The 45,154-nt window shown below is 46.2% G+C and carries 40 protein-coding genes and 2 pseudogenes; 20 read left to right on the plus strand and 22 right to left on the minus strand.

The window, feature by feature from the left end:
* Positions 1 to 155 precede the first annotated feature (155 nt).
* Complete coding sequence (locus R7Z77_RS01100; protein ID WP_005373824.1) at positions 156 to 935, minus strand: hypothetical protein; 780 nt, start codon at positions 933 to 935, stop codon at positions 156 to 158.
* Between the two features lie 170 nt (positions 936 to 1,105).
* A complete protein-coding gene (gene ppsA, locus R7Z77_RS01105; RefSeq protein WP_005373822.1) occupies positions 1,106 to 3,478 on the minus strand; it encodes a phosphoenolpyruvate synthase in 2,373 nt (790 codons plus the stop codon).
* A 254-nt stretch (positions 3,479 to 3,732) separates the two neighbouring features.
* Between ppsA and R7Z77_RS01110 the strand changes: the two genes are divergently transcribed.
* The gene (locus R7Z77_RS01110; RefSeq protein WP_005373820.1) at positions 3,733 to 4,569 is read left to right on the plus strand and encodes a pyruvate, water dikinase regulatory protein; all 837 of its coding nucleotides are present in this window, start codon (positions 3,733 to 3,735) and stop codon (positions 4,567 to 4,569) included.
* Between the two features lie 76 nt (positions 4,570 to 4,645).
* On the opposite strand, the gene ansB is transcribed toward R7Z77_RS01110, so the two are convergent.
* Together ansB and R7Z77_RS01120 are read right to left on the minus strand one after the other, a co-directional pair.
* Positions 4,646 to 5,710: an L-asparaginase 2 gene (gene ansB / locus R7Z77_RS01115; protein WP_115386508.1), complete on the minus strand. Its 1,065-nt coding sequence runs from the start codon at positions 5,708 to 5,710 to the stop codon at positions 4,646 to 4,648.
* Positions 5,711 to 6,080: 370 nt separating this feature from the next.
* Positions 6,081 to 7,337, minus strand: a complete 1,257-nt coding sequence (locus tag R7Z77_RS01120) for an adenylosuccinate synthase (protein WP_005373814.1) — start codon at positions 7,335 to 7,337, stop codon at positions 6,081 to 6,083.
* A gap of 105 nt (positions 7,338 to 7,442) precedes the next feature.
* On the opposite strand from R7Z77_RS01120, the gene R7Z77_RS01125 reads away from it, so the two are divergent.
* From R7Z77_RS01125 to R7Z77_RS01135, 3 genes are all read left to right on the plus strand, one after another.
* On the plus strand, positions 7,443 to 8,312 hold the full coding sequence (locus R7Z77_RS01125) for a LysR family transcriptional regulator (protein WP_005373812.1): 870 nt from the start codon (positions 7,443 to 7,445) through the stop codon (positions 8,310 to 8,312).
* Between the two features lie 19 nt (positions 8,313 to 8,331).
* Positions 8,332 to 8,724, plus strand: coding sequence for a ribosome recycling factor family protein (locus R7Z77_RS01130; RefSeq protein WP_017633574.1), 393 nt, complete (start codon positions 8,332 to 8,334; stop codon positions 8,722 to 8,724).
* Positions 8,725 to 8,801: 77 nt separating this feature from the next.
* The gene (locus R7Z77_RS01135; protein ID WP_213967449.1) at positions 8,802 to 9,416 is read left to right on the plus strand and encodes a LysE family translocator; all 615 of its coding nucleotides are present in this window, start codon (positions 8,802 to 8,804) and stop codon (positions 9,414 to 9,416) included.
* A gap of 92 nt (positions 9,417 to 9,508) precedes the next feature.
* On the opposite strand, the gene R7Z77_RS01140 is transcribed toward R7Z77_RS01135, so the two are convergent.
* The 6 genes from R7Z77_RS01140 to doeA form a co-directional block, all read right to left on the minus strand.
* Positions 9,509 to 10,030 carry a DUF2058 domain-containing protein gene (locus tag R7Z77_RS01140; protein WP_033906326.1) on the minus strand — a complete coding sequence of 174 codons (522 nt, stop codon included), beginning with the start codon at positions 10,028 to 10,030 and terminating at the stop codon, positions 9,509 to 9,511.
* A 171-nt stretch (positions 10,031 to 10,201) separates the two neighbouring features.
* Entirely contained in the window at positions 10,202 to 11,605 is a 1,404-nt protein-coding gene (locus tag R7Z77_RS01145; protein ID WP_213891505.1) for an aspartate aminotransferase family protein, read from the minus strand.
* Between the two features lie 41 nt (positions 11,606 to 11,646).
* Complete coding sequence (locus tag R7Z77_RS01150; protein ID WP_213967448.1) at positions 11,647 to 13,167, minus strand: NAD-dependent succinate-semialdehyde dehydrogenase; 1,521 nt, start codon at positions 13,165 to 13,167, stop codon at positions 11,647 to 11,649.
* A 155-nt stretch (positions 13,168 to 13,322) separates the two neighbouring features.
* The gene (locus R7Z77_RS01155; RefSeq protein WP_053349313.1) at positions 13,323 to 13,802 is read right to left on the minus strand and encodes an Lrp/AsnC family transcriptional regulator; all 480 of its coding nucleotides are present in this window, start codon (positions 13,800 to 13,802) and stop codon (positions 13,323 to 13,325) included.
* Between the two features lie 124 nt (positions 13,803 to 13,926).
* Entirely contained in the window at positions 13,927 to 14,934 is a 1,008-nt protein-coding gene (doeB, locus tag R7Z77_RS01160) for a N(2)-acetyl-L-2,4-diaminobutanoate deacetylase DoeB (RefSeq protein ID WP_213967447.1), read from the minus strand.
* 54 nt (positions 14,935 to 14,988) lie between these two features.
* The gene (gene doeA, locus R7Z77_RS01165; protein WP_213967446.1) at positions 14,989 to 16,176 is read right to left on the minus strand and encodes an ectoine hydrolase DoeA; all 1,188 of its coding nucleotides are present in this window, start codon (positions 16,174 to 16,176) and stop codon (positions 14,989 to 14,991) included.
* Between the two features lie 271 nt (positions 16,177 to 16,447).
* Between doeA and R7Z77_RS01170 the strand changes: the two genes are divergently transcribed.
* Positions 16,448 to 17,881: a PLP-dependent aminotransferase family protein gene (locus tag R7Z77_RS01170; RefSeq protein ID WP_080996739.1), complete on the plus strand. Its 1,434-nt coding sequence runs from the start codon at positions 16,448 to 16,450 to the stop codon at positions 17,879 to 17,881.
* Positions 17,882 to 17,901: 20 nt separating this feature from the next.
* On the opposite strand, the gene R7Z77_RS01175 is transcribed toward R7Z77_RS01170, so the two are convergent.
* A complete protein-coding gene (locus tag R7Z77_RS01175; RefSeq protein ID WP_054574553.1) occupies positions 17,902 to 18,924 on the minus strand; it encodes a helix-turn-helix transcriptional regulator in 1,023 nt (340 codons plus the stop codon).
* A 131-nt stretch (positions 18,925 to 19,055) separates the two neighbouring features.
* Here R7Z77_RS01175 and R7Z77_RS01180 point away from each other — a divergent pair, with 131 nt between their 5' ends.
* From R7Z77_RS01180 to R7Z77_RS01190, 3 genes are read left to right on the plus strand one after another with little or no spacing between them, the layout of a single operon-like run.
* The gene (locus R7Z77_RS01180; RefSeq protein WP_054574554.1) at positions 19,056 to 19,817 is read left to right on the plus strand and encodes an SDR family NAD(P)-dependent oxidoreductase; all 762 of its coding nucleotides are present in this window, start codon (positions 19,056 to 19,058) and stop codon (positions 19,815 to 19,817) included.
* Between the two features lie 40 nt (positions 19,818 to 19,857).
* Positions 19,858 to 20,370 carry a 2,4'-dihydroxyacetophenone dioxygenase family protein gene (locus R7Z77_RS01185; protein ID WP_054574555.1) on the plus strand — a complete coding sequence of 171 codons (513 nt, stop codon included), beginning with the start codon at positions 19,858 to 19,860 and terminating at the stop codon, positions 20,368 to 20,370.
* Between the two features lie 4 nt (positions 20,371 to 20,374).
* Entirely contained in the window at positions 20,375 to 21,433 is a 1,059-nt protein-coding gene (locus R7Z77_RS01190; RefSeq protein WP_054574556.1) for a zinc-binding dehydrogenase, read from the plus strand.
* A gap of 84 nt (positions 21,434 to 21,517) precedes the next feature.
* Here the strand turns inward: R7Z77_RS01190 and R7Z77_RS01195 are convergent, their stop codons facing one another.
* Both R7Z77_RS01195 and grxB read right to left on the minus strand, forming a co-directional pair.
* Complete coding sequence (locus tag R7Z77_RS01195) at positions 21,518 to 22,642, minus strand: alkene reductase (RefSeq protein WP_213967445.1); 1,125 nt, start codon at positions 22,640 to 22,642, stop codon at positions 21,518 to 21,520.
* A 10-nt stretch (positions 22,643 to 22,652) separates the two neighbouring features.
* Positions 22,653 to 23,282 carry a glutaredoxin 2 gene (grxB, locus tag R7Z77_RS01200; protein ID WP_053349306.1) on the minus strand — a complete coding sequence of 210 codons (630 nt, stop codon included), beginning with the start codon at positions 23,280 to 23,282 and terminating at the stop codon, positions 22,653 to 22,655.
* Positions 23,283 to 23,481: 199 nt separating this feature from the next.
* Between grxB and R7Z77_RS01205 the strand changes: the two genes are divergently transcribed.
* Positions 23,482 to 24,417, plus strand: coding sequence for a LysR family transcriptional regulator (locus R7Z77_RS01205; protein WP_054574558.1), 936 nt, complete (start codon positions 23,482 to 23,484; stop codon positions 24,415 to 24,417).
* Here the strand turns inward: R7Z77_RS01205 and R7Z77_RS01210 are convergent.
* Positions 24,370 to 25,281: a LysR family transcriptional regulator gene (locus tag R7Z77_RS01210; RefSeq protein WP_005479866.1), complete on the minus strand. Its 912-nt coding sequence runs from the start codon at positions 25,279 to 25,281 to the stop codon at positions 24,370 to 24,372. The two genes, R7Z77_RS01205 and R7Z77_RS01210, sit on opposite strands and share 48 nt — an antisense overlap.
* A 220-nt stretch (positions 25,282 to 25,501) precedes the next feature.
* Here R7Z77_RS01210 and R7Z77_RS01215 point away from each other — a divergent pair, with 220 nt between their 5' ends.
* Positions 25,502 to 28,381, plus strand: a complete 2,880-nt coding sequence (locus R7Z77_RS01215) for an MGH1-like glycoside hydrolase domain-containing protein (RefSeq protein WP_054574559.1) — start codon at positions 25,502 to 25,504, stop codon at positions 28,379 to 28,381.
* 105 nt (positions 28,382 to 28,486) lie between these two features.
* On the opposite strand, the gene R7Z77_RS01220 is transcribed toward R7Z77_RS01215, so the two are convergent.
* Positions 28,487 to 30,055, minus strand: coding sequence for a DEAD/DEAH box helicase (locus tag R7Z77_RS01220; RefSeq protein ID WP_213967444.1), 1,569 nt, complete (start codon positions 30,053 to 30,055; stop codon positions 28,487 to 28,489).
* 148 nt (positions 30,056 to 30,203) lie between these two features.
* On the opposite strand from R7Z77_RS01220, the pseudogene R7Z77_RS28860 reads away from it, so the two are divergent.
* Positions 30,204 to 30,281 (plus strand): annotated as a pseudogene (locus R7Z77_RS28860) (VOC family protein); the annotation flags it as partial.
* 59 nt (positions 30,282 to 30,340) lie between these two features.
* Here the strand turns inward: R7Z77_RS28860 and R7Z77_RS01225 are convergent.
* Both R7Z77_RS01225 and R7Z77_RS01230 read right to left on the minus strand, forming a co-directional pair.
* Positions 30,341 to 31,051 (minus strand): biotin/lipoate A/B protein ligase family protein, encoded by a 711-nt coding sequence (locus R7Z77_RS01225; RefSeq protein WP_054576141.1) that lies wholly within the window; start codon positions 31,049 to 31,051, stop codon positions 30,341 to 30,343.
* A 27-nt stretch (positions 31,052 to 31,078) separates the two neighbouring features.
* A complete protein-coding gene (locus R7Z77_RS01230; RefSeq protein WP_196358484.1) occupies positions 31,079 to 31,234 on the minus strand; it encodes a hypothetical protein in 156 nt (51 codons plus the stop codon).
* 42 nt (positions 31,235 to 31,276) lie between these two features.
* Between R7Z77_RS01230 and R7Z77_RS01235 the strand changes: the two genes are divergently transcribed.
* Positions 31,277 to 31,603, plus strand: a complete 327-nt coding sequence (locus R7Z77_RS01235) for a DUF4156 domain-containing protein (protein WP_025767966.1) — start codon at positions 31,277 to 31,279, stop codon at positions 31,601 to 31,603.
* Between the two features lie 79 nt (positions 31,604 to 31,682).
* Here the strand turns inward: R7Z77_RS01235 and R7Z77_RS01240 are convergent, their stop codons facing one another.
* Both R7Z77_RS01240 and R7Z77_RS01245 read right to left on the minus strand, forming a co-directional pair.
* Positions 31,683 to 32,711 (minus strand): hypothetical protein, encoded by a 1,029-nt coding sequence (locus tag R7Z77_RS01240; RefSeq protein ID WP_085569170.1) that lies wholly within the window; start codon positions 32,709 to 32,711, stop codon positions 31,683 to 31,685.
* Between the two features lie 411 nt (positions 32,712 to 33,122).
* Entirely contained in the window at positions 33,123 to 34,271 is a 1,149-nt protein-coding gene (locus R7Z77_RS01245) for a PLP-dependent aminotransferase family protein (RefSeq protein WP_054574563.1), read from the minus strand.
* Positions 34,272 to 34,396: 125 nt separating this feature from the next.
* Here R7Z77_RS01245 and R7Z77_RS01250 point away from each other — a divergent pair, with 125 nt between their 5' ends.
* The gene (locus R7Z77_RS01250) at positions 34,397 to 35,266 is read left to right on the plus strand and encodes a GyrI-like domain-containing protein (protein WP_005387011.1); all 870 of its coding nucleotides are present in this window, start codon (positions 34,397 to 34,399) and stop codon (positions 35,264 to 35,266) included.
* 80 nt (positions 35,267 to 35,346) lie between these two features.
* A complete protein-coding gene (locus tag R7Z77_RS01255) occupies positions 35,347 to 36,249 on the plus strand; it encodes a LysR family transcriptional regulator (RefSeq protein WP_213967443.1) in 903 nt (300 codons plus the stop codon).
* Between the two features lie 77 nt (positions 36,250 to 36,326).
* Here the strand turns inward: R7Z77_RS01255 and R7Z77_RS01260 are convergent, their stop codons facing one another.
* A complete protein-coding gene (locus R7Z77_RS01260; protein WP_213967442.1) occupies positions 36,327 to 37,130 on the minus strand; it encodes an SDR family NAD(P)-dependent oxidoreductase in 804 nt (267 codons plus the stop codon).
* 228 nt (positions 37,131 to 37,358) lie between these two features.
* Here R7Z77_RS01260 and R7Z77_RS01265 point away from each other — a divergent pair, with 228 nt between their 5' ends.
* On the plus strand, positions 37,359 to 37,598 hold the full coding sequence (locus R7Z77_RS01265) for a YdcH family protein (protein ID WP_053304577.1): 240 nt from the start codon (positions 37,359 to 37,361) through the stop codon (positions 37,596 to 37,598).
* Positions 37,599 to 37,671: 73 nt separating this feature from the next.
* Here the strand turns inward: R7Z77_RS01265 and R7Z77_RS01270 are convergent, their stop codons facing one another.
* A complete protein-coding gene (locus R7Z77_RS01270; RefSeq protein WP_054574565.1) occupies positions 37,672 to 38,343 on the minus strand; it encodes a cupin domain-containing protein in 672 nt (223 codons plus the stop codon).
* 208 nt (positions 38,344 to 38,551) lie between these two features.
* On the opposite strand from R7Z77_RS01270, the gene R7Z77_RS01275 reads away from it, so the two are divergent.
* The 4 genes from R7Z77_RS01275 to fabG all read left to right on the plus strand — a co-directional run bounded on the left by R7Z77_RS01275 (position 38,552) and on the right by fabG (position 42,426).
* Positions 38,552 to 39,694 carry a hypothetical protein gene (locus R7Z77_RS01275; RefSeq protein WP_213967441.1) on the plus strand — a complete coding sequence of 381 codons (1,143 nt, stop codon included), beginning with the start codon at positions 38,552 to 38,554 and terminating at the stop codon, positions 39,692 to 39,694.
* Positions 39,684 to 40,610: a metal ABC transporter solute-binding protein, Zn/Mn family gene (locus R7Z77_RS01280; protein ID WP_025767961.1), complete on the plus strand. Its 927-nt coding sequence runs from the start codon at positions 39,684 to 39,686 to the stop codon at positions 40,608 to 40,610. The genes R7Z77_RS01275 and R7Z77_RS01280 overlap by 11 nt, the downstream gene beginning before the upstream one ends.
* Positions 40,611 to 40,612: 2 nt before the next feature.
* Positions 40,613 to 41,407 (plus strand): metal ABC transporter permease, encoded by a 795-nt coding sequence (locus tag R7Z77_RS01285; protein WP_005373725.1) that lies wholly within the window; start codon positions 40,613 to 40,615, stop codon positions 41,405 to 41,407.
* Positions 41,408 to 41,706: 299 nt separating this feature from the next.
* Entirely contained in the window at positions 41,707 to 42,426 is a 720-nt protein-coding gene (gene fabG / locus R7Z77_RS01290; RefSeq protein ID WP_017633598.1) for a 3-oxoacyl-ACP reductase FabG, read from the plus strand.
* Between the two features lie 261 nt (positions 42,427 to 42,687).
* Here the strand turns inward: fabG and R7Z77_RS01295 are convergent, their stop codons facing one another.
* A complete protein-coding gene (locus R7Z77_RS01295) occupies positions 42,688 to 44,292 on the minus strand; it encodes a S8 family peptidase (protein ID WP_213967440.1) in 1,605 nt (534 codons plus the stop codon).
* 394 nt (positions 44,293 to 44,686) lie between these two features.
* Here R7Z77_RS01295 and R7Z77_RS01300 point away from each other — a divergent pair.
* Positions 44,687 to 45,010, plus strand: a pseudogene (locus R7Z77_RS01300) (IS1-like element transposase); the annotation flags it as partial.
* Positions 45,011 to 45,154 lie beyond the last annotated feature (144 nt).

Below are 45,154 nucleotides of genomic sequence, written 5' to 3' on the forward strand. Positions count from 1 at the left end.
CAAAAGCAATCCAACGAGAAAGGGAAGTCGCCATCTTCTGATGACTTCCATAGAGAAAGTTGCGTAAGTGCTCAGTTTTGAGGAATCATATCCCCGTTAACTTATTGATAAGGGTGCATAACAACGGTTTTATTTAAGCGATTAGTTGCTATGCATTACTGCGAGTTAGTGAGCTCTTCGTTAACCCAATATTTAGAACCAGACACGTTAGCATCGATGAGCAAACCTTTAGCGTTCAACTGATAGACGGCGACGCCGCTGTTAAATTGTTTTGAAAGTTGCTCTGAATCTTCGCCCGCAACAGCAGAGGCTTCACTTGTGGCCTCCCATCCTTCGTTGACGAACGTATCAAAGTCTTCTTTGCTCTCAAACAGAACCACTTGTTGGTAAAATTTGCCGCCAGCCCCAAGTGCAACGCCCAAACCAAACATATTCATATAAGTGCGTTCTTCTGTTTCCTTATTCACTGCGACTCCTGACCCTGAGTTGGTGTGAAACAGCAAAGATAATTTACGAGAATCAAAGACCGCGTAGCCGTACGCGTTGTCGTAAATAGCTTTTGCCTCCGGCTTTTCATTAAATAACTTGAGCAAAGCGCTATCTGCCATTAAGTCCACGGCTTGGCGAGCTTCTTCTGGCGTATCGCCTTCCATCAGCTCATCAATTTTTTTGTCGGCAGCATCTATCCATTCTTTGCTTTTCTCGATGCTGGCTTCTGTCCATTCGCCTGCGGTATTGATCGCTTCCTCGGACCAATTCGTGAAATCTTGCCACGCTTGTTTTGAAAACGCTTTGGTGTCGTCCCAAGCATCTTGGGCAGTATCAGAAACTGCGTCGCCAAGCTCAGACATTTTATTGGAAATTTCATCCCAATCGGCATAAGCAGGGGATGCCAGGAGCATCAATGTAGTAAGGAGTGCGATAGGCTTTTTCATCAAATTCTCTCTGGAGTTATCGATATACCATTCATTTTAGGTCATCAGACTTTGATAATGAAATTGACTAAATGACGAACTTGAGAGAGGAATCACGAACTGATTGTGAAATGACGTGTGAATAACAAAGCCCTCACAAGGGGAGTGTGAGGGCTAGAGTTTATCGTGTGTTACTTGCTGCTAACTTTACCTAGTTTTAACCAAGTATCGATAACCGTATCTGGGTTTAGTGATACAGAGCTAATACCTTGATCCATTAGCCATTCCGCTAGGTCGTCGTGGTCTGATGGGCCTTGACCACAAATACCAACGTATTTGCCTGCTTTTGTTGCTGCATCAATCGCCATCTGAAGCATCACCTTAACCGCTGGGTTACGCTCATCAAATAGATGTGCAACATCGCCAGAGTCACGATCAAGTCCAAGCGTTAGCTGAGTCATGTCGTTTGAGCCAATCGAGAAGCCATCAAAGTACTTTAAGAACTCATCGGCAAGGACCGCGTTGGATGGCAGTTCGCACATCATGATGACTTTAAGACCCTGATCGCCACGGCGCAGATCAAACTTCGCTAGCAAATCAATCACTGATGCTGCTTCGCTTGGTGTACGAACAAATGGGATCATGATTTCAACGTTTTTCAGACCCATTTCGTTACGAACGCGTTTGATTGCTTGAGTTTCTAGCTCGAAGCAGTCTTCAAACACTGGAGAAATGTAACGAGACGCGCCACGGAAGCCAAGCATTGGGTTTTCTTCATGCGGTTCGTATGCTTTACCGCCAACCAAGTTGCTGTATTCGTTAGACTTAAAGTCAGACATACGAACAATAACGCGTTTCGGCCAAAATGCCGCAGCAATGGTTGCGATACCTTCTGTCAGCTTGCTTACGTAGAAATCGATAGGATCTTTGTAACCACGAATACGCTGAGTGATTTCTGCTTTTAGCTCATCGCTTTGTGCATCAAAGTTAAGTAATGCTTTCGGGTGGATACCAATCATCTTATTGATGATGAATTCAAGACGAGCAAGACCAACACCTTCATTTGGAATTTGTGCGAAGTCAAACGCGCGATCAGGGTTACCCACGTTCATCATCACTTTTGTTGGTAGCAGTGGCAGTTCATCAACAGAAGAGCGTTTTACGTCAAACTCAAGTTCACCTTGGTAAACGTAGCCCGTTTCACCTTCTGAACAAGATACGGTCACGGTTGCGCCATCGGTTAACTTGCTTGTCGCATCGCCACAGCCAACGATTGCAGGAATACCAAGCTCACGAGCGATGATGGCAGCGTGGCAAGTACGGCCACCACGGTTGGTTACGATTGCAGATGCTTTTTTCATCACTGGTTCCCAATCTGGGTCAGTCATGTCTGTAACTAGCACGTCACCTTCTTGGACTAATGACATTTGGTCCAGAGAGTCAACCAAGCGAACCACGCCTTTACCGATGCGCTGACCGATTGCACGACCTTCAACCAAAACATCCGCTTTGTTTTGTAGCTCGTAGCGCTCAATCACGTTTTGTTCCGTTTGTGAACATACGGTTTCAGGACGCGCTTGAACAATGTACAGCTTGCCATCAATGCCATCTTTTGCCCATTCAATGTCCATTGGACGCTGATAGTGCTTTTCGATGATCATTGCTTGTTTTGCGAGCTCTTTGATCTCGTCGTCGTTCAATGAGAACGTGTTGCGCTCTTCATCAGAAGTATCAACGATATCAACTTGTTTGCCGATTTCTTGGTTATCTGAGTAGATCATTTTGATCAACTTAGAACCAAATGTTTTCTTAACGATTGGGTGTTCGCCTGCTTCAAGCATTGGCTTGTGAACGTAGAACTCGTCAGGGTTTACTGCACCTTGAACGACCATCTCGCCTAGACCCCATGAAGAGGTGATGAAGACAACTTGGTCGAAACCCGATTCAGTGTCTAGTGTAAACATAACACCCGACGAGGCTTTATCTGAACGCACCATACGTTGGATACCCGCAGATAGCGAGATGCCACGGTGGTCGAACCCTTGGTGAACGCGGTAAGAAATCGCACGGTCGTTAAATAGAGAAGCGTATACGTGCTTAGTTGCTTCTAGTACTGCGTCGATGCCTTTCACGTTCAAAAACGTTTCTTGCTGACCAGCAAAAGAAGCATCAGGTAGGTCTTCTGCCGTAGCAGATGAACGAACTGCGACTGAAAGCTCAGGATTGCCTTCGATCAGTTCTTGGTAGTTTTCACGAATTTCTTGTTCAAGGTCCGCAGGGAAAGGGGCCTCTAATACCCATTGACGAATGTTTGCACCTGTCTTACGCAGAGCTTCTACATCTTCAACGTCTAGTTCATCGAGTAATTGGTGAATACGCTCATCCAAACCTTCGTGGTCAAGGAATTGGTTAAACGCGTATGAGGTTGTCGCAAAACCATTTGGTACAGAAACGCCTGCGTTTGCTAGGTTAGAAACCATTTCGCCAAGTGAAGCATTCTTACCGCCGACTTTGTCGACATCATCCATGGATAGGCCATTGAACCAGAGGGTGTTCTTTTGCATGTCTTTCTCCAGAAACATTGCAGCTTAGTAGGGGGACTTAAATCGATCTAAACAATCGCATCATGTTGGCTGTTATTACACGTTGACCATACATTGCTTCATTTAGATTGATATCAAAGGCAAACGATTACGTTCTGGCTGAAAAAAATTCAAAAGAATTTTTAAAGCTGTGGTGAACCTAACTGAAAGCCAAACTGATTTATTAATATTATGTGTACCATCCTACTCAAAAGATTTTGAAAAATTAAACAGAAATGCAAATAAATAACCAAAGTCGTGATGTATTCTATGTTTCTGACGGTACGGCGATAACATGTGAGACATTAGGGCATGTTGTTCTCGGTCAATTTCCGTTCATTCCTAACGAAAAAACCTTTCCGTTTGTAGAAAGTCAGGACAAAGCTACTGACGTAGTCAAAGAAATTGAAACTTCCTACCAGCGCAATGGCGTCAAACCTCTGGTCTTTTTCTCAATTGTCGTTCCAGAAGTACGTGAAATGCTGCTTGAAGCGCCGGCATACAGTTACGATGTGTTGGAGAGTATTGTGCAGAAAGTGCAAGACGACATTCAGATGGCACCAAAGCCTAAGTTGCAGCGTTCTCGCAGCGTGGGGAAAGATTCCGACACCTATTTTGACCGTATTGCGGCTATTGAATACACATTGGCGCATGATGATGGCATCACGCTAAAAGGGTTGGAACAAGCCGATATTATCCTGCTGGGAGTATCGCGCAGCGGAAAAACGCCGACTAGCTTGTACATGGCGATGCAATTTGGTTTACGTGTTGTGAACTATCCGTTCATTGCGGAAGATGTGAAGATGATGCGTTTGTTGCCTGAGTTTGAGATCCATCGTCATAAGTTGTTTGGGCTGACTATCGATCCCGAGCGCTTGACTGAAATCCGTGAAAATCGTTTGTCTGGAAGTGATTACGCTAGCACAGAGCAGTGTAAGCTGGAGCTAGACACTGTTGAGGCGTTGTTTAGAAGAGAGGCGATCCCATATATCAATACGTCCTCTCTGTCTGTTGAGGAAATTACTACGCGTATTCTGGAAAAAGCAGGAATGAAGCGTCGCTTGTTTGGCTAACAAGAGACGCTCATGTCGCTATGTGCAAGAGGAGGTAAGATGTATACCTCCTCTATCGAATGAACCTTAGACAGAATTAATAGTATTGGAACATCTTTTGGATGTCTTGATAGTTTTTGGTCTGAGTTAGTGACAGCATCAGTAAGATACGTGCTTTTTGTGGGTTCAATGTACCAGCGGCAACAAAGCCGTATTTTTCGTCATCAATTTCAGCATCCAAAGTGGTTGAGCCGCTAGGCGTTCGGGAGCTTCTTACAACAACAACGCCATCTTTACTCGCTTTCTCTAGCTCATCAAACACAGTGTGGTACAAGTTACCATTACCGACACCAGCACTTACGATGCCGTCAAACTTCGCATCCACAAAGGCTTTCACTGGCAAATTGGAGGCATTTGCATAGTTATAAACAATACCGACCTTAGGCAACTTAGTAAGCTTTGATACATCGAATGGGGTTTCTGTCGTATGTTTACGCTCTGGGCTTCGTTGATATTTGGCATCGCTATTATGAATGTAGCCGATAGCACCAAAGTTGGGTGACTGGAAAGTGCTGACGGAGGTTGTATTGGTTTTTGTCACATCTCGCGCATCGAAAATCGTGTCATTCATTGCGACTAGCACGCCACGTCCTTCTGAATCTTCATCGGTGGCTGTTACGACTGCATTGTATAAGTTGACTGGTCCATCAGCACTCATTGCGGTGGAAGGACGCATTGCACCGACGATCACGACAGGCTTTTTGCTCTTGACGGTCAGATCAAGGAAGTAAGCGGTTTCCTCTAACGTATCCGTACCATGAGTAATGACGATGCCGTCAACATCATCTTGAGCGAGTAGCTCATTAACTCTTTTCGATAATTTTAGCCACACTTCATCATTCATATCTTGTGAACCGATACTGACCACTTGCTCTCCAGAAATATCGGCAATCTTGGTCATACTCGGCACCGCAGAAATCAATGATTCAACGCCGACTTTACCTGCTGTGTAGTTTGACTCTGTTGCAGATTGACCTGCGCCTGCTATGGTGCCGCCAGTGGCAAGAATTTTAATGTTCGGAAGATCGGATTGCGCGAAAGACAAAGAACTAAGGCACAAACCAAGGGTTATCGTACTGAGGCGGAAAAGATTTTTCGTCATGGGAATCACCTGCTGTTAGGTTGGATGTTGGGGAACTCATCTATCCTAAAAACAGCGGGTTAGATTTTTTGAGTACTAGTTCAACAAATTGCAGATGAAGATCGTGATCAACTAATCACTTAAAGAATATCAAATCAACCAGTTAACCTAATTGACGTGCTTCTTTAACAAGTGAGATGTGCTAGTAACGTGCACAACGTGTTAAGCCCTATAATTTATTGATTTATAAATAAAGGAGGTAGGAGTCTCGTGATGAGGTTACTAAACATGAATTTAGCCGTGCAATTTTTCAAAGTTTACAGTGTAAAAAAAAGCGGCTTTACCCCGGAACAGATAAAAGCCGCTTGCCAATGATGTGTTAACTCACATCTTATCGCATAATCATTTGTTCACGACCAGGACCCACAGACACCATTTTTACTGGTACGCCCATGAGTTCCTCAATGCGTAGAACGTATTTCTGTGCTGCTACTGGAAGCTCTTCAAACTTACGACAACCTGTGATGTCCTCGCTCCAGCTTTCCATCTTCTCGTAGATTGGCGCAAGAGAGGCAGTTTGAGGCCAGATTGGGTTTTCGCTGTGGTCGCCTTCGTAGCCAACACAGATTTTCAGATCGTTAAGGCCAGTCAAACAGTCTACTTTCGTTAGTGCAATTTCAGTTGCGGCTTGCAGTTCAACGCCATTTTTCGTAGCGACTGCGTCGAAGTAGCCCATGTCGCGTGGACGACCCGTAGTTGCACCGAACTCGCCAGCAAGTTCGCGGAAAGCGTCTTGCTCTTCCATTGCAGTGATCAACGTACCAGTACCCACTGATGAGCTGAAGGCTTTTGCAACCGCAATAACGCGTTCAGGACGAAGTGCCGGAAGGCCACTACCGATACCCGCGTACATTGATACAACGTTAGAAGATGTTGTCCAAGGGTACTCACCGTAAACAAGGTCACGACCTGCGCCAAGCTGTGCTTCGAACAATAGTGTTTTGTCTTTCGCTTGTAGTTCTTTTAGAGGAAGCGTTACGTTGCAAATTGAATCGCGCCAAGGTGCAGAGACTTCTAGCAGCCAGTTCGCCAGTTCTTCAGCGGTTTGTTCAAACTCGAACGTCGGGTAAAGTGCACGCAGTTGCGGCAGTTTCCAATCCATCATGAATTGAAGGCGTTCAACCAATACTTCTGGTTGCTTCAACCAACCAACTAGGATGCCTTTCTTCATTACGCGGTCACCGTAAGCAGGTGCAATACCTTGACGAGTTGAACCGTATGCTTTGTCGCCTAAACGTTGTTCTTCTAGCGTATCTTCTAGTGCGTGTAGAGGTAGACACAGTGTTGCGCGATCTGAGATGCACATATTCACTTTTACGCCTGCTTCTTCAACTTCCGCAATCTCCTGAGACAGCAACGCAGGGCTGATAACCATACCCGGACCTAACACTGCCAAACAGTCTGGGTTGAATACGCCACTTGGTAGCTGGTGCAGCTTAAACGTACCTAGATCGTTAACCACGGTGTGACCCGCGTTGTTACCACCTTGGAAACGAATGCTCGCAGAAGCTTGCTCTGCCAAAAAGTCAACGATGCGGCCTTTGCCTTCATCACCCCAGTTTGCACCCACAACAACGATAGACGACATAATTTAATCTCCAAAAACAGATGCAAAAATCTTAAGGTGTTCGCCATAATAAGAGAAATTAATTATACTCATTAACTTGATAAGAATCTCATATCGGAATTGGCAATGTTAGATTTGAACTGGCTGCGAACCTTCGTAACTCTTGCAGAGGTAAAACACTTTGGTAAAACAGCGACGGAACTCCACATGACACAGCCGAACGTAAGTTTGCATATCAAGCAGTTGGAGCAAGCCACGCGCACGAAATTGATTGAGCGAAATCCTGTGCAGTTGACGCAAGCGGGGAAGCGTTTGTTAGCTACGGCGCAGCGGATGCTCAATGAGCTGCAAATTTGTCAGTCGGATCTCAATGCCATCAACGATCTTACGCAGGGGACGCTTTCTATTGCGGCGAGCGATATTGTTTCACGTTTACTGCTTATCAAACCATTTCAGCAATTCAAAAGTGAATATCCGGGGATCGACTTGGCATTGTTCAATACCACATCTTCTCAAGCGGTGGATTTGGTGAAAAGTGCGCGTGCCGATATCGGCTTTGTTATCGCACAAAAAGAGAGTCAACCGCTGCATTTTACGCCTCTCACGCAGATTCACTGGTGTGCGTTTGGCGATAACATTTTTGAGTGGCAAGACAATCGAAAAGAGAGCCAGACGCTGATCCTGCTAGGGCACGATACTCGAACCCGAGAGCTGATTGATGCGTCTTTACCTGAACTAAATCTGCCTAAGCATCGCGTGATGGAAGTGGGCAGTGTGGAAGCACAAATCGACTGGGCGGAAGCGGGGTTTGGGACTGCTATTGTGCCGGATTTCTCGCTCGATCCGAGATTAAAGCTTTCTCGTGAAGTTACGCCTTTGCCAAGTTTTCCAAACACTGATTTCGGCTACATCGTGCGTCAAAATCAGGTGTTATCCAAAGCGGCAAAACAGTTGCTGGCATGGGTTGGCGAGAATGTGTCGGTGGTTGAGGGCTAAGACGATGAAAGAAAAGGCCATGAAAGAGACGAAGATTACGATTTCGCTCCCATCCTTGATTCACCGTATTGGGGGCGACCATGCCAAGCGAGCGAAAACACTCGCAGCAGAAAAACAGTGCGATCTTAAGCGAATTAGACGATCTCGTCACTGGCAAATCTCGGGCGAGGCTTTGGATGTAAAAGCGTTTTTAGAGCATCTCAAAAACGAAGAAGCAGAGACGATGCGATTTGCGATCAACAAGATCGAACAAGCTCTACTTGCTCACCAAGACAAATTGGAACCTTTGGACGTGAAGTTGATACGTTTGGTGAGACAAAACCCAAACATCACCCTAGCGGAGCTGATGGCTGAAACGAACTGCACGTTAGTTCAAGCTCGCACGGTACGATTTGGTGCTGAGTTGCTTTAAGATCGGTTTGTGGTTTACTCACTTTATTAACAGATGTTAGGGTACCGATCAAAATCACTCACTAAGACCATTTTATTATGGATATTTGGCAGCTTCTCCTTTTTATTCCTGCTTGCTTCGCTCTAAATATGGCTCCAGGCCCAAACAATTTATTGGCAATGAATAATGCGCGTTGTTACGGCTTTAGGGCCGCGTTTACGGCCAGTTTAGGCAGAGTTGCTGCTTTTTCAGCGATGATTGCGTTGTCTGCATCAGGTCTGGCTGTGATTTTGTATACGTCAGAAATGCTATTTTTGGCAATAAAGCTGGTAGGGGCGCTGTATCTACTGTGGATTGCGTTCAACCTTTGGCGTTCAGAGTCCAGCCCGATCTCTGACTTGGACAATTCGCGCAATTACGCAGGACTTGCGAAGCAAGAATTTACGCTTGCTGCTGGCAACCCGAAAGCGATTCTTATTTTTACTGCATTCTTGCCGCAATTTGTTGATGCCAATGCCAACGTCCAAGAGCAGTTTTTTGCCCTTGGCTCCACGTTTTTGATATTAGAAATGGTCGCCATTTCAATCTATGCCATCTTTGGTTTGTACTTGAGACACTGGTTTTCAAATCCCAAAATGGCGAAACGTTTCAATCGCGGATGTTCGTTGTTTTTAGCTGCATCAGGGGCGAATTTGCTACTAAGTAAGCAATAACAAAACATCATCTCTGTAGATTATTTTTCTATAAAAAAGCCGCTGATGTTACATTAGCGGCTCTTTTCGTTGATGCATCGATTAATTTATTGTTACCACATCAAATCGTCAGGCACGACGAAATCTGCGTATGGATCGTCTTCTGCTGGAATGTCCGATTCAGGTTCTTTTTGTTCGATGATGACGGACTCATCACGTTGAGCAATTTTATTCGCTACTCCACGTGGAATGACAACATAGCTTTCACCAAAAATTGCGATTGCCAAAATACCTTTGATCAACTGCTCGCGGATAAGTGAATCTACATAAAGTGATTTCACTAGCGTACCGTGAGTGAAGTTGTATTTGATGTCGCCATCTTTTAAGTCGATCTTGTTCATCTCAATCAATTGATTGATCTGCGCTTTGATCTCTTTATTTAATCGCTCAGCATTTTGCTGCTCGCTCAATTGTTTATCACGCTCTAACTGTTGGCGTTTATTCTCTTCAACCGCCGCTTTTACTTCGCGTGCTTGAACGCGTGATTTTTTAGAGCCTTTCTTCGCTTTCTTTAGTTTCTTTTCATTAACTAAGCCAGCTTTCAGCATTTGTTCTTGAAGGGTAAGTTTTGCCATGTTTTATCCAGTTAGTGCGCAATTTGGGGCATTTTACCCACTATTGCCACTTGTAGTAAATAATAGTGCTTCCTATGGGTCTAAAATGTTTGGTTGGCCTGTTATCTCTTTAAGGAAAGTGCAAAGCGGGCCTTCTCCAAAGCCCGCGAGCATTACTGAAATCTAGGTGGGTTATGGCTGCCACTGTTTAGATGTGACGAGGTTATCCATCACTTTGTTTACCGCTTGATGCGCTTTGTCGACAATGGTGTCTATATCGTTACGATTCGCGATAAGCGGTGGAGCAAAACCGAGGATGTCACCATGTGGCATGGCGCGAGCGATTAAGCCTTGCTCTAAACAGGCCGCCGCGATTTGCGGACCTACTTTCAAGTTTGGATCAAAGTGTGCTCGGCGTAGTTTGTCTGAAGAAAACTCCAACGCATGCAACAAGCCAACGCCACGAGTATCACCGACCAATGGATGATCGTTAAACGTCTCCGCCATACGTTGCTGCAAGTAAGCGCCGACTTCGGCTGCGTTTTGCACCAGGCCTTCACGTTCAATGATATCGAGGTTGCAGTTCGCGGCTGCCGCTCCCATTGGGTGACCAGAGTAGGTATAACCGTGTCCGATAGCGCCCCATTGGTCGGTGCCGTTTTCTAGCACACTCCAAACTCGTTCACCGACGATCACGCCAGACAGCGGTTGATACGCTGAGGTTAACCCTTTCGCTACTGTGATGAGATCTGGTTTCATGTCGTAGTGGAGTGAGCCAAAATCGGAGCCGAGGCGACCAAAGCCACACACCACTTCATCCGCAATCAAGAGTACATCGTATTTGTCGAGCACTTTGCGAATCGCCTGCCAGTACCCTGCTGGTGGTGGCACAATACCGCCAGTACCGAGCACTGGTTCTGCAATCATTGCTGCTACCGTTTCTGGGCCTTCTTCCAAGATCATCGCTTCGAGTTGATCTGCGCAATATTGAGAGAATTCGAGCTCAGACATACTCTCGTCTTCACGGCGATAATAATATGGCGCGATGGTGTGTTTGATACGCTCAAGTGGTAAATCAAAATGGGCGTGGAACAGCGGCAAACCTGTCATTGAACCGGACGCGATACTTGAACCATGGTAGCCGCGGTCACGCGAAATGATTTTTTTCTTCTCTGGTAGACCACGAGCATTGTTGTAATACCATACCAACTTAAGTTGAGTTTCGTTCGCGTCGCTGCCTGACATGCCGTAGTAAACTTTGCTCATGCCTTCAGGCGCCATTTTGATGATGCGATCTGACAGTGTCACGAGCGCTTCGTTCGTATGGCCGACGTAAGTGTGGTAGTACGCCAGTTCTTTGGCTTGTTCATAAATCGCATCGGCCATTTCAGTCCTGCCATAGCCAATGTTCACACAATACAACCCGGCAAAGCCGTCTATCAGCTCGATGCCTTCTGAATCGGTGATGCGTATTCCGCTTCCGCTCGAGATAATTCTTCCCGAAAGCTCCCCGGCCGCATACTGCTTCAGGTGGGTTGAGGCATGAAATACTCTCTGACGATCGATCTCTATAAGTTGTTGGGTTTTGTTACTCATGATCCTTCTCCTCGAATAATTGGATATCCATATTTCGTGCCTCAACTGCCACTGACGGTTGGTAAAGCGCCTAAGCAGCAGTATTTGATTTCGCTGTATTCTTCAAATCCGTGACGGCTTCCTTCTCGTCCAAGACCAGACTGTTTCACGCCGCCGAATGGGATAGGGTGCCCTGTCATTTTGACGGAGTTCACGCTCACCATGCCAAACTCCAAACCGCGCATGCAGTGCCAAATTTGGTGAATATCGTGACCATAAACATAGGCAGCTAAGCCGTACTCAGTGTCGTTGCTCATTTCAATCACGGTATCTAAGTCTTGGTAAGGCAATACGCCTGCCACAGGACAAAAATTCTCTTCGCGATACACCGCCATTTCAGGGGTTACATCGGCTAGCAATGTCGGCGCGAAGAAGTTTTCGCCTGGTACGGGCTGGTGGTAGCCCGCTACCAATCGCGCGCCTTTGTCGAGCGCGTCACGCACCAAATCATGCGCTTTATCCACCGCAGTGCGATTAATAAGCGGTCCCATGGTGGTTTTTTCGTCTAAGCCATTGCCCAAAACGATGTGGCTCATTTTTTTGGCAAATGCTTCCAAAAATGCTTCGTACTTATCGTCAGGGACGAAAATACGGTTTGCGGCCAAGCAGTCTTGTCCTGCGGTTTGAAACTTCGCATCCACGGCGGCTTTGGCTGCTTGCTCGACATCCATATCTGGCAGCACGATGAAAGGGGCGTTACCACCGAGTTCCATACTGCACTTCTTCACGGTTTGTGCCGCGTCGCGTAGCAATAGTTTGCCTACTCGAGTTGAGCCTGTGAACGAGAGCGCTTTGACTTTATCGGAGTGACACAAGGTTTGTGACACCATCACCGCATCGCCAGTGATCACGTTAAACACACCAGGTGGAAAGCCAGCTCGATCTGCTAACTCTGCCAACGCTAACGCAGAAAAAGGCGTTTCACTGGCTGGCTTAATGAGCACCGGACAGCCTATTGCTAGTGCGGCTGCGGCTTTGCGTGTGATCATGGCATTAGGAAAGTTCCATGGCGTAATCAGTGCTGCGACACCAATTGGCTCGCGCACCGTTGATAGCTGCGCATTCGGAATATGACTTGGGATGGTTTCGCCATAACAGCGGCGTGCTTCTTCGGCAAACCAACGAACAAAGGATGCGCCGTAGTCAATCTCACCTACAGCATCACCTAGTGTTTTTCCTTGCTCCATCACCATCAAATGAGCAAGGTCTTGCTTTGATTCTAGAATCAGGTCGTGCCAACGCATGAGAATTTCAGCGCGCTCTTCTGCTTGCATTTTTCGCCATTGACGAAAGGCTTGGTCGGCTTCATCAATCGCTTGATAGAGTTGTTGCTGAGATAGCTTAGTGATGTAACCGATGACCGTGCCATCTGCTGGATTATCCACCGGATGAAATTGATCACCACTTACCCATTTGCCATTCACGTACGCTAAACCTCTCACCAAACGTACGTCTTTCATTATCGCCATCATGTCGTGCGAGGCTTTTAATTCTTCAGCGTGTAAGCTGTGCAGTGCTGCCATGAGTCCTTCTCCCAGCATCGTTGTCCATAATGAAACTGTAATGGAGAAGTGACCGAAATAATTTCTGATACCGAGGTTTAAAACGTCAGAACTTTCTTTTTAGTGCCGTTAAATATGGTGTTTTTTCTGTTCACGCCTGATACGCATTTTCCCTTTTATAACAAAGCGTTTTGGTTTACTTCGAATGTGCCCGCATCACGTTTGATTGTTTTTGTCACAATGTAAGTAAAGTAGCGCTCAATGCCCACATCTGAGTCTAACCAGTTGTCGATAAGCCGCTGATATTGGTCGATATCTTCTGACTGAATTTTAAGGATGTAATCGACACCACCGCCCGTGGCATAGCAATCAGTGACTTCTTGTGAATGTTGAACCAGTTGCTCGAAGCGTTTGAACGCTTGGGCGTTGTGTTCTTTGAGCGTAACTTCAACCATAACTGACGTTCGTTTGAACAAAATATCGGTATTTACTTTTGCTCCGTAACCTTCAATGATGCCTGCTTCTTCCAGTTTTTTGACACGCTCCCAGCAAGGGCTCACGGATAGGTTGATGGCCTCGGCAAGGTGAGATTTGGTGATACGACCATTATCATGAAGTATTTGTAGAATTTTTACGTCGTAGCGATCGAGGCGCATTATGAGTCTCCCTGTTGAATACTAATCATTTCATGAAAGGCTGATGACTGGTCGCTGTTATAAGGTGCTTTCCAGTTTGCTTCTGGTATGCCATTTGTTTTGATTTCTTTAGTTGGCTTTTCAATCAGCCTATCTCGCCGCAGTCTTCGGCTATAACTGCGATAGTGTCACCGATATTCACCATAGCAGGAAAACGACGTGCCGCGAAAATACCATTGCGCTGTGACTTGTACTCAACGGGGGCGGTACCTGTGCGCTCGGTCGAGAAGATTCTCACTAATACATCGCCCTTTTTGACGGTATCGCCAAGATCAAATAAGTATTCTGTGATGCCGTGGTGTTGGCTTTGCACATAACAACTTGCATCAGGCATATCTAATAATTTAGTTGGTTGGGTTGGTTGTTCGTAGTCACCGGGCAAGTTGCCTGAGAAGCGCAAGAAGTTGCGAATGCCACGGTCGGAATAAGCGATGGTTTCTGGAGTGCTGGTTCCGCCTCCTCTTAGTTCGGTGGTAACAAAGATTTTTCCCTGAGACTCCACGGCAGTGTCATACAGGCTGGTGGCGTCCATTTCGAGCAAGATCATGGTGTAAGGTGCGCCAAACAGTTTTGCACCTAATATGCAGGCTTCTTCTTGATCGAGATTGTCGAGACGATGGGCAGCGGCGAACGGCACGATATCTAACGTTTTACCACCTGAGTGAATGTCTAACGCAAAATCGCACTTAGGAACTAGGTAACGAGTAAAATAATCCGCAATTTTCTCGGTCACTGTGCCTATGGGGTTGCCGGGAAAGCTGCGATTTAAATTCCCTTTATCGATAAACGACGTACGTGAGGCATTTTGTACCGCAGGTAAGTTCATCATGGGTACAATAATGACACGACCTTGGATTTGATCTGCCTGAAGCGAGTTCGCCAATTTTAGCAGGCTGGTGATGCCTTCGTATTCGTCTCCGTGATTACCGCCAGTAAGCAGTGCGGTTGGTCCGTGACCATTTTTGATCACGGTGATAGGTATCATAATACTGCCCCAGGCGGAGTCGTCATGTGAATAGGGCAGCGTTAAAAAGCCGTGCTGTACACCTTCTCGGTCAAAGTCTATGGTGGCTGTGATCGAGCTTTTTTGCATATCAAGTCCTTTTAGTTCTCAGACCTAGCTCAACAGAGCCTGAGGTTTGAAAAATTAGTGTTTAACAAATAAGTGGCGTGGAAAGTCACACAGCGTTTTTGCTCCATTATGGGTAATGACGATACTTTCCGTTGTTTCTAACCCCCAATCTTTGAACCACAGCCCCGGCATAAAATGGAATGTCATGCCTTCTCTCAAGATGGTTTTATCGGTGTCTCGCAAACTCATGGTTCGTTCCCCCCAATCTGGTGGGTAGCTCAAACCTATTGGGTAGCCACAACGGGCACCTTCGCGTGAGAATCCCGCTTTATCGAGAACCTGGTTTAGTGCATTGGCGATGTCGGCGCAGGTATTTCCGGGCTTTGCCACTTTCAAGCCCGCTTCAAGTCCTAGAGTCAGGGCTTCGTCGGCTCGTTTGAACTTGTCGTCAGGCTCGCCAAGAAAAATAGTGCGTGAGAGTGGGCAGTGGTAACGGCGGTGCGCCCCAGCGATTTCAAAAAACGTCCCTTCGCCTTTCTTGAAGGGTCTGTCATCCCAAGTCAGGTGAGGTGCGGAAGCATCAGAACCTGATGGCAAAAGCGGCACAATCGCGGTGTAATCGCCAAAGTGGTCTTCATGCCCGAGCACGGCTTGGCGGTTAATCTCGGCAACAAGGTGGTGTTTCGGTAATCCTGGTTCAATCATGTCGAACGCGACGCGGTGCATATTTTCAACAATGCGAGCGGCACGGTACATGTATGCCAGTTCTTGATCGGATTTAACGGCGCGGCACCAGTTGACTAGTCCAGTTGCATCGAGAAGTTGAGCATTCGGTAGGTGCGTAGTGAGTGATTCGTAAGCGGTGGCGCTAAAGTAATAGTTATCTTTTTCTACGCCGATGCGACCACGATCCCAAAGGCGCGGAGCCAGTACGGCTTCGACCAGGAAATCCATCGGGTGTAACGGCGGGTTCATTACATAATGGTCTGGATAGTAGGTAATGTTTTCTGCCGACATATACGCAGTCCTGTATGCTCCGTTGGCATCTTGGCAGCGTCCAAACCAAACAGGTTCATCAGATGGACCAACAACGACACATTGTGGCACGTAAAAAGACCACCCATCATAGCCTGTCAGCCACGCCATGTTAGAAGGGTCATGAATGATAAGGACATCCAATTCTCTTTCTTCCATCGATTGCCGAACTTTCGTTAACCGATCCTGGAACTCATCCAGTGTAAAATGCAAAGCAACGCCTCTCATATTTTCTCCTTGTTAGAAATCCGACGCCTTATGGGCCTTCGGAGACGCTGAGGTATTTCTACCTTCTACCAGCTAGCCAGATCTGCGTTAAAAATGATTGCAATTTACCTCTGGGGTTGTATTTGGATTAAACGATGCTGTTTAACATGTTTGTTTAACCCATACATTTCATGTCAATCATTACAATTGTGGTTTACTTTTGTGCATTTCACCTCGTTTTGTGAGTTAAAGTTCGCCATTTGTTAAATGGAAGTTACAATGAGCGTTAAAAATGAATCAATTAAAATATTGTGTCATGACAATTTCTTTGAACCCGATCATTCGGCCAGGCACCGCTAAATACATCTCCATTGGTAACTATCTTGTCGAATGTGTCCGCAGTGGTTATCTAAAACCGGGGACTCGATTACCCACACATCGTGAGTTTGCAGAGCAAATTGGCGTCAGCGTACAAACGGTGAGCCATGCATATGGTTATGCAGAGAAAAAAGGGGCGATCGAGTCTTGGGTTGGGAATGGTACTTTTGTCAAATCAGGTTTTGTGGATGAAAGTACGGACACGGAGTTTATGCTGACACAAGAGATGAAAGAAACGCCGGATGAAATTGATATGTCGATTGCACATCCAGTGGTGACCGATCGCCACATTACGCTTTTTAATCAGGCGTTAATGGAGATTGCTGGGCAAACAAACAATCGTGGTTTGATCAGTAAAGCAAAGCCGGTAACAGGTCAGCCTCATCATATTGAGTCAGGAGCACGATTTCTAAGTAGCCAAGGGTTGGATGTGGGTGCCGATCAAATATTACTCACAAATGGAGCATGCCATGGTTTAACGTTGGCTTTAAGCACAGTTGTTGAACACGGTGATTTAGTTGCTTGTGGTCACTTGGTTGATCATGGCTTGATCTCTCGCTCGAGAATGCTTGGATTTAAGTTGCAACCACTTGAAATGGATGAGTTTGGTATAACGCCGGATGCATTTGAATGGGCATGTAAACACAAACCAATCAAGGTATTGTGTTGCACACCGAGCATGGCTAACCCGACTAGTGCGCATATGGATGTTGAACGCCGAGAGGCGATAGCGAATATTGCGCAGCAATACGACATCTATGTCATTGAAGATGACGTGTATGGAGCACTAGAGCCTAACCGTGTCCCACCCCTTGCCACATTGTTACCCGAACAGGCTTTCTATGTCACCAGTTTAACCAAAGTTGTAGCGCCAGGCATGCGCACTGGCTATCTGACGGTCCCACGTCATTTTTTGCAGCACGCGATTGGTCGTTTAGCGGCAACGAGTTGGTCTGCGACTCCATTACCATTTGAAGTCGCTCATTTGTGGATCGAAAACGGTACGTTAAATCGACTTATTCGCTTTCAAGTCAATGAGTTTGCTAAGCGACAGCGAATAGCAAAAGCCGCTTTAGAAGGGCATGTTTATAGCTCGCACCCGAATGGACAGCACATTTGGTTGAGACTACCCGAGCAGTGGAATAGCGATGACCTGGTTGCTTCGGCTAAGCGTTCAGGGGTGCAGATCACTGGATATAAACCGTTTGTTCTCGATACTAATCAGCCAATGCCTTACGTGCGAATCAGTTTGGGAGCAGAAACAAACCGAGGCTACATCAAACACGGGTTATCTGTGATTGCTGAAATTCTCGATACCAACCCTCCCACCTCACACTTTTTGGTTTGAGCGATAGGTTATTTATGCTTTTATCTGATGGGCTTAAACGTTTGTAACAGAGTTTTTTCTTGTCGCCATTGTCTTGGCGATTTCCCCGTCCAACGGCGAAAGTGGCGGCTGAAGACCGCAGTTTCGGCATAACCCAATTGCAACGCGATATCGGTAATGCTCTGAATATTCTCACTTAAACGCTGTTCTGCAAAATCCTGACGCACTTGCTGCAATAGCTGCCGATAATTTGTGCCCTGTTGTTTCAGCTTGTTTTGCAGCATTCTCGGATGCAGGTCCAATGCTCTTGCAACGCGCTCAACGCTGCATTCTCCGGTTGAGAGCAGACGGCCAATCATGTTTGCTGCTTGGTCACTGAGATTGTTGGGATAACGGGTTTGCAGCTCTTTGAGGTGCTGTTGAAAATGGCGCTCTAGTGCGTCTTCATCTTGGTGGTTCTTAGCGTTAAGCAGAGTCGCTTTAAGTAGGATGCCGTCAAACTTATCACCGAAACGCAGTTTGTTCTGCTGGGCAAACTTGCTTTTTTCTACTTCCAATGTTGCGTGTTGAGTCAAATGTAGCGCGAAGTGACTTGCTTCAATATCAAGCAGACTGGCAATAAACATCGCCAGATGCGACACACTGAGCTGCATCAACTGCGCGATACCTCGTTCGCTGTGCACATCAATATTGAGCGACAACCGTACCCAATCATCTTGTGGCGTCATGTTGAGAGTGACCCCTGACGAATGCAGATAGAGAAAATCATTCACCCGCGCCAAGGCTTCACCGACCGTTTGCGCCCGGGAAACTAGCATTGGTAAGTCTCCCAAGCTCTGTAGGTTTTGACGCTCGGCGAGCAACACGCCAAACAGCGGTTGCTGACAACGAGCAGCCGCTTCCTCCAGCAATTCAGCTAGCCTAGGGTAGGCGAGATACGTATCGGGATTGCGAAACTGCGCCGCAGACAGCCCGACGGCAGCCATAATCTCAACCGGATTCTGCCCCAGTTCGGAAACCAAGCTATCAAATTTATCGGCAGCGCCACTTCGTACGATATACATGTCTCGATTTTTAAATGTTAACAGGTTGTAAATCGCAATGTATCAAATTTACTTCGCAAAAGGTCAAGTGAGTGTCAGTGAGTTGATCTAGGTTACATTTTGATAACAACAACGCATGGATGAGAAGCAGTATGGAACTTATCAATAAAACGGCCATTGTGACTGGGGCGGCTGGTGGAATTGGCCAAGCCATCATTGCAAAGCTGAGAGAGCAAGGAGCCAAAGTGCTTGCTGTCGATATTTCAGAACAATCACTGCAAATGTACACAAGTTTTGACTCAAAGCAGTTGGGAACCTTTGTCGCGGACGTCACCGATTACCAACAAGTTGAAGCTATGGTGAAGTGCGCGGTCGAACAGTTTGGCTCGCTTGACATCATGGTCAACAACGCGGGCATCGGTGCACCGAAACCTCTGCTTGACCACGACCCAATTGCCGATTTTGAGCCGATCTCTAAGGTCAACCAAAATGGCGTTTACTACGGCATTCTTGCCTCTGGAAGACAATTCCAAGCGCAAGGCACGCCGGGCGTGATCCTCAATACTTCTTCTGTTTACGCACGAATGGCGTCTGAGATGACCTTTACCTACAACGTCAGTAAAGCCGCAGTCGATATGATGACCAAATGCGCCGCATTAGAACTCGCACCATTGGGTATTCGTGTTTGCGCTGTCGCTCCGGGACGCGTTGATACTCCGATGTTAAGGCAATACGAAGAGATTGGCCTGTGGGACCACATCCGCAAAGAACAGATGCGTCAAAACTTCACACAACCAGAAGAGATTGCTGATGTGGTGGCGTTTCTGGTCAGCGAGAAAGCCAACTGTATCAACGGTTGTACCATCAGCGCATCTGACGGTTTCGAGAATTTTAAGTACCCACTTATGGGATAGGCGAGTACGCCACATTACAGCAATAGCGAGGATGTAAGTTATGTCATTACCAGAAGTTATTCAGCACCAAGATTTCTTATTAACTCTTAATACCAATGAGGAGTCGCTCATCAAAGACGCGTTACCGGGTGTGGATGTTTACCCGTTGTTTCTTGACCCAGAAAACGGTACTTGGGTGATTCGTGCCAAATTCAAACCGGGTATCACTCTGCCTAAGCACTTCCACACTGGCGTGGTGCATTTCTATACGCTGAGTGGCGCTTGGCACTACATTGAGTACCCAGATCAAGTCCAAACTTCTGGTAGCTACTTATATGAGCCGGGCGGTTCGATTCATACCTTTCACTGTCCAGAAGAGTCGGGTGGTGCAGATGGCTTTATGGTGATCCAAGGTGCGAACATTAACTTTGACGACGAGGGTAACTTCATCGACATCATGGATGCAGGTTGGATTGAGCAAGTTGTTATTGCAACTGCGAAAGCACAAGGCTTCACCGCGCGCTACATCAAACCGGGTGCGATTGCTGGCCTAAGCGATGAGCTAGCGGAGTAACCCCATGCAACAGATGAACAGTATCATAATGCAGGATGGTAGTGTCCGCCTGCAGCAAGTCGAAATCCCCAAACCTGCAGCGGGACAAGTGTTGGTTCGCAGCCTTGCCTGTGGCATTTGTGGCTCCGACCTTCACATTACTCGACACGCGGATAAGGTATTTGATGTATTCCACCAGCTCGGGTTGATGCCTGATGAAGCCGGTGAGCACGCTCAAGTGATGTTGGGGCATGAGTTCTGTGCGGAAATTATCGAATACGGTGCCGATACGCAGCAAACGTTGTCCGTTGGTAGCCGAGTCACCTCAGTGCCGATGTTGCTCAGCCAAAATGGCGCGGGCGTTGGTGTTACTCCGGGTACTTATGGCGCTTACTCTGAGTACTTCCTGCTTGATGAAGCGTTATTGCTACCTGTCCCAGACGGAATGCCGTCTGAGGCGGCGGCATTAACCGAACCACTAGCGGTCGGTTTGCACGCGGTCAATCGCAGTGAAATCGAAACGGAAGAAACCGCGCTGGTTGTCGGTTGCGGCCCTATAGGGCTGGCGGTGATTGCTGCACTGAAACAACGTGGCGTCAGCAATATTCTTGCGGTCGATCTTCAGGAAGAGAAACTGCAACTTGCTAGTGAGTTTGGCGCAAATCGATTGATCAACCCGACCAGGGAAGACGAGATCGCCGTTGGTGAGCAGTACGCGATGAACTCACGTCTGGTCATTTATGAATGTGTTGGCAAGCATACCTTGATTGACGATTTTCTGCGCCGTGCTCCTGCCCGATCACGAATCGTTGTATCAGGCATTCATACGACACCCGCAATCATTAACTACGCGTACGCGACAGTAAAAGAGCTCGATTTGAGATTCTCTTACTACTACCAACCGCACGAGTTTGAGCAATGCCTACAAGCGATTGCCGAACATAAGTTACCTTGGCAGAAAATGCTTACCGCCAAAGTGGGAATCGATGGTGTGGAAGATGCGTTTAGACAGCTAATGACGCCAAATGATCACATCAAAGTCGTTATCGAACCTTGGCGCTGCGGCGCGTTAGAAGTGATTTAACTCTTGGCCAAATTAAGCTAGCTAAAACCAATTTTAGTTTGGTGACAGCCCCAACCGTAGCAGCTAGGTTGGGGCTTTTTTTTGTTAGGCCTGTTCTGCGCATTCCTGTTGCAGAGCAGGGTAATCGGTGTAGCCTCGTTCGTTTCCGCCAAACAACGTTGATCCATCGAGTTCTGCCAACGGATGGTGATGTTGCAATCGAGAGACCAAGTCTGGGTTTGCTACGAATGGTCGTCCGAATGCGACAAGATCCGCGTAGCCTTTCTCTAACACTTCGTTTGCTCGTTGAGGATTGTAGCGACCTGCGACAATGATAGCGTTGCGAAAGCGCTTTCTAAGTTCGATTCGAAACGTCTCGGGAATCGTTGGTGCATCGGCCCAATCGGCCTCGGACAAGTGCAAGTAGGCAATGTCGCGCTCCTGTAGCTGTTTTGATGCTTCCAAGATCGTTGGCACGATATCTGGGCAGTCCATATCTTTAAACGTAATGAATGGTGCCAATCTCACTCCAACTTGATGCGCACCAACAGCGGCGATAACTGCATCCACTACTTCGATAAGAAAACGGATACGATTTTCTCGTGAACCGCCGTAGTTGTCTGTTCGATGGTTTGAATTGGTTCTTAAGAACTGGTCTATCAGATACCCATTCCCGCCGTGGATTTCTACACCATCAAAACCCGATTCAATAGCGCGTTTGGCTGCGTTCGCGAAATCACCGACAACTCGGTTGATGTCCGCTTGTGTCATGGCGCGTGGCTCAACACAATCGACCATATTGCCGTTGCCTTGTTCATCTGCAATCCAAACTTGCGTCTCTACCGGAGCGAGCGCAGATGGCGCGATAGGCTGTTCACCATTTTGGAATGTTGGGTGAGACACCCTGCCCACATGCCATAGCTGACAAAACATCGCTGCGCCTTGTAATTTGACCGCTTGGGTCACACCTTGCCAGCCCGCCACTTGCGCATCGGTGTAAACGCCAGGTGTGAACGAGTAGCCTTGAGAATCGTCCGAAATTTGTGTGGCTTCGGAAATGATCAGTCCGGCAGAAGCGCGCTGTTGATAATATGTTGCCATCATCTCATTCGGGATGTTGCCCGGCTGAGTGGTACGTGCGCGAGTCATTGGTGCCATGACAATACGGTTTTGTAGTGACAACGCTTTCAGTTGAGCTGGTTCAAACAGCTTATTTGGTCTCTGTTTCATGTTGCGCTCCTCAGATAAGTACTGGCACGTTGGTCGCTTTACGAGCGGTTGCCATCCAGTGAAGTACGGCTGGATCCCATTGCACTTCGGGCGCACTGAAAAAGCCGCGTAGAATGGAAAACATAATGGCTTGATCAACCAGTGACGTTTGCTTTTCTGAACTTAGGTTGAGCAAAGGTTTGGTTTGTTCTATCAAAGCGGCGACTTCTTTCGCAATCGCAGGCGTATCGTTAATCAAAGCTTCAAAATTTAACGCTTCGGTTTCCTTTTTTGCACGCCATGCTTGTTTAGCGGTTTCTGTTGCAAATTCCGGTAACGTCATGTTTGACCAACGCGGATACCCGACTTTTTGTAGCGGTAAAAACGCTTGTTTTTGCCAATCTAAAACCGGTGTAGAGGGTTGGTTGTTTTCGCTGGAAGATGCCAATTCAAGGAAGTAGTTGATGATGTCTAAGCTTTCCGCCATCGCTTCACCATCGTCTTTGATCAAAAGAGGAACTTGTTTTGCGCCGATGATGTTTGTGGTGGTGCTCTCGTCGTCATAAGCAATGTTGATGACGTCGAGCTGAATATTCAGCATGCCTGCGACAAAACGGACGCGGGCGCTAAAGGGGCAATGTTCATAAATGTACAGTTTCATTTTTTGTTTCCTATCTCTTGGCTGGGTAGGGCGTGTTGTTGTGCGTTGAACAGCGTTACGGCGTTTAACTTTGCCCTGTCACATAACGTTCTGGGTCTAAACAATGTCGATAGGGTCAGTATATGGATTCGACTTAATTTGATAATTGGGTTATATCTGAATTGATTATTCAGTTTTTCCAAATAATAAGGGCGCGAAGGTGGATAAGTTTTCGGATATGACGTTGTTTGTCAGCATCGTTAAACATCAAGGTCTGGCAGCGGCGGGAAGGGAGTTAGGTTTGTCTCCGGCGACGGTAACGGCAAGGCTGCAAGCGATAGAAGAACGCTATGGCGTAAAGCTGCTCAACCGAAGCACACGCCACGTATCACTCACGGACGCAGGGGCAATGTATCATCAAGCTTGTCTGAACATCATTGATAGCGTGAAAGAGACGGAAAACTTACTGCAAACGGGTATTTCGGAAGTGCGCGGAACGTTGAAAATTTCAGCTCCACGAGATATTGGCAAACAAATTATTTCGCCGATGGTGTCGGCTTTTTCTGAGCAATATCCGGATGTGACGCCTTATCTTTATCTTAATGACAATTTATCGAACTTGGCTGAATCGGGGCTCGATTTAGTGATTCGTTACGGTGAGTTAGCGGACAGTAATCTCATCTCGCGCAAGCTGGCGTCGAGTCAACGTGTGCTGTGTGTGTCACCTGATTATTTGTCGAAGCAAGGTGTCCCAAACTGCCCACAAGATCTCGCGGATCATCGCTGCTTAGCGATGGTGCGCAGCAATGAAGAATTAAAAACGTGGCACTTTAAAGATGAAGAGTCTCACCAAACGATCACGGTCACGCCAAAGCGATTTTCTGATGATGGTGAAGTAATTCGACAATGGGCGTTGGACGGTGCGGGGATTGCGTTGAAATCGATTTTAGATATTCAGCAAGACCTCAAACAACAACGTTTAGTAACGGTTTTGGATGGGTATATGAAAAACTTCAGCGCCTTCTCGCAAGGCGCTGAAGCGGATCTGCATGTCATTTATCAAAGCCGTCAATATCAACCGAAAAGAGTTCGCCTGTTTTTGGACTTTCTAGTTGAGCAATTTAGCGCGCTGAGTGATGCCCGCAATCAGATCTAGATGCGATTCCGAGGTTTCTCGGCGGTGGCGATAAATCCCGACGGTGCCAGGGTTTGGTTCGTTTTCCATGGTTAAGCATCGTAAGCCAAAGGATTCCAAATACGATTGCAGATGGCGGGTATAAGACATCACCGCGACGCTTTCTTTCAGTACATCAATACTGGCGAGCAGAGAATCCACTTCGTAAGTCGGTCTGTCATCCAGTTGCTGCCTTTCGCGTTCATTTTGTTTCGGGATTGGGTTATCGATGACGTGAGCGAATTTCTTAGCGTCATAAGTGACCGAAAGAGCGGGGTATTCGTGCAGCATTTCTTCGGTGACGGTTTTCCCTAGCAGTGGATGGTTTGAGGAAACAAAATAGGCATCAACCGTTTGAAATAGCGGAATAAACGTAACATCGCATTTAGACGACAAGCCGACAATCTCGTGGCCGATGAAGAATTCAATCTGTTCGTTGATTAATGAATCCATCAAGCCTAAGTGGTTGCCAAATTCGACGTGTGTAGATGCCGATGGCTGCTTGGTCAGATGTTCATTGAGTGCTTGTTTGACGAACAGCGGCCACCACGCATCGCCAGTACCCATTTTAATTTTTCCGACTTGATACTGTTTCCGTTCATCAATGCTTTGCATCATTTGGTTGTATTCATGCTGCATCGCGTTGCTATGGCGATAGAGGATGCGTCCGTATTCGGTCAACACCATGCCATTAGGATGACGTTCAAACAGCGTCACGCCGAGATTCTCTTCCAGCTTCTTTAAATTGCTTGTTACCGTTGGCTGGCTTAACCCTGCCATTCTTGCCGCAGCACTGATGCTTTGGCAGCGTGCAACCAGTAAAAATTGCTGCAGAGATTTGTCCATTTTCTTTCCCCTCTAAGAACGAGGGGTATTTTGCACAATTTCATTTATAAATCACAAATCTGTAATCTCATTTGATTGAAATTATGCGCATTTCATAGATCTACATCACTGTTGGGGTTTGACGTATAGATGTTATCTATAGCTCGCTCCTGACTTCCTATTTTCCCCTCAAAAAGGTGTTCTTTAGACTGTCGCCAAAATAACAATCTAAGGGATGAACATGAAACCGAGTTTTATTGCGCTTGCTGTCGCGTCTTGTATTGGTCTTGCTGGGTGTGGGTCAGATTCTTCTGATGCGCCAATGCCGGTCGACAAACCAATTATTTCAGCCGACTTATATTTACGCGGTTTAAATGGGGATTGGGGCACGGCAGAGCATGCCAAGCTAAACTATTTGGGTAATAACGAGTACGAAACCGTACTGCGCGTCGCTCGAGGTAGCAATCAGTTCAAGATTGCTGATCCGGGTTGGCAGATCCAATACACCTATTTTGAGGAGCCCGCGGCGTTCGATAAAGCTCAAGAGTACCTGCCAAAACCAGACACGAATGAAGCGTGTATGAACGATGATTGCAACTCTGAGATCACGTTTGAAGACAAAGGGTATTACAAGTTTTCTGTGAGCTTTGCCGATGAAAGTCGCGCGACAATGACTGTGACGAAAGCAACGCAAGAAGAAGCGGAAAAATACTACTCTGATGCGATTCTCGACCCTGCAATGGTGCATCAAGGGCATCAGGATAAAGAAGTGAAACTGTTCGCCAATTACGATGACTCGAGTGATACCGTGATTTTTTCGGTGAAAGATCCTAAAGCTGAACTGCGTGAATTTGGTATTTCAACGACGACAGAATTGCGTGATGCGCTCGACCAAGGCTTAGTGATTAATGAACAAACAGGGCCGCGAGTGGTGTCGGGCGATGTCGCGTTTGACGCGTTGTTTGCGTTGACGATGAAAGAGCTAGACCAGCTTGCCGTTTCTGAAATCAAAGACGGCAATTACAACTACAACAACCCAATCAAAGCGGAAGTTTTTGAGACGGGCGCGAAGTGGCATTACGTATGGACGCGTGATTTGGCGTACGCAGCAGACCTTTCGCTTGCATTGATGAATCCAACTCGCGTGCAAAATGGTTTGAATTTCAAATTGTCCGCTTTCCGCGATACGACCGATCAGCAATACGATGGCGAGCAGATTGTGCAAGATACGGGCACGGGCGGTAGCTGGCCAATCAGTACCGACCGCACGACTTGGGCGCTTGGTGCAGAACGCTTACTTTCGGCATTGGATGGGGAAGAGTACAACCAATTTGCCGAGCGCGCTTACAAAGCGATCAGTAATACACTTGAAGCCGATCGCCTGGCGGCTTTTGATGCGAAATCTGGTTTATACACCGGTGAGCAATCATTCCTTGATTGGCGTGAGCAAACGTATTCAACGTGGACGCCAAACGATGTCAATGCGATTGGTAGCAGCAAAGCGTTATCGACAAACGTGGTTCACTACCGCGCGATTCAGCTCGCGGCTAAGTTGGCAGAGAAGTACGATTCAACCAACGCGGTCAAATACACCGAGTGGGCTGCACAGCTAAAAACCGCTATCAACGAGCAGTTTTGGAATGCCGAACGCGGTATGTACGTAAGTTATTTGTTTGATAATGGCAAAGACATCGCGGTCGACAAATATGACATGTTGGGCGAAGCACTTGCGATCATCAGTGGTGTGGCAAGTGATGCGCAGGCGAAACAAATCATGGCCAATTACCCACACAGTGAGTTTGGCGTGCCGGTTTACTTCCCTCAACAACCGGACGTGCCTGTGTACCATAATCGCGCAATTTGGCCATTTGTTACCGCGTACAGCTTGCGCGCCGCGCATCAAACACAAAATGTGGCAGCAGCGAACAATGCCATTCAATCGTTGGTTCGTGGTACGGCAACTAATTTATCCAACATGGAAAACTTAGAGTGGCTTTCTGGTAAGTCATTCATCATCCATAGTGATCATGGTGAAGATCCAAGCATGGATGGCCCAGTTATTAACTCTCAGCGTCAGCTTTGGTCTGTGGGTGGCTACTTGAACATGGTGGTAGAGACCCTATTCGGCATCCATACCGAAACGGGCAAGTTGGAAGTGAAGCCGTTTATCACAAGTTGGGTGCGCAATAACTTGTTGGCTCAGTCTGAACAAATCACGTTGGAAAACTTTGACTTCAAAGGAAAGAACTACTCGGTAACGATTGACTTGCCTGAAGTAAGCAAAGATGACACAGGTTACTACCCAGTTGAAAATGTCACGATGGACGATGAGGGGCATTTCCACGTGACATTGGGCGCGCTTGTGAATGTAGATAGCAGCATTACTTTAGTTTCTGGTGTGAAACCGTACGCAAGTGAAGATAGTCGCGTTTATTCTCCGCAAGAGCCAACATTGGTGGTAAAAAGCGTTGATAATTCGGTTTCGATTGACGTGACGAGTAAGTACAACGTGAACTTGTATCGCAATGGCGAGCTGATTCAAAAGAACGTGATTGCTCAATCTTATTCCGATACGCCAACAGGTTTTGCTTGTTATTTGGCTGAAAGCATTAACGATAAAGGCTTCCGTTCTAACCTAAGCCAACCTGTTTGTGTCGGTGAAGAGATCCGCATCAAACTTGATAGCGAATATCAGCCACTCAAAGACAATGTCTCAGTGGTTACGGTGAGTAAAGACAGTGGCATCGTAAAAGGTGCAGAGTCGTTTACAGCCCCTGTAACGGGCACTTACCAGTTCGATGCTTGGTACAACAATAACCTAGGGCAACTTAATACTGGCATCACGAACACCGTGAAATTGTTAGAGGTATTGGATGATGCAGGTAAAGTGGTTGGTCAAGGTTACTTGCAGATGGGCCATATTGGTGAAAACCAAGGTATGCGTTACTCAACGCCAATTGAAGTAGCGTTGGAGCAGGGAAAAACCTATCAGATCGCGCTGAAGGACCACTTCAATATGAGTTACCTCAAATCGAATGAAACCTACATTTACGCTGGTGGTATTGAGGGTGAAAAGAACGAAGCGCAAATCGCAGATATTCGAATCACACCTTTAATGTAGACTGTTTTAACAAAGCTGTATTCTAAAAAAACTGTGTTTTAAGAAAAAAAGCCGCTGAGATTATCAGCGGCTTTGTTGTATTTGCTATCGGTGGCCGTTTACAGGTTAGTTTGCAGCTTGCGGACGAGGCTTACGGCGCTGACCTGACGGTTTGTTTCCTGCAGGCTTAGCATTGTTTGGCTTGCGGTTACCAGACGGTTTACCAGCGTTGCCACTCTTATTACCGTTTGGTTTATTTCCATTCGGTTTATTACCATTTGGCTTGTTGCCGTTAGGTTTGCGGTCATCTGGTTTACTGTTTGCACGACTTTGGCCTTCACGGTTGCCTTTAGGCTTGCCTGCACCGCCTTGGTTGGTGCTGTTTTTGTTGCCGTTGCTACCACCGTTGAAGCGACGTTTGGGTTTGTTTGCACCATTGCCTGCTTTCTTTTCGGCTGCTGGGGCATTTTCACTTGCAGCATTTGGCGCTTTTGGTTTTTTCGGCTTCTTAGGTTTTTTCGGTTTGATTGGGCGCGTATCCAGTTTAGATTCTGGCACCACATTGGTTGGCGCAAAACCTTCCAACTCTTTACGTGGTAGTACTTCTTGAATCAAACGTTCAATCGCAAACAACTCAGATGCTTCTAGCGCACACACCAGTGAAATCGCTTTACCTACTTCGCCCGCGCGGCCAGTACGACCAATACGGTGAACGTAGTCTTCTGCCACTTTCGGTAGCTCAAAGTTCACCACTTGCGGTAATTGCGGAATATCGATACCGCGCGCAGCAATGTCCGTCGCGACCAACACACGAATTTCACCCGATTTGAAATCCGCCAGTGCTTTGGTACGTGCGCCTTGGCTCTTGTTGCCGTGGATGGCAGCAGCCGGTAGATTTTGTTCGATCAGGAACTTCGCCAGACGGTTTGCGCCGTGTTTCGTTTTCGTAAACACCAGCACTTGCTTCCAATCGCCGTCTTTGATCAATTTAACCAACATCGGTGCTTTCTTCTTCACGTCTGCTGGGTAGATGCTTTGCTCAACCGTTCTCGCCGTCGAGTTTGCCGGGTTCACTGAAATCTCAACCGGGTTGTTCACCAAGCCTTTCGCAAGGTCGCGGATTTCATCCGAGAAAGTCGCAGAGAACAGTAGGTTCTGACGTTGTTTTGGTAGCAGAGCTAGGATTTTGCGAATATCACGGATAAAGCCCATATCCAGCATGCGGTCTGCTTCATCCAGTACCAGAACTTCTAGTTGGTCGAATTTGACCGCATTTTGGTTGTACAAATCCATCAGGCGGCCTGGTGTTGCTACCAGCACATCCGCACCTTTGCGAAGACGCTGCATTTGCGGGTTGATCTTCACACCACCAAAAACCACCGTACTGCTTAGTGGAAGGTGACGGCCGTACATAAACACGTTTTCTTGCACCTGAGCCGCAAGTTCACGCGTTGGCGTCAGGATAAGTGCACGAACTTGGTTAGCACGAACGCGAGGGCCGTTCGATAAACGCTCAAGAATCGGTAGCGTAAAGCCTGCGGTTTTACCTGTACCAGTCTGCGCTGCTGCCATTACGTCTTTCCCTTCCAAAATAGCAGGAATTGCTTTTGCCTGAATTGGTGAAGGGGTGTCGTAGCCTTTCTCTTGAATAGCTTTAAGGATTGGAGCAGATAGACCTAACGAGGTAAAACCCATATGTATGATTCTCAATTGTAGAGTTAGATAACAACGCGCCGAAAATAAATCGGTGCGAAAAGTGCGACATTCTGAGGCTTTTACGCGCAGGCTTCAACTAATTCCGTCATGGATAAATATTTGAACTGGATCTCATTTCTTTTTGGCAGGCAAAACTGATAACTGGTTTGGTCGATCGATTGAATGGTTTTACGTTGGCGATGCCCATTCTTACATCGCTATCACGGTATGCAGTTTTAGTTTATCAAATGCTGTTCGGAGTGTGGGGGAGGCTTGCTCCTTTCATTACTCCGCTTTTGCATGCGTTAAAAACGCACTCGTCAATTGCTGAAAGAGCGAATCTACCGACGGGCGGTCGGATATATGATGGAAGAGCGGTGTGTGGACATCACCACGAATATCATCGCTGTGACCGCAAAGCTGATTACACATTCGTACTGGTTCGACAATCTTCTCGACGTCGGCATCAATCAGAATGCATGCTTGTGATAACACCACTTGTCCGCCGCCTTTTTTAAGTAAAACACGCTGTGCGGTTCCCACGATTTTTTGCCCGTCAATGTTGAGGTTGTACTCGCCATCGCAGTAGGAATAAGGCGTTGCATGAACATCCACTTTCACGCCGAGCTGTTTAAAGAAAACCGTTAATATCGCACATAAATCGAGATACGCTTTTTTGATGTTGTAAGGCTCGCCTTCTGGCCAGTGGTAAATGTGGGATAGATTGATAATACCTGGCACTTGAGGGACTGGTGCACCACCGGTTTTACGGGAAAAGAGTTTCCAGCCCGACATGTTTAACGCATGTTCTAACTCATTAGACACTGGCCATTTCTTACCAGCGGGAAGCACGAGCGTTGGGTTTTTTATTTGCCAAAGCAATAGCACTTGCGAGAGTTGGTTGGACTGAACTTGTTTAATGAGCTCATCTTCTTTGTCAAATGCATCAGCGACTTCCGTAGCTGTGTAGCGAATTAGCTTATTTTTAGCAACCAAACTCTATCCCTCGCGGCTATTTAATCGTTACTGTTGTATCTCAGATACAGCTTTATTGCTAGGTCTGTGATTATTAGGTTTTTGCTCGCTAGCTGCATGATCACCTTTTGGATCTTTTCCGTTGTCCATTAATTCTACTTGAACACGCGATAAAAAGTTTTTGCTAGTCATCACATCAGCCATTCATAAAATCTGCCATCTATGAAAAATTTTGGCGATATAAGTATGAAAAAGCGAGTGATGACTCTCGCGTTAGCGGCATCATTAACGGGATGTGTGACGTTCCCAACTCAAGAATCTGAGCAAGTACAGGTGCTTTGGGACAATGTGAATGCGATTGAAAACTGTGAACTAATGGGTACCGTGATCGGCTCAGAAGGACACTTTTACGACTACTGGCTTCACGCCGATAAAGACATGGTTTGGGGGACGCTAAACCAAATGCGCATCAAGGCGGCGGATTTAGGCGCAGATACCTTGTACTTGTATCAACCGTTGAGCTTTTCTACGTCAGTGACGATGTTTGCAAATGCTTACAAGTGCAAACAGTAGCTATTGGCTTGATCATAATTGTAAGACAGGCGCTGCTCGCCTGTCTTTGATGCGTTCTACAAATACTGACTACTTTACGTTAATTAACGTTTGCTGTCGCCACCGCTGATGTATCAGAAAACGACAATGTAAAGTCTCGCTCGGTATTAAGCACTTTGGCTGGAAACTCTAAGCTCAACTGCGTATGTGGCGCGACTTCTGAAGCAATGCTAGTAACGAATTTTCGGGTTTCTCCAGGAGAGATCGATATGTCACTTCCACCTTGTGATGAGAGCTCAGCGATACCCATTGTTTCAAGTGTGTTACCTGCAGTATCCGCCAGGTGTAGTAAAGATTCTGACTTGTAGATTAATTCTCCACTTTCTGTGCGATATGCATTAAACGAGTTGAAATTTGGTTGTAATGATCCTTGTGATCCAATGTTAGTAACGGAAAATGTCACATTAGCGCCATCAAAGTTCTCGACTCTTACAAGTACGTTACTGTCTTGGTAACGAGCGGCTGCTGCCGCAGTTGCTTGCTGTTTCTGCCTCTGTTTCTCTTTTTCAATGTCGCTTAACTGTTTCTGCTCATTAGCGATTCGATTCTTTGCCATGTAGTACGACTGATCGACCATTGCTATTAAAGCGGGGATTGAATACAAAGTGAGGCCTTCCAAATGGTCAAAGTCGATTTTGGCATGTTGAGTACGTTTATGATTAGAAAATTGGCAGTAACCATCAATCAAACTGATGAAAGCCACTTCAAAAGTGCCTTGTAATCGGCTTACTTCCTGTGCTGCTTTCTCTAGATTTGAGCGGACTTTCCGAATCTCTTCCAAACTCTTGTGTGAAAGACGACCGTTTGGCGATACGTCGTTAGAAACCGAAACCAGTTCTTCGGTCACAAATGGATTGTTTTCGGCTGGAATCACCGTAGTGATACGGTTGGATTTGGTGATGTCTTCGCCCAATAAAACCATCATTTTTTGCGATGCGGCAGTTGTGTTGCCCGCTAATACGTCACTACAGTTTGGCGACGTATTGGCATACACGGCGAATGCGGTAAAAAGTGAAAGTGTAACGGACCAGCCGATGGTGACGAGTCCTGTCGTGGTTCGAGTATTCATCCTGATAACCCCTCTGTCATTTGGTGCGATTCACTGACGTAATTGCCAATCAAAAGATTGGCTCGCGACATTCAGAATGGTTCTGGTCAACCCTTCGTAGTGGGTATGCCCACAGATGCTTTTTTAGTCGTTTATCAACCGCTAAGCCACGATTGATAAAGTGTCTGAAATTGAGAGCATTAACGCTGCGAAGTTGATGTCTTTGACTGAAAGATAGACGTAACTTTTCTAACCATCAAATACGTGATTGAGTTCTCATTTTTATATGAGTGAGAGGTTCAAGAGAAAACAGGCACTTACTGTAGAGAGTTGATTTGAAGGAAAAATATAAATTTTTTTGGGGAACTTTTTTGATGCTGCCTTTGAGACTTTTTTTGAATCTCAAAGGCAGGTTCTTACACTCGCGTTCAATTACAACGTGTTGAGGACATCCGCGATTCGAGAGACAGCTGTCGTCAGTTCTTCTGGTGTAGCATTGGTAAAGTTAAGACGCAGAGCGGCTTTTACCTTTGAACCTTCTGGATAAAAGACCGGGCTAGGCACTACAGCAACCCAGTTTGCGAGAAGGTTTTTCGCCAGTTCGAAGGTGTCGCATTCTGGAATCTCGACCCAAACGAACATACCACCATCGACGGGTTTGAGTACGCAACTTTCTGGCAGCTGTTTTTGCAGTTCAGCAAACATGACATCGTAACGTGATTTGTAAAGCGCACAGATGGTTGAAATGTGCGTTTCGAAGTTGTCATGTTGCAGTAGACCATGCAGCAAAGCTTGCATAGGAATACTAGAGTGCAGATCGGCACCTTGTTTAATTTTGATGAGTGGCTCAAGGTAGCTACTCTTGCCCGTAACTACACCAATACGCAAGCCTGGTGAAGCTATTTTGGAGAAAGAGCGCAATACGATGGAGTGCTGTGGGCAGAAGTCCGAAACCAGTGGAAGCGCTTCACCAGAAAAACGCAGCTCGCGGTATGGTGCGTCTTCAATGAACGCCACGTCGTATTGTATACAAAGCTCGGCAACTTTTTGGCGAGTCTCTAGCGCCCAGCATACGCCCGTTGGGTTGTGAAAATCGGGTACGGCGTAGAACATTTTTGGTTGCTGCGTGGCAAAGCACTGTTCGAGTTCTTCAAGGTTTGGGCCACACTCGGTTTGTGAAACGGTCACGATGTTGGCTTGCACTAGACCGAATACTTGCATAGCACCAAGGTAGCTCGGTGCTTCCATCACCACTTTATCGCCCGGATTTACGTACGCACGCGCTATCAAATCTAGCCCTTGCTGAGAGCCCGTTGTGATCATAGCCAAATGAGATTCCGGCAGCTGGTAATAATCGGTCAAAAAGTTAAGTAGCGGGGCGTAGCCTGCTGTTGCGCCATATTGAAACACCTCTGGCATATTAGCGAGGTTTTCGAGCGTCGGTTTCATTAAGTCGATCGGGAAGGTTTTTTCGTCCGGCAAGCCACCTGCAAGAGAAATGACGTTCTTATCGCTCGCTGCTGCGAGGATCTCTCGGATGTAGGATGACTTAGTTTGTTGTAATGACTGTGCGATTTCCATGTGCTGTGCTTCTCGTAATTGTCTTTTTTTATGTCAGAAATAGTATAGGTAAATTGCCAAGCTTGGTGTGTCCATTTATGCTGTTAAATGTGTCCATTTATGCCATTTAAGCGAAAGTTTACTCCGTGAGCCATCAACAAGTTTCCAGAATCAATGACGTGCTGTTTTACATTCACCAGGACATTAGCAGAGATTTATCGGCTAAAGAGCTAGCAGATGTAGCAGCCTATTCTGAACAGCACTTCCATCGTATTTTTAAAGATGTGGTAGGGGAGTCTGTCCATCAATATATCCGTCGCACAAGAATGGAATACGCCGCCAATCAACTGATGTTTGATACCAGCTCATCGGTGTTAGACATTGCTAACAAGTGCGGCTTTAGCTCGGTATCTTCTTTTAGCCGAGCGTTTAAAGCAACGTTCGCTATGTCTCCTGGTGCGTGGCGAAAGCATGATTTACAAGTCGCAGAAAAGCCGTATCTAAAAGATCCGGAAGTGGCTGCGGGTTATCATCGGGTTGCGAAACGCGAGTTGCCAGAACCTAAAATTATGGAGGTTCCACAACGCTTTGCGGCTTATGTGCGGCATGAGGGTTATAGCCGTTCCATTCGCAATGCGTGGCTGATTTTGAAGGCGTGGGCAAGCTCTGAGAATCGGGACTTTTCGGTTCAATACGGTTTGCATCACTCCAACCCCGCTTGGGTCGAGCTCGATAAGTGTCGCTATGTGGCTTGTATGGCGATTGATAAGCCGCTTAAAGTACGCGGTGTCGTGAATCAAATGACGATTCCGGGTGGTTTGCATGCTGTTTTTCGCTTAACAGGGGTATATGGAGAGCTTCTTCCTCAATTGAGTATGGTGTTAGAGAAGTGGTTGCCGAATTCAGGCTTTAAGCAGCGTTCTACTCCCGCTTATGTTCACTATCATAAAAACCATTTCCTTAGCCATGATGAGGCGTTTGAGCTGGACTTCTATCTGCCCATCAGTTTTTTCTAACTGGAGTATTTATTTACTATCCGTAAGGAAGAGAATGCTAAGCTCTATATGGTGATTTTTTACAAATAATTGAAAATTAAATGAACATCGATCATGTAAAGCTATTTGTCCGTTTGGCTTCGACACACAACATCAGCATGGCTGGTCAGGAGCTTGGACTTTCTCCTGCTGTCGCTAGTGCGCACATCAACAAACTTGAGGACAGCTTAGGAGTTCGTTTAGTTCATCGCACCACACGCAAAGTTTCCTTAACTGAAGAAGGGCAGGCTTTTTTACCTCACGCGGAGGAGGTCCTTGCAACAGTGGAGGCAGCAAGGGGAGCTGTTGGATCAGGGCAGAGTGCGCCAACGGGAGTATTACGTATAACCGCCTCTGCAACTTTTGGTCGCTTACATATTGTGCCCGCATTAAAAGGTTTTATGGCGCGTTACCCAGGGTTAACCGTGGACTGCCGATTTTCTGATTCCATTATTGATCTGGTTGAGGGAGGTTTTGATGTCGCCATTCGTGTCGCTGAGTTGAAAGATTCTTCATTGGTCGCAAGAAAGCTTGCGCCAGATCGTCGTATTATCGTTGCATCACCAGATTATATTGAACAATTTGGGAGACCTAACAAGCCCCAAGACTTGACGAATCATGAATGTATTAACTTAGTTGGAATGAATAATTGGTCATTCAATACAAAAGATGGAATGTTCAATGTAAGAACTTCTGGTCGTTTTAAAACCGATAATGGTGATGCGATGAGAGACGCGACGGTAAACGGGTTAGGTATTTCTATCAACTCGGTTTGGAGTGTTTATCAAGAATTACAAAGTGGTCAGCTAGTGGAAGTACTCGAAGATCACCCTTTAGCGATGGATGCTGGGATTTGGGCTGTGTACCCAAGCTCTCGTTTAATTGCGCCTAAGGTGCGTGCCTTTATTGATTTCTTTGCTGAATACTATGGCACGCCACCTTATTGGGAGTTTGCGGAAAAGTGATAACAAGTTTCACTTATCGAATACATTGTTTTTAAGGTCCGAATAAAAACGAACCTCAAGATAATTCTTAATTGTTATTAATAGAGTTTGCTTAAGATTAATTCAATAGTATCAATTATCTGCTGTGTTTTGCTTTGATCTAATGCATCAGGGTGTGGGGGCGCGAATGCTTCAATGTCATTATCGAAGTACATACCATGCGCTTGAGCAAACTCTTCTGATAGCGCAGCGCGAGTTAGAATATCTGCTCCTAAGCGGATATCACCACCAGCAACCCCATAAGCATCTTTAACCATCTTACTACCTAGGAATGATTTTGGGTTTACTGATACCAACATAGGGCCAGTGTTCTTAAGCTTTAGTCCGATTGCTCGTGACCACATCGTTAATGCCAATTTGCTTTGGGCATATGCTTCGCCATCTGACAATGGTTTGTTACCGAGTAAAGCGCTAGTGTTTACTGTTGTTTGTGCAGCTGAAGACAAATTAACCACACGACCCGTATCACCGAGCAACGGCAATAGCTCTCTAGTGAGTAAGTAGGGAGCAATGGTGTTGACTGCGAAGCGTACATCAAGACCCTCTTTAGTTCTTGGATTTGGTGTTGCGTACACACCAGCATTGTTAATGATGACGTCTAAATGATTGAACCGTTCTATTATCTCCATCACTATCTGTTTTACCGCATTGGGAGAGGATAAATCAGCAACAAGGCTTTCAACTTTACCACTTTTCATCTCCCTCAAACTTTGCTCAACTTGTTGAACTTTCTCTATATTCCGGCCATGGATTATTACGTGTTGTTCACGGTTAATTAACATTTTCCCGGTTTCTAAACCAATACCGTCAGTAGATCCAGTAACTAGAATTGTCTTTCGCATGATCGCTCTCATTGTTGAGGGTTATTATAGATCGATCATAGTGGCATCTTTTGCATTCGACTATTGAGACTAAAAAGAAAACACTTTCTAGGAAAAATTGAAAATAACTTTGTTGTTCTTTTTGTGGACGGTGCGACGAATTAACGTCTCATTAGATGCTACGGTTATACATGTGGTGCTCAAAAATTAGGCACTGTTTTGTACTCAAATAATAGCCAAGAGGTCTCTATGTTAGGTGAAAATCACTCATTAACTCATGAATTCCCAGAACATTTGGATACCATTACTCAGCTTACCGAAAGCGATGCATCATTTGCTGAAACCGTTAAGAACTACAATGCTTTAGATAAGGAAATCCGCGTACTAGAACTTCAAGGAAGCCCGATTGATGATCACGAAATGAACGTGTTAAAACATAACCGGGCTGAGCTCAAAGACTGGCTCCACTCGCGAATAATGGGTTCTTAGTGACGAAATGATCATCGGCTCGTAAATTGCGGGCCGATTTTAGTTCCAATGGACGATGCCAAGTGTGCAAACACTAGGAGTGCTGAGCAGGAGCTTGGAGCGGCAGGTGACCAGTTTTTACCCAAATGATCGTTTCTTGCTCTACAAAAGGAAAATGCTCACTCATATGTGGGCTTCGAATCCAAGAGAGAGCGGGATAGGTACCTAGCTCGTCTCTAAACTCTCCTGACAATACGAAAATTTCTTCACCACCAAAGTGACGGTGTGGTTGAAACTTCTCACCTTTTGGCCATTTAACCAATGCGACATGTTCGTGCTCAAAATTATGCAGCGGCATGACTTGCAACCCACCGACACCACTCTGCCAGCTCGCTTGGTTTGTATTAATGCGAACTGTTTCAAGATCCTCAGATTCGAACTGATTTAGTTTAACTAAAATCACACAGCCTTCTTTGCTAAATGGTGCGTGTTGACTTCCTGGAGGGTTACGAAGGTAAGTGCCGGCAGGATAGTCACCGTATTCGTCAGAGAATACCCCCTCGAGCACCAATATTTCTTCTCCTTGAGGGTGAGGATGAGTCGAAAACTGCGAATTTGGCTCGTACTTAACGACGCTGGTGGTATGCCCTGATTCTTTGGCTTCTCGTTCCAAAGGTTTGCGCCACACACCTTTGGAAGGGCTGGCGATCCATTCCTGTTGAGCAGTATCTATCACGATTCTTTTTGAAAAATCCATATTCAACATATTGAAATTCCGTTACTTATTTAATTACTAATTCTCATTAGTATACGTTTAAAAAACATCAATTGATTCATTTGTTGATAGCCCAATTCATGGATTGAGTACGAACATGAAATCGGAGCCTAATTTAAATTTCTGCTTGTGTAATGAGAATTGTTATATTATAACATCGCAAAATTAAATGTTATAACATAACAAAAAGGAAAAAGTAGTGAATAAGAAATTGGTGTCTCTCGTGATCGGTAGCATTTTTGCATCCCCTGTTTTTGCCGACACACTATCGAACCCACAGATTGGTGTTGTTGTTGATGGCTACTACCAAGATGGCCAACGTCATAATTCTGAGCGCGAAGAAGGCTTTGGTCTAGGCCATACGGAATTAAACTTCTCATCGAATATCGACGACAAGTTTCACGGTGCGTTGACCGCTGTTCTTGAAAGTCATGGCGATGAGACAGAATTAGAGCTTGAAGAAGCATTCATCGAAACTTTGGCATTGCCTTACGGTGTAAACGTGCGCGCAGGCCGATTCCTATCTGACTTCGGTTACCTCAACAATCAACACATGCACACTGACAGTTTCGTTGAACGCCCAATTGCTTACCGTACTTTCCTTGGTTCGCATTACTATGATGACGGTGTACGCGCAAACATCGTTCTGCCAACCGATCTTTACGTGAAATTTGGTGTAGAAGCATTAAGCGGCAACAAGATGTCTTCTGTTGAAGATGGCTCTAAAGTTGGTGTTTACACGACAACGATGAAGCTTGGTAATGATTTCTCTGAATCTTCAAGTTGGCAGTTTGGTCTAAGTTACCTGCGTAACGAAAATGGCAAAGTTAAAGAGTTCGAAGATCACGACCACGGTCATGAAGAAGAGCATGATCACGATCACCATCATGGCGCAGCAGTGACAGGTGCGAACCTTTACGGGGCTGATTTTGTTTGGAAATGGGCACCAGACGGTAATTACAAATACAGCAACTTCACGCTATCGGCTGAATACATGCTGTTAGACGGTGTGGTAGACAGCAAATATAAAAACGATGCAGAGTCACCAGACAACTTAAGCGCTTACTATGTTTCGGGTGTTTATCGCTTCAACCCAAGCTGGTCAGCAGGTCTACGTTACGGCGAAGCAGAAAGCTACGATGGTCATGCACATGGCGACCACATGCATTTTACTGAGCTGAATGATAAAGAAATGGATGCGATGATCGCATGGGATTCTTCTCACTTCGGTACTATCCGTGCGCAATACACTCGCATTGATAACCAAGACAGTGAGACAGACAACGTGTTCACTCTGCAATACGTGATGACATTTGGAGCGCACGGTGCTCATGCGTTCTAAGCTGACATTAAATAAATGCAGTTTGGTGATGATGGCGGCAGGAGCTGCCATCATTGCTTCGCCTGCTTCGGCTCTAAACATTTTCGTTTGTGAGCCAGAATGGAAAGCCTTTCTTGAAAGCCACGCGCCAGATGCCAGTATTTATTCAGCGACAACGGCTAAGCAAGACCCACATTACGTACAAGCTCGTCCTTCTTTGATTGCGAAGATGCGCCAAGCGGACATGGCAATGTGCTCGGGTGCAGAACTAGAAGTGGGATGGTTACCTATGCTGCAAGTTCGTAGCAGCAATGCGGCGGTGCAAAATGGTGCGCCGAGCATGATCTACGCGACGGACTTCGTGCGCATGTTAGATACTCATGCTCACGTTGACCGTAGCATGGGAGATATACACGCTCACGGTAACCCACATGTTCAATTTGCGGCAAATGACATGATTCCATTATCTCGTAAAGTCACGGAGCGCCTAAAAGCGATTGATCCCGACAACGCACAAAGTTACCAAGTGAATGGTATGAAGTTTCGTGCTCATTGGCGTAAAAAGCTTAAAGAATGGAATGAGAAAGGGGCTGCTTTAAAGGGTAAGCAAGTTGTCGGTTATCACGCGACGTATCGTTATTTGTACGATTGGCTCGGAATGAAGCAGATTGCCGATCTCGAACCTAAACCGGGCATTTCACCGACCACATCTCACCTGCAATCACTCACCAAGTTAAATGCCGACAGTTTTGATGCGATTGTTTACTCCTCTCATCAGGATCAGCGTCCAGCGAACTGGTTGCAAGATCATACTGACAAACCTGTGATTCAACTGCCATTGACCGTTTCTGAGGGTGAAAGCTTGGATGAGATGTACGATCAGGTCATTGATGATTTACTGGATGTGTTAGTGCCGCCCGTTCCTGTGAGGATCTAAGTATGGCGGATTATGCATGGCTTTTACCTGCGGTTTTGTGTGGTTTAATTGCGTTGGTTGGCAACATCGTTCTGGGGCAACAAGTTCTTAATCGTCAGATCATCTTTATAGATTTGGCGGTGGCGCAAGTTGCGGCATTGGGGGCAGCACTAAGCCACTACTGGTTGAGCCAATACGCGCTGTTCTCAGGCTCATTCTTTGGCGAAATGATTGGCCCTTGGGTGATGTCTTTGATGCTTTGCGGTTTGATTGCCTTAATGGAGAAACGATACCAGCAACATTTAGAGCCCATGATTGGCAGCTTGTTTGTCGTGTCTGCATCGCTGGCGATCCTGCTGGTGAGTAAAGACCCACACGGCGGAGACTTTATTCAAGGCATTCTTAATGGGCAATTGTTATGGGCGACTTGGGCAGACGTTTGGCCTCTGGCACTCATTACCGCTGCGATGTTGCTATTGGTTTGGTTAAAACCTGCGTTTATGCGCGGTAGTGGTTTTTATCTGATCTTTGCAATCCTGATGCCCATTACGGTCAAGTTAACCGGCATTTATTTAGAATTTGCTTTGTTGGTTATTCCAGCTTTATGTGCGGCAGCATTGAAGGGAACTCGATTCTTTGTCGCTAGTATCAGCATTGGTATTGTTGGGATCTTATCGGGTATTGCCGCATCGGCTCGCTATGACTTACCGAGTGGTGCGAGTATTGTGATCACCCTGTTTATTGCTGGCATGTTGTTTAATCTCTTGCTTCAGCCTTTTCTGGTGAAAATAACAAAACCAGCTTTTGTAAGAGATTAAGAGACAAGTAATATTGGTCTGATGAAGTAGTATTTGATTAATCAGACCAATACTTTTCTATCCAAGCCCTCCAATCGTGTAACTTTGCGCCTTCCAACACACTTTCTTACGTTGATCTTGCCATAGTCATCAAGTTGCCTTGATTAGTTCACATCCGACTCCCAGACTGTTTCTATAGTTTTTATAAGATGTAAAAGACCCTGCGTATGAGAAGCGCAGCTGTAACGCGACTAGGCATAAAAACAAAAACGCTAGGGATACAAGCGAATTTGTAATCTCAACATTTAAGGAAGACCAAGATGAAACCGGAAAAAGTAGCAGTAGTCACTGGTGCGGCTCGTGGTATTGGCCAAGCGATTTGTGAACAATTACTGGAGGATGGATTCCACGTAATCGGGCTAGACATATCGCCCGTGGAATGGAGTCAGTCGGCGCAGCTAAGCAGTTATCAAGTCAACTTGTGTGATGCCGAAGCCGTAAGTGAAGTAGTAGAAAGTGTTGTAGAGCAGCACGGAAGAATCGATGCTCTGGTTAACAACGCGGGCATCACTCGAGATGCATTGTTGCCAGATATGTTAGAGCAAGACTGGGACAGCGTGATCGACGTGAACCTAAAAGCGGTGTTCTTACTCACCCAACGTGTTGCTCCTGTCATGCTAGAGCAGGGCACAGGCAGTATTGTTAGCATTTCTTCTATAGTGGGAACGGATGGTAATATCGGCCAGAGCAACTACGGCGCAAGTAAAGGCGGCGTCATCTCAATGAGCAAAGGCTGGGCGAAAGAACTTTCAAGAAAGGGTGCACAGATACGCGTCAACTGTGTCGCGCCAGGCTTTATCGCCACCGACATGACCAAGAACCTGCCAGAGAAAGTCATTCAAATGATGGAAGGCAAAACCCCATTAGGGCGCATGGGCTCAGTTCAAGATATTGCCAATGGCGTCTCTTTCCTAACCTCAGATAAGAGCGCCTACATCACAGGCCAAGTGCTCAAGATTGACGGTGGGCTGGTGTTATAGCTCGCTAATCAAAACGTCAAATAACAAACGCCCTTTACTTATATGAAGGGCGTTTTTGTTTGAGGAACCCGACTTATGTGAGTACTACTAACTACTAATAGAAAGCTTCGATGCCGCTTCGAGTTGAGTTTTTGAAGCAAAAGGCCAATACGTTTGAATAGCGTCTCCTCTTAAACACTGCATTCCCTAAAGCACAGTATTCCCAAAAGAAAAGCCCACCGAAAAGCGGGCTTTGTTCTCTTCTAATAACGAGAAAAATAACTAGTAGCTCGCTTGAATGCTGACACCGCTATAGTTTGAGTAACCTTGAATCATGACGTGATAACGTCCACTTTGCGTCGCACTGACCGTACATGTTTCATTGTTACCGTATTTGAAAGGTCGGCAGTCCCATGCATTCAGTGCTGGTTTTGCTCCAAAACGGAGATACAAATCCGCATCGCCACTGCCACCATACATTTGTACGGTTAAGCGCTGCCCAGCTTCTACATCAACATAGTAATACGCTACTTGACCAGTTGAACCACTTAAACCACTTACTGGCACGCCCGAGGTTAATTTGCCTTCTGGGTCCGGTGTTGGGTCTGGGCCACCGCAGTCTTGGCCACAATCTGCATCCGTTAAGCTATAAAGTAGCTTGTTCACGCTGCCTCTTGTGTCCGTCACTTTTCCGCTAGTTGCGCGGCTAACGATCAAGGCCTCTACTTGGCTTGGAGACAGTGAACTGTTTTCTTGAAGATACAATGCTGCTACACCCGCCACATGTGGCGTCGCCATCGAAGTGCCACTAATGGTTTTGTAGCCACCGTCATACCATGCAGATTTGATTTGTGAACCTGGCGCAAATACATCCACACAACTGCCCCAGTTTGAAAAACTCGAACGTGCATCCGTGCTAGTGGTCGATCCGACAGTTACTCCGGAAGCAACGCGTGCTGGAGAATAGTTACACGCATCGGCGTTGGAGTTACCTGCTGCTAGCATAAAGCTGACACCTGACTGAACCGCACTTTGCACCGCACTATCCAGAGCGACGGATTGACCGCCGCCTAAACTCATGTTGGCGACTGAAGGTCCGGAAGCGTTCGCAGCCACCCAGTCCACACCGGCAATAACACCAGAAGTAGAACCCGATCCGGTACAGCTCAATACTCTCACGCCGACAAGGTTGACGTTTTTCGCAACACCATACAAGCTGCCGCCAATGGTGCCCGCTACGTGTGTGCCGTGTCCATTACAGTCACTTGCATCTGCATCGTTATCGACAAAGTCATACCCTGAAACTGAGCGACCACCGAACTCAACATGCGCGTTATTCACACCAGTATCGATGACATAAGCCGTTACCCCAGTCCCATCAAAGTTGGCACTGTAGTTGTTATCGAGTGGCAAGTTTCGTTGGTCGATTCGGTCTAGTCCCCAAATGGCATTGGTTTGATTTGCGTCTGCCGAGACTATTGGGTCAAGCGATAGGATTCTGTCTTGCTCAATGTAGTCCACACGAGGATCAGAACGCAGATCTTTTAGTTGCTCAGGACTCAAGTTAGCGACAAATCCACTTATCGAGTGGTCAAAAACCGACTCCACTTTTACCGAATACAAACCAGACATGCGGTCTACGGATTGTTGCGTGAATTGCTCGAATTCCGTTGAGTTGCTCGCCATCATTTGCGGTTGTTGAAATACCACTATGTAGCGATCTGCAATGGCGATCTCGTCCGGTGCGAGCATTAATGTGGCTGGTAATATGTCCGGAGCTTGTTGTAACTCTGAACTGTCCGCAATCTCATTGGGTTGCGAAAAAGCGAGAGAAGAATGAAAACAGAGTGCGGAGGTGATACAACAACTTAGTAGTTTCTTTAACATAAAATGTTCCTCGAAATCATAGTCTTGTTGATTTTTACCTAGTACCAAACTGTCAACACGAAAACACAGACAATCAGCGTAGTGCGTGCTGAAGTGACGTTACACAAGTCAAACTAGACAATGAGCAATCATATGCATAACTGATAATAATTCGCATACTCAGAAACATGATCAATAACCAAGCTTTATTGAAATTGAAATGCAAAGATTCATTTAGACTTAGAGCAAAATCCCTAAAATAGAATAATTCTACACACCTGAAATATTGCCTGTTATATGACTTCATCTTACCGATAATTTACGCAATAAAAACCTAACTATCCTTTTATTGGTCATAACTCAAATCGGTTGATAGATGTTAATATAGCCACCTGATTTCTGATGTTTTTAACTCATGGTTACTATCCAAGTTCAATATCGTTTCTGTAATAAAACAGAGCCCGTTCGTGAACATGGAAAAGGGCATTCTGGCTCTCCTCGCTCCAGATGTATCGAGTGTCGAAAGAGCTTTAACTCGATTACGTTTACGAAGCCCGCAAGCCAGATGTAAAAGAAAAAACTGTTGATATGTCAATGAATAGCTCTGGCGTTAGGGAAACAGTACAAGTGTTGAATGTCGTATACAACACAGTATTGAGTACTTTAAAAAATCTCGCCAAGGTAAGTAACCTCAATGCCTTTCGATAAAGCAAATATAAGACTAATTTGTAAACTTGAAAGGCTAGCTGTATTGGTTGAGGTATATGAGGAAAACACTTCCCCATTTAAGAACTGAAACACACTTTTGTCGAGTAGACGACACCTGTTACCAAGTGTCGCCCCTCTAAGAACCCAGCGTGCAACTTTCACCGCACTAGGCTCA

The sequence above is a fragment of the Vibrio sp. 1401 genome (assembly GCF_033340295.1).

Excerpts from the sequence above, each read along its gene's own strand:
- R7Z77_RS01100 (WP_005373824.1), bottom strand. The coding sequence starts at position 935 with ATGAAAAAGCCTATCGCACTCCTTACTACATTGATGCTCCTGGCATCC.
- ppsA (WP_005373822.1), bottom strand. The coding sequence starts at position 3,478 with ATGCAAAAGAACACCCTCTGGTTCAATGGCCTATCCATGGATGATGTC.
- R7Z77_RS01110 (WP_005373820.1), top strand. The coding sequence starts at position 3,733 with ATGCAAATAAATAACCAAAGTCGTGATGTATTCTATGTTTCTGACGGT.
- ansB (WP_115386508.1), bottom strand. The coding sequence starts at position 5,710 with ATGACGAAAAATCTTTTCCGCCTCAGTACGATAACCCTTGGTTTGTGC.
- R7Z77_RS01120 (WP_005373814.1), bottom strand. The coding sequence starts at position 7,337 with ATGTCGTCTATCGTTGTTGTGGGTGCAAACTGGGGTGATGAAGGCAAA.
- R7Z77_RS01125 (WP_005373812.1), top strand. The coding sequence starts at position 7,443 with ATGTTAGATTTGAACTGGCTGCGAACCTTCGTAACTCTTGCAGAGGTA.
- R7Z77_RS01130 (WP_017633574.1), top strand. The coding sequence starts at position 8,332 with ATGAAAGAGACGAAGATTACGATTTCGCTCCCATCCTTGATTCACCGT.
- R7Z77_RS01135 (WP_213967449.1), top strand. The coding sequence starts at position 8,802 with ATGGATATTTGGCAGCTTCTCCTTTTTATTCCTGCTTGCTTCGCTCTA.
- R7Z77_RS01140 (WP_033906326.1), bottom strand. The coding sequence starts at position 10,030 with ATGGCAAAACTTACCCTTCAAGAACAAATGCTGAAAGCTGGCTTAGTT.
- R7Z77_RS01145 (WP_213891505.1), bottom strand. The coding sequence starts at position 11,605 with ATGAGTAACAAAACCCAACAACTTATAGAGATCGATCGTCAGAGAGTA.
- R7Z77_RS01150 (WP_213967448.1), bottom strand. The coding sequence starts at position 13,167 with ATGGCAGCACTGCACAGCTTACACGCTGAAGAATTAAAAGCCTCGCAC.
- R7Z77_RS01155 (WP_053349313.1), bottom strand. The coding sequence starts at position 13,802 with ATGCGCCTCGATCGCTACGACGTAAAAATTCTACAAATACTTCATGAT.
- doeB (WP_213967447.1), bottom strand. The coding sequence starts at position 14,934 with ATGCAAAAAAGCTCGATCACAGCCACCATAGACTTTGACCGAGAAGGT.
- doeA (WP_213967446.1), bottom strand. The coding sequence starts at position 16,176 with ATGAGAGGCGTTGCTTTGCATTTTACACTGGATGAGTTCCAGGATCGG.
- R7Z77_RS01170 (WP_080996739.1), top strand. The coding sequence starts at position 16,448 with ATGAATCAATTAAAATATTGTGTCATGACAATTTCTTTGAACCCGATC.
- R7Z77_RS01175 (WP_054574553.1), bottom strand. The coding sequence starts at position 18,924 with ATGTATATCGTACGAAGTGGCGCTGCCGATAAATTTGATAGCTTGGTT.
- R7Z77_RS01180 (WP_054574554.1), top strand. The coding sequence starts at position 19,056 with ATGGAACTTATCAATAAAACGGCCATTGTGACTGGGGCGGCTGGTGGA.
- R7Z77_RS01185 (WP_054574555.1), top strand. The coding sequence starts at position 19,858 with ATGTCATTACCAGAAGTTATTCAGCACCAAGATTTCTTATTAACTCTT.
- R7Z77_RS01190 (WP_054574556.1), top strand. The coding sequence starts at position 20,375 with ATGCAACAGATGAACAGTATCATAATGCAGGATGGTAGTGTCCGCCTG.
- R7Z77_RS01195 (WP_213967445.1), bottom strand. The coding sequence starts at position 22,642 with ATGAAACAGAGACCAAATAAGCTGTTTGAACCAGCTCAACTGAAAGCG.
- grxB (WP_053349306.1), bottom strand. The coding sequence starts at position 23,282 with ATGAAACTGTACATTTATGAACATTGCCCCTTTAGCGCCCGCGTCCGT.
- R7Z77_RS01210 (WP_005479866.1), bottom strand. The coding sequence starts at position 25,281 with ATGGACAAATCTCTGCAGCAATTTTTACTGGTTGCACGCTGCCAAAGC.
- R7Z77_RS01215 (WP_054574559.1), top strand. The coding sequence starts at position 25,502 with ATGAAACCGAGTTTTATTGCGCTTGCTGTCGCGTCTTGTATTGGTCTT.
- R7Z77_RS01220 (WP_213967444.1), bottom strand. The coding sequence starts at position 30,055 with ATGGGTTTTACCTCGTTAGGTCTATCTGCTCCAATCCTTAAAGCTATT.
- R7Z77_RS01230 (WP_196358484.1), bottom strand. The coding sequence starts at position 31,234 with ATGGCTGATGTGATGACTAGCAAAAACTTTTTATCGCGTGTTCAAGTA.
- R7Z77_RS01235 (WP_025767966.1), top strand. The coding sequence starts at position 31,277 with ATGAAAAAGCGAGTGATGACTCTCGCGTTAGCGGCATCATTAACGGGA.
- R7Z77_RS01240 (WP_085569170.1), bottom strand. The coding sequence starts at position 32,711 with ATGAATACTCGAACCACGACAGGACTCGTCACCATCGGCTGGTCCGTT.
- R7Z77_RS01245 (WP_054574563.1), bottom strand. The coding sequence starts at position 34,271 with ATGGAAATCGCACAGTCATTACAACAAACTAAGTCATCCTACATCCGA.
- R7Z77_RS01255 (WP_213967443.1), top strand. The coding sequence starts at position 35,347 with ATGAACATCGATCATGTAAAGCTATTTGTCCGTTTGGCTTCGACACAC.
- R7Z77_RS01260 (WP_213967442.1), bottom strand. The coding sequence starts at position 37,130 with ATGCGAAAGACAATTCTAGTTACTGGATCTACTGACGGTATTGGTTTA.
- R7Z77_RS01265 (WP_053304577.1), top strand. The coding sequence starts at position 37,359 with ATGTTAGGTGAAAATCACTCATTAACTCATGAATTCCCAGAACATTTG.
- R7Z77_RS01270 (WP_054574565.1), bottom strand. The coding sequence starts at position 38,343 with ATGTTGAATATGGATTTTTCAAAAAGAATCGTGATAGATACTGCTCAA.
- R7Z77_RS01280 (WP_025767961.1), top strand. The coding sequence starts at position 39,684 with ATGCGTTCTAAGCTGACATTAAATAAATGCAGTTTGGTGATGATGGCG.
- R7Z77_RS01285 (WP_005373725.1), top strand. The coding sequence starts at position 40,613 with ATGGCGGATTATGCATGGCTTTTACCTGCGGTTTTGTGTGGTTTAATT.
- fabG (WP_017633598.1), top strand. The coding sequence starts at position 41,707 with ATGAAACCGGAAAAAGTAGCAGTAGTCACTGGTGCGGCTCGTGGTATT.
- R7Z77_RS01295 (WP_213967440.1), bottom strand. The coding sequence starts at position 44,292 with ATGTTAAAGAAACTACTAAGTTGTTGTATCACCTCCGCACTCTGTTTT.